Raw genomic sequence first — 54,785 nt, 5'->3', positions numbered from 1 at the left:
GCTGCGGCAGTCTCACTTCCATTGCGGCTGATTCAGCACCATTCCGTGCTGCCCCTTGTAGGCAGCCACAGCCGGCGGCGTCCAGCCGTCCAGCATCTGTGGCGCGAGTTGCCAGACCTCGATGCCGAGCGGCCGGCACACTTCCAGCGGGTCGCGCGCGTCGGGCCCCCACATCGGCACCGACAGATCGCCGCCCGGACAGGTCGACAGTGCGCACAGCAAGTCGATCTCCGCGAAGAATTCGAGGTAATCGCCTTTCTTTGCCGGACACGCCTTCATGAAGTATTTGTCGTCGAGATTCAGACCGGTGCACTGGAACACGTTGAGCACGTCGTGGACGTCGTACTCGGTCAAGCCATACGGGGCGATGGCGCGCGTCAGATTGGAGTGGCAGTGGAAATGAAAATCCTCGCCGGTCAGCATGCGGTTCACGTAGGGGTCACAGCGCGTGCCGAGCAGATCGTGGACACGGCCGCCGTGCTCGTCGACGCCGTAGCCGGCGAGACTGTCATCGGTGATGGTCACCATCGGACGCAGGAATGGCAGCGTCGACCACAGACGGTCGAACGTGCTCACGTGCGCCTGCTGCAACTGGCGCGTGCGCGACGCCCACATGCGCTCGCGCGGGTTGTGCCGGTTCCATATGTTCAGGTCGGCAACCTGCGGGCCTTCGATCGTGACGATCCGAAACACGTGCCCGGCCGGCACGGTCCACGCTCGCCCCGAACGGATCGGCACGACGATCGATTCGACCAGCGTGCGGGTGTCGTGCTGTGAGGCGATGCGCTGATAGAAGGTCTTGTCGACGTCGAGCGCCGAGCCTTTGGTGGACTGATAGGCAGCAGGGTAATTCAGCATCATGCGTTCTCCCTCGAACTCAGGCCTGAGCCTGTATTAGGATTGCTCGCGCGGCTCGGTTGGCGGGTTACTCTGCCGACATGGCACTGCCCCCCAGATAGGCAGCGCGGACGCGGCTGTCCTGAGCCAGCTCGCGGGCGGACCCCGCGAGCGCAATGCGCCCACTTTCCAGCACGTAAGCCCGATGCGCGATTCGCAGCGCCTGGCGGGCGTTCTGCTCGACCAGAAGTATCGACGTGCCTTCGCGGCAGATGTCGGCGACCATCCCAAAGATCGCGCGCACCAGCTTCGGCGCCAGTCCCATCGACGGTTCGTCCAGCACCACGATACGCGGGCGCAGCATCATTGCCCGGGCAATCGCCAGCATCTGCTGTTCGCCGCCACTAAGCGTGCCCGCCAGCTGGCTGCGGCGCTCGCCGAGCCGGGGGAAAGTCGCATACAGCTGATCCCTTCGCTGTTGCAATGCCGTACTGTCGCGCCGGATCAGATAGCCGCCGAGATGCAGGTTTTCCTCCACCGTCAGCGCCCCGAAAATGCGCCGCCCCTCGGGCACATGACCCAAGCCCAGTGCCACGATCTGGTGTGCGCGCAATCCCATCAGGCGCTGGCCATCCATCGCAATGTTGCCCGCGCGCGGCCGGATCAATCCGGAAATCGCCCGCAGTGTGGTGGTTTTTCCCGCGCCGTTGCTGCCGAGCAACGCGACGACCTCGCCCTGTGCGACGTCCAGCGAGATGCCGTGCAGCACTTCGACGGTGCCATAGCTGACGCGCAGATCGCGGATTTCTAGGAGTCCCACAGCGATTTCTCCCCGGCGGCATCGTCGCTCGCCTCGTCCTTTTCGGCTGTGCCGAGATAGGCATCGATCACACGCGGGTCCGCCTGGATCGCGGCGGGCGGGCCCTCGGCGATGATGACGCCGTGATCCATCACGATGATCCGGTCCGACACGCCCATCACCAGCATCATGTCGTGCTCGATCAACAGCACCGTCACGCCATGATCCCGGATTCGCCGGATCAGTTCCATCAGCGCGCGTTTCTCTGTGGGGTTCATGCCCGCTGCGGGCTCGTCGAGCAGCAGCAGGCGCGGGCTGCTGGCGAGCGCACGGGCGATCTCCAGTCTGCGTTGGTCGCCGTAGGGCAGATCGGCGGCGCGCTCGCCCGACCTGCCGGCAAGACCGACGAAGGCGAGCCAGCGCAGGCCCTCGGTGGAATGGTCCGCGGCCTCGGCGCGCGCGGACGGCAACGCCAGAAGCTCGGCGGCGAGCGGTGTCCGAAGCCGATGATCCATGCCGGTCAGCACGTTTTCGAAGGCCGTCATGTGGCCGAACAGGCGGATGCCCTGGAAGGTGCGCGCCATGCCTTGATGGACGATGCGATGGGGCGCGCCGCCGGCAAGCCGTTCTCCGCACCAGACGATCTGGCCGCCAGTCGGGCGGATCACGCCGGTCAGGCAGTTGAACACGGTCGTCTTGCCGGCGCCGTTCGGACCGATCAGGCTCACGATCTCGCCGCTCTTCACCGTGAAGCTGACCCCGCCGACCGCCAGCACGCCGCCGAAGCGGCGCTGCATGTCGCGCACCTCCAGCAAGGTCTCATCGGTGACGGCGTGGCTGGGCACGGGAGCCCGATCGGCGTCAGCGCCCTTGCGCGCCGGCGCGACGCGGCGCAACGGCGCTGGCCACAAGCCCTGCGGCCTTAGCAGCATCAGGACCACGAGCCCGATCGCGAAAGCGAAGATGCGCCACAGGTTGAGAAACCGCAGTATTTCCGGCAAGCCGGCGACGATGATGGCGCCGAGGATCACGCCCGGAATGCTGCCGCGGCCGCCGAGCACGACGACGATCAGGATCGTGACCGATTGCAGATACGTGAAGCCGGTCGGATCGATGGTGCCGAAGCGGGCGGCGAACAGGCTGCCGCCCAGCCCGCCGATCAACGCGCCCATCACATAGGCGAGCAGCTTGACGCGCAGCGTCGGCACGCCGACGGCCTCGGCAGCCGCCTCGTCCTCGCGGATGCTGGTCCAGGCGCGGCCCAGCCGCGAGCGGCCGAGCCGGATCGCGAACACGAGCACCACCACGAGGAACGCCATGCCCAGTTCGTAGAGCGCTTGCGGCGAACTGATCTCTAAGCCGAACAGGCTCGGGCTCGCGATGCCGAAGATGCCGTTCGGGCCACCCGTGATGTCGAGATTGGTGGCGACGATACGCGTGATTTCGCCGAACCCCAGCGTGACGATCGCCAGATAGTCGCTGCGCAGGCGCAGGGTGGGGTAGCCGATCACGATGCCCGATACCGCGGTGAACGCCAGACTGAACGGCAGCGTTTCCCAGAACGAGAAGTGCAGCAGGGTTTCCAGCAACGCCGTCGTGTACGCGCCGATCGCGAAGAAGGCCGCGTAGCCCAGATCGAGCAATCCGGCATAACCGACCACGATGTTCAGCCCAAGACCCAGGATCGAATAGGTGACGATGGTCAGGCCGACATCGACGACATAGTTGCTGGCGACAGCGGGCAGCGCCACGGCGGCGGCCAGCAGCGCAGCGCCGACAGGCCTGGCCCAGCGCGCGGAAGCCTGACGGGCGCTCATGGACTACATTCTCTCGACGACGCGTTCGCCGAACAGCCCGGTCGGCTTGATCACGAGCACGGCGATCAGCACGCCGAAGACGAACACGTCGGTCCATTGCGAAGAGACATAGCCCGCGCCGAACGCTTCGAGCAGGCCGATCAGGATGCCGCCCGCCATCGCGCCCGGGATGTTGCCGATGCCGCCGAGGACCGCGGCGGTGAACGCGCGCAGGCCCAGCACGAAACCCATGAAGAAATTGATCTGGGTGTAGTAAAGCCCTTCCATCACGCCCGCCACGGCGGCCAGCACCGACCCCAGCAGAAAGGTGAGCTGGATCAGGCGTTCGACGTCGATGCCCATCAGACGCGCGGCGTCCTGATCGATGGCCAGCGCGCGCATCGCGGTCCCGAGGAACGTGTGATGAACGAAGAAATACAGTGCCAGCATCAGGGCCAGGCTCGCGACGATGATGCCGATCTGCGCGAAGGTGATCTGCACCCCGTGGAGCTCGAACCCCGCCTGGCTCAACACATGCGGATAGGTGCGAAAGCCCGCACCGTAGATCAGCAGCACCCCATTTTGCAGCGCCAGCGAGACGCCCAGCGCGGTGATCAGAATCGACAGCCGCGGCGCGCGCAGCAACGGCTGATACGCAAGCCGCTCGATCAGCAGGCCGAGCGCGCCTGTGACCGTCATGGCGGCCGCCAGAGCGATCAGCAGTGCGAGGGCGAGCGGCAGATGCGCGGACGCCAGCATCATCAGGCCGGTCCAGCCGATGAACGCGCCGACCATGAACAGGTCGCCATGAGCGAAGTTGATCAGCCGGATGATCCCGTAGACCATTGTGTAGCCGAGGGCGACGAGCGCGTAGAACGAGCCGGTCGTCAGCCCTTCGATGACGAACTGGAAGAAGTCGCTCATGACGGCGTGGGGTGCGCGAGCGCGCCTACTTCATCGCCACCCAATGTCCGCTCGCATCCTGCCTCTGGTAGGGCTCGAACTTGTCGTCGTGCACGACGATGGTGATGTACACGGCTTTGCTGCGGTCTCCCTTCGGATTGAAGTCAATCGTTCCGGTCGCGCCCGGGTAGTTCTGGATCTTGTGCAGAGCAGCGGTGATCGCGGCAGGCTGTGCCGACTTCGCGTCCGCGATGGCTTTCGCCGTGACCCCGACCGCATCGTATTCATAGACCGAGTACGGTCCCGGCCCTTGCCCGTACGCCTTCGTATAGTCATCGACGTAGGCGTGCGCGCCGCTCAGGAACTGTGCGAGCGGGGCGGTCGTGATGATCATGCCGTCGGCGGCGGGACCGGCCGTCTTCATCAGGGTCGGGTCATTGGTGGCGTCGCCGCCCATGAAGGTCATTTTCAAACCCAGTTGCCGCGCCTCCTTGACGATCAGGCCGGCTTCGGAGAAATAGCCCGTGTAGTAGATCACGTCAGGCTTGAGCGAGGAGACCCGTGTTAGCGTCGGTGAGTAGTCCATCTGACCGGGCGTGATCGAATTGGCGTACACCACATCGACGCCGTCCTTCTTGAGCGCTTGCACGGTGTTCTGGGCGAGGCCTTTGGAATAGGTCGTGTTGTCGTCGATCACCGCCACGTGCTTCGCGTGCAGCACGTCTTTCATGAAACTTGCCGCGAACGGACCCTGCTGGTCGTCACGGCCGATCGTGCGGAACACGTTGTCGTACCCCATCTCGGTCAACTGCGGATTGGTCGACGCATCCAGCACGTAGGGAATCCCGGCGCGATGAAAGGTCGTCGATTCCGGCAGCGCCGCGCTGGAGCAATAGCCGCCCGCTACCGCGACAACGCCCGCATCGACGAGTTTCTGTGCCGCCTGCACCGCGGTCTGCGCATCGCAGGCGTCGTCCTCGGGCACCAGCTCGATCTGCTTGCCGAGCACGCCGCCGGCCGCGTTGATCTTGGCGGCGGCGAGCTTCGCGCCATTGACGATATCCGTGCCGGCATTGGCACTGCTACCCGACAGCGGAACCGGCACGCCGATCTTGATGGTGGCGCCCTGGCTCAGCGCCGAACCGGGAACCATGCCCGCAAGCAGGGCCACGGCGGCCGCGATGCCCGCGACAGTCGTTCGCCGCGAGCCGCGCTCTGCACCGGACCAGCCAATCGTCTGAGCAAACATGTTAGCGACTCCTTTTGTGAGAGGGATTGGACGATCCGCCACACGGGCATACCGGTGACATCGGAAAGCGGACGGAAATGAGGTGATTGCGAGTGATTCAGTGATTCATACCCACCAGGTCAACAGCGTGACGGCTGGCTTTCACCGGAGCGCGGACACAAAAAGCGCTGCTTTTATGATAGGAGCCGGGGTGCGTTGAGACGGTATAGGGTATTTGCGTATAAACCGTTACACAAAGGCGCCTTCGATCCTCTACCTTTAAGAGGCAGTGACGGCAGAGACTCGCGAAGCCGAACGCGACAAGACAGGACGACTCCGAAATGAGTGCGATTGCACAGCATGACGACGTGTACACGAGGCTCGATTTCACGCTGGACGACGGCATCTGCCGTCGGGCCGCGATTGGGCTCGTGGTGCTCGCGACCGATCATACGATTGAGCATGAGTGGCGGGGCTTGATGACGCAGGAGGGCGTGGCGTTCTACGAAAGCCGTGTGTATAACTCGGCGGACATCACGCCTGAACGGCTCGCGGAAATGGAGGACCGTATCGCACCGGCGGTCGCGCTGATCCGTCCGGCCGAGCGTATCGACGTGGTGGCGTTTGGCTGCACGTCCGCGTCGATGGTGATCGGGGAAGAAAAGGTGTTCGCGCGGATTCGCGAAGCGCGTGCGGACGCGGCGTGCACCACGCCGATCACCGCGGCGCTGGCGGCGCTTCGTGCGCTAGGCGTCCAGCGTACGGCCTTGCTCACGCCCTATGTGCGTTCGATCAACGAATACATGCGCGACTATATCGAGTCGCGTGGTCACCGCATTTCGCGCATGGCGTCGTTCGAGCATGCGAACGATAACGAAGTGGCGCGGATCGATGCATTGTCGTTGCGAACTGGCGTCGAGCGACTTGCGCGCAATCGTGACGTGGACGCAATTTTCGTATCGTGCACGAGCTTGCGCATTGCCGGGTTGATTCCGGAGCTGGAAGCCGCGATCGGCAAGCCGGTGATCTCGAGCAACTACGCGATGGCGTGGCACGCATTGCGGCTCGCCGGCGTAGGGGACTCCGAGCCTCATCTTGGGCGGCTGTTTGCGCTGTGACGTTGTAACTTGAACCGCAACGCAGCGGCACGCGAGCACAGCCCCTTTCGATAGTTCCACAGGACAGGAGGATTACCATGCCCGCTCATTCGCCCGATTTGCACGATCGTGTCGCCCTCGTGACCGGCGGATCGCGAGGAATCGGCCGCGCCGTTTCCCTTTCGCTTGCATCGGCTGGCGCAGCGGTGGCGGTCAACTATCGGCAACGCGGGAACGAGGCTGCTCAGATCGTCGGGCAAATCGAAACTGCGGGAGGTCGTGCAATCGCGGTGCAAGCCGACGTATCGGTCGCGTCCGACGTCAAGGCAATGATCGATGAGGTGGAAAACCGCCTTGGCGTCGTCGGTGTTCTCGTCAACAACGCGGGCACCGGAACGATCGTCGATATTGATAGGCTCACGGAAGCCGAATTCGATCGAACGCTTGCGGTCAATCTGAAATCGGCGTTTCTGTGCACGCAGGCGGTGCTGCCCGGAATGCGAGCACAGCGCTGGGGTCGCATCGTCAACCTGTCGTCGGCCGCTGCCCGCGGCGCTGGGCTGGTGGGTGTGCACTACAACGCCTCGAAAGCTGGCCTCGAAGGGTTGACACGCGGTTATGCGGCGCGGCTGGCCCGCGAAGGCATCACCGTAAACGCCGTGGCCCCGGGACCGATCGACACGGAAATGGCCGCGCCGCTGAAGGCCGCCAACGTCGCGGAACGGCTTCCCGTTGGACGCCTCGGTGAAGTCGACGAGGTCGCCCAGGTCGTGCTAATGGTGGTCGGCAACGGCTTCGTTACCGGCCAGACGATCCCCGTCAATGGCGGCGTGAGCTTCATATGAGCCTCGGGCGGCATCAGCGCCAACGTTTCGCCGATGCCATTCGACTCACGCTTCATCTGACGGTGCGCTGACGTTCACCGCCCCGTCATTTTCCGGAGGATTTTCTGCACGATGCGCTCATGCTGCTCCAGCGCCTCATTGAGCGTACGTGCTCCGTAGCTCCTGTTGTCTTGCGTCTGCATTCCGGCGACGCGCGTGACGAACAGCAAAACCTCCGCGGTTTTCGGATTGGACACACCACGGAAGCGGGTCGTGACCGTCACACCGTAGTCGTCCAGCAGTGTGCGGCGAAAGATCAGTTCGTTTTCCGTCATCCAGCGCGACCACGCGTCGTGGTCGAAGACCTCGACTGGCCGGTTCTTCGCATCGAGAACATAGATGCGTTCCGAGCTGGACGGGACCGGTGGCGTCTTCATATTTCAATGCGAAGGCGTGAGCAGGAAGTCCGTCGCCTCCCGCCACCAGGTTTGGTCGACGTGGCCAATCCAGTCGTTATGGTCAGCCGCCTTCACCATCATCAGTTTTCTCGGTGCGGACAGCGAGTTGTAAAGCGCCTCGCCGAAGCGCGCAGGGACGATGCTGTCGCGTTCGGCAACCATGACGAGAATCGGGCGATCGAACGACGCCAGGTGGGTCACGCTGTCGTATCGGTCGCGCAGCAGCCACCTCACGGGCAGCCACGGAAAGTGATGAGCGGCGACGTGCTCGAGCCGATCCCAAGGCGTGATCAGCATCATGCCCGCGATCCTGTCGCGTTCGCGCGAGCCGGCCGCAGCCGCCACGCCGGCCCCAAGCGATTCGCCGATCAGCACGAGGGGCGCTCCATAGAGGCGATATGCGAGCGCGATGGTTTGTTGCGCATCGTCGACCAGACTCGCTTCGCCTAACGCACCGGTGCGCGGCCCGTAGCCTGGATATTCGGCGAGAATCACGCGCAGCCCGAGCCGGGTGAGCGCTGCGGCATAGAACGAGCGGTGGCCGGCATGCCCGGCATTGCCATGAAAGACGATGACCGTGGCGCGCGCGGAACCGTCCGGCTCCGCCACGAGGCCCCGGTACGCCTCAGGTGTCGGCCAGGCGCGCAGTCCGCCGGAGGTGATCTCCTCGATCGTGACCTTCTGAGGGAAGTAGAGCAAACGATCCTGCAAGATGGCGACTCCGGCTAACACGATCAGGTACGTGACGGCGAGGCCGATCATCATTCGGGTGAATTTCATCGTCTTGCGCTCGACCCACCGAACTTTTCGATAGCACGCACCCAGTTTAGCGCGCAGTCGCCCCGGCAACGGATCAGGGTTGGCGTTTGCCCCGGCCACCAGCGGGCTTGCCAGCCGGCTTGCTGGCGGGTTGGCTGCGTGGCTTTTGCACGCTCGATGAATTACCGCTGGACGAGCGTGCGCCTTTGCCCACGGCCGCAGCGCGCTGCGCCGCAGGCTTGCGTTGGTTTTCGCCACTTTGCCGGCGCGGTTTTTTGCCGAGCGGCTGCATGGCGCCCGGTGCGGCTTGCGGCACCTTGGGCGTCTTGGGCTTTTTGGGCTTCTTGATGATCTGGCCCGTCGCGCTGGTTTGCGGCACGCGGTGTTCGGCTTCGAAACCCGGCTCTTCTTTACGGGGCAGCGTTTGCCGGATCAGCGCTTCAATCGCGGCCAGTTGCGGCGCTTCATCGGCACACACGAGAGACACCGCCACGCCGCTGGCGCCCGCGCGGCCAGTCCGGCCAATACGGTGCACGTAGTCTTGCGCCACGATCGGCAGATCAACGTTGATCACCAGCGGCAGGTCGTCGATATCCAGCCCGCGAGCGGCCACATCGGTGGCTACCAGCATTTGTACTTCGCCTGCCTTGAAGCGCTCCAGCGCACGCAGGCGCGCGGGCTGCGGTTTGTCGCCGTGGATGGTGTCGACCGCATAGCCCGCTTCATCCAGCATCGCCGCCAGGTAATCGACGCCATTGCGGGTTTTGACGAACACCAGCGCATGCTGCCAACGGTTCTCAGCCACGAGGTGCAAGAAGAGGTCAGGCTTGTTCTTTTTATCCACTGGCACCACCCACTGCTTGATCCTGCTGGCGGTGGCATTGGGCGGGCTGACGCTGATATTGACCGGGGCGCGCAGAATATTCGCCGCCATCGCGCGGATATCATCGGTAAACGTGGCGGAGAACAGCAGAGTCTGGCGCTGAGCGGGCAAGGCGGCAAACACGGCGTTGAGTTCGCGCGCAAAGCCCAGATCCAGCATGCGATCGGCTTCATCCAGCACCAGCGTTTGTACCTGATCGAACTGCACTGCGTTCTGGCGATTGAGATCCAGCAGACGGCCCGGCGTGGCAACGAGCACATCCACGCCTTTGCGCAATTTCATCATCTGCGGGTTGATGCTCACACCGCCGTAGGCGGCCAGAAATCGTAAGTCGAGGCCTTTGCCGTAAGCGATGAAGCTTTGCAGCACCTGTTCAGCCAGTTCACGCGTGGGCACCAGCACCAGAACACGGGCGCGATTGCTGGACACCGCCCGGCCGCATTGCACCAGCCGTTGCAATAGCGGCAGCGCAAAGCCCGCGGTTTTGCCCGTGCCGGTCTGTGCCCCAGCCATCACGTCCTTGCCACCGAGCACGGCGGGAATCGCCTTGGCCTGCACCGGCGTAGGAGTCTGGTAATTGAGGCCCTGCACGTTAAGCAGCAAGGGATCGATCAGGCCAAGCGAGGCAAAGGACATTGACGTATTCCGGGCTAAAACCGCAATTCTAGCGGCTGCCCGACGGCCTCAAAGGTATGCCGTCAAAGGTGCGGCAAATCGTCGATGCATTTTTCGACATGATCGCCCGGGACATCCGTGTCGATCCCGGCGGGTCCGTCGGTGTGAGAGACAGATACGATTTTTGGCCCGAGATACCGTGTGCCGCCAAGTGTAAAAAGGGACCAAACGACATCTCCCCGGCGGATCGCGGCGACGACTTCGACCACCTCCACGATCGCAGGGGGGGACAGCCATTCACGCGTCGACGGATCGACGGGAGCCCAACGCACGTGGGTGAACCTGTCGTTCGCCGGGTTGATGCGAACGGCGTCGATAGCAAAGGTTGTCACATTCACCTCCATCGTCCTGACAAAGGGATGTATGCATTATGCGCCGCTTATTTTGCTAGGGATCAGCGGGACCGGAACAGCGTAGACCTGGATAGTGAATGAAGCCTAAGCGGAGTGCTCGTCGCACCACTGCATCGCCCAACGCTGCGCCGCCTCCATCGCATCCACGTCGGAGGGGTAATCGCCGAGGTCGCCCGAATACTTTACCTCGACGGCCTCGCCACTCGCCGACGCGCGCCGGTAGATCTTTGCGCGAGCGTAGTAGCGGCCGCCTTCATCGAGAGGTGACGCGTCGATGTGGAACTGCTGGTAGTCGAAATGCATGGCTGTCTCCAAACGATTGCCCTGATCGTCGTCGCGTAGGGCGAGCTGGACCGCGTTGTCGCCGCCAAGGTCGCTCCATCATTCTGCGAAGACGACATGTACATCGTAGGCAGCAAAAGCAAAGCTCGCTGAACGGCGAGAGCAGGGCCTTTTTGACGACGATGCGCTTAGCGGAGGCTGCACCGCACGGGTAAAATCTGCGCGAAAACCTTTGCCACCGACGCGCCTTCGCACCGACCACGCGCACCGGCCAACTACAACCAACCATGAATCCCGGCATCGTCTACGCCTTTTCCGCCTTCGTCATCTGGGGGCTCTTTCCCGTCTACTTCAAGACGCTCCACCAGATTCCCGCGCTCGAGATGCTCGCCCACCGGATGGCGTGGTCGCTCGTGTTCATCCTTGCGGTGCTCGTCGCGCGACACCACTGGGCGTGGCTGCGGCCCGCGCTGCGCGACAGGCGCCTGATCGGCCGCTTCTCCGCGAGTGCCGCGCTGCTTTCGGCCAACTGGGGCATCTACATCTGGGCCGTCAACGCGGGCCACATCGTCGAGGCGAGCCTCGGCTACTTCATCAATCCGCTGATCAACGTGTTGTTCGGCTTCGTCTTCCTGCATGAGCGGATGCGCTCGCTCCAATGGTGCGCGGTGGCGCTTGCGGCGCTCGGCGTGGCCTGGCTCACCTGGCAGAACGGCGCGCCGCCGTGGATCAGCCTCGCGCTCGCGCTGACGTTCGGCGGCTATGGCCTGTTGCGCAAGACCGCAAAGCTCGGCGCGCTCGAAGGCCTCGCACTCGAAACGGTGCTGCTCTTTCCCGTGGCGATCGTCTATCTGATGGTGATCGGCATGGCCGGCGCGAGCCATTTCACGCATGCGTCGCTCGGGCTGCAACTGCTGCTGGCCGCCGCCGGACCTATCACGGCGGTGCCGCTGCTGCTCTTCGCGGCTGCGGCGCGACGCATCCCGCTCTCGATGCTCGGCTTGATCCAGTACGTGACGCCCACGCTTCAGCTGCTCGCTGGCGTGCTGATCTACGGCGAGCCGTTCGGGTCCGTGCGCGCGATCGGCTACGGCGCAATCTGGGCAGCCCTCGCGCTCTACTCGTTCGAAGGGTTGCGTGGCACGCTGGCCGCTGCGCGGCAGGCGCGCACGGCGGCTTGAAGAGGTGAGGGCAGGTGGGTAGCGGCCGAGCTACGTCGAAACGCGGGCGATCCTCTTCAACCTTCGGCACTCGCACCGGTCAACGCGCGAACCCGGCTTTCATCGGCGGCCAGGTCGCGTGAACGGCCGGCATAGACGATACCGCCGTCGTCGAGCACGTAAGCATGATCGGCAATCGCGAGCCCCATGTGCGCGTTCTGCTCGACGAGCAGGACCGAGATCCCTTCGTCGCGCATCTGCGACACGACGCGAAACACCTCGCGCACGATCAGAGGCGCCAGGCCCTGGGAGGGTTCATCGAGAATCAGCAGCCGGGGATTGAGCAGCAGCGCGCGGGAAATCGACAGCATCTCCTGTTCGCCACCGGAAAGCTGACGTCCGCGGCTTTCCTTGCGTTCGGCAAGCCGTGGAAACAGCTCGTATATGCGCGCAATCGTCCAGGGACCGCTGCGCGCAAGCGGTACACGGAGATTTTCTTCGACACTGAGATTGGCGAAGATTCTTCGTCCTTCGGGGACATAGCCCACGCCGTTCGCGGCGATCCGGAACGTCGGCCAGCGTGTCGTGTCCGCGCCGAAGATCGTCACGCGCCCCCGGCGTGCGGGTGTCAGACCCATCAGGGTCCGCAGCGTCGTGGTCTTCCCTGCGCCGTTGCGGCCAAGCAATGCCGTGATCCGACCTTCCTCGACCGCGAGGCTCACGCCGTGCAGGATGTGGCTCTTGCCGTAGTAGGTATGAAGTTCCTCGGCGGTGAGCGCGATGTTCATGCCACGTCACCCAGATACGCCACCTGCACGACCTCGTTCGCCGCGATTTCCGCCGGCGCGCCCTCGGCGAGCAGCGAGCCCCGGTCGAGCACCGTGATCCGGTCGGCAAGATGGAACACCACGCGCATGTCGTGCTCGATCAGCACGATCGTGAATTTGCCGCCGCTGCGCAGACGGCGAATCAGCTGGGTAATTTCGTAGGTCTCTTCGCCGCCCATGCCTGCGGTGGGTTCGTCGAGCAGCAGCAGGCGAGGGCGCAGCGCCAGCGCCATGGCGATTTCAGCAACGCGCTGGTCGCCGTGCGCGAGCTCGCCGGTCAGCCGGCCGCTTTTTGCCGCTAGCCCGGTGAGTTCCAGTGCTTCTTCGACACACTCGCGCACTCGGGTTCTTTCGGCGCGGCCGACCCACGGCCGCAAGCGGAATCCAGCCGCAACCTCCGCGCTGATGAGCACGTTTTCGAACACCGTGAGTGCGGGAAAGATCTCGGTAATCTGGAACGTGCGGGCGATGCCGCACGCGACGCGTCGATACGCCGGGACGGCCGTGATGTCCTGTCCGTCGAACACGATCGTTCCCGTGGTCGGCCGGAAGAAACCGCTGATGAGATTGAAGAAAGTAGTCTTGCCGGCGCCGTTCGGTCCGATGATGGCACGCAGCTCGCCTGCTTCGACCGCGAGCGAGACGTCGCGTACCGCAGCGAGGCTGCCGAAGCTCTTGCTCACGTGCGTGACTTCCAGAACGCTCATGATTCGCTCCTGCGGCGCAGAACGCCGAGCAGACCCCGAGGGAAGAACAGCACGATCGCGATGAACAGCATGCCGACGAACGACATCCAGTTGACGGTGATACTCGACAGGTAGTCCTGCAGCACGACGAATACCGCGGCGCCGAGAAGCGGTCCCCACAGGCTGCGCATGCCGCCCATCACCGCCATCATGACGAAGTCGCCGGACTGGCTGAAATGCAGCCCGCGCGGGTCGGCGAAGTTGTTCAGAAGTGCATAGAGCGCACCGGCGAACCCCATGAAAAAGCAGGAGAGAGTGAAAGCGATCCAGATATGGCGATCGGCGGGAATGCCGAGAAAGCGCGCGCGCCGTTCGTTTTCGCGGATTGCGATCATCGTGCGCCCGAATGGGGAACGCAGGATGAAGCCCATCAGACCGACCGCCAGCGCGAGGCAAAACAGCACGAAGTAATAGAACGCATCGGCATTCGAGAGGATGTCGATGGTCGTGATGCCAAGGTGAAGCGGCATGCGCGAAAATCCGCGCAGACCGTCGTCGCCGCCTGTCAACGAACTCCATTGGAACGCGATGTAGTAGAAGACCTGTCCGAAGGCGATGGTGACCATCGCGAAATAGACACCGCGCCGCCTCGCGCAGAGCGCACCGAGCAGCGCGCCGGCGATCCCGCCGAGCAGCGTTCCGCACAGAAGAGCGAACGGCGTGCTCGGTGCAACGAATTTCAGCGCGAGGCCTGCGCCATACGCACCCAACCCGAAATACGCGGCGTGACCAAACGACAGCACGCCGGTGAAGCCGAGCAGAAAATTCACCGACATCGCGGCGAGACCCAGCACGAGCACCCGTGTGCCAAGCGCGGTGTAGCCTCCGAGCGGCGGCATCCAGTACGGGGCGAGCAGCAACACGGCCCAGATCGCCGCAAGCGTGATCAGTCTGCGGTGCCTCGCCTGTCGCGCTGCGCTCATGTCAGCATGCCCTCCTCGCCGAGCAGGCCGCGGGGGCGCAGCAGCAGCACGACGGCCATCAGCACGTAGATGATCGCTTCGCTTGCCGCGGGCACAAACACCGCCGTGATGCCGGAGGCGACGCCGATCAGCAGGCCGCCGAGCAGCGTGCCCGTGAGGCTGCCAACGCCGCCGACGATGATTGCAATGAAGCTCGGCATCAGGAGCCCGGTTCCCATCGTCGGCTCGAGGCCAAGCTGGCCGGCGGCGAGCACTCCGCTCAGACCGGCGAGAAAGGCGCCGACGGCGAAATTGAACGAACGCAGCCTGCCCACGTTGATGCCGAGCGCTGCCACGGTTTCGAGGTCGAGGGTACCGGCGCGGATACGGATGCCGAGTCGGCTATAGCGTAGCAGGACGAAAAGCAGCGCTACCGTCGCCGCCACCGTGACGACCATGAAGAGGCGATAGCCGGTGATGAAGAACAACGTGTTGCTCAAAGGCTGGGACAGCACCGACGGAATGGTCACCGGTTTGCCTTGCGCGCCCCAGATGAAGCGGGTGCCGTCCTCGAAGATGAAGGCAAGGCCGAACGTCAGGAGCAGGCTGTAGAGCGGGTCGCGCCCATAGACTCGCCGGATCAGCACCCGTTCGATGGCGAGGCCGATCAGCGCGATGCACGGCGGCGCGATCAGCAGCGCGCCCCAGAAGCCGACGTAGGGCGTGATCGTATAGGCAACGTAGCCGCCAGCAACGAGGAAGCCGCCGTGAGCGAAGTTGATGACGTTGCTCAGGTTGAGAATGAGCGATAACCCGAGCGCCATCAGCACGTAAAACGCGCCGATGATCAGACCGTTGGTGACGTTGAACAGCAGCAGTTCAGTCATCGCCCACCATTCTTGTTATGGCGCCCGGGGCGCCCGTGCTTCGCTTCCGCTTGCGCAATGAGAACCGCGCCCGGCGATCCCGCCGCGCGGTTGAGTATCAGGAGGGCCACTGCAGCTTGCAGCCCGTTTCACTCTCGGGAGGTGCGGTCTTGTCACCCGCGATCACGCGTTCCACGCGGAACAGGTCTTCCGGGTCGCCGCCCGGCTGGGATAGCGCTTCGCCCACGAACGACGACGTCATCAGCTGGTGATCTCCCTTGCGGTAGTAGCACTTGTTCGGCTGCAACTTGACGTCGTCCGCCAATTCGAAGCCGCCGAGCGCTTCGGCGAGCTTTCTGGCGTCGAGCGTCTTTTCCTTGTTGGCGATGGCGGCCAGGGTATGCACCGATGTATAGCCGAACCAGTGACGCGCGGTGGGAACCTTACCGCCGTTCACCTTGCGGATGTCGGCCACGAACTTCTCGACTCCCGGCACCCCCGGCTGCTTCCAGTACCACTCGAACATCCAGATGCCGACACGCGCGTCCGGCGGCATCGCCTCGAGCGATTCGAGCTCCTGCTGCAGCCCGGCAACGTGGATATTCTTGCTGATGCCGAACTGAGCGATCTGCTTCAGGCAGTTGACCATGTCGGAGCCTTGCGGGAGCACGAGCAGCACGTCGGGATTCGCCGCGCGCGCCTTGATCAGATAGGCGGAGAAGTCGGTCGTGCCGAGCGGGGTGAGCTCGTTGCCGGTCATCGTGCCACCGAGCTTCTGCAGATCGGCGGCCGCGGCCTTCTGCAGCGTGTGGCCGAACGCGTAGTCCGGTGTGATGAAATGCCACTTCTTGCCGTACTTGGTGAACAGCAGGTTCGCGACGGCGTTCGCCTCCATGCTGGTTGTGTTGCAAACGCGATAAACGTTCCATTTGCAGTCGACGCCCGTGATCGTATCGGTGTGGCCGCCCGAAACGATATGCAGCACCTTCTTCTCATTGCTGACCTGAGAAATGGCCTGGGCGATACCGGAGTTCACGTCGCCGATGAGGAACGTGACCTGATCGCGTTCGATCAGCTTGCGCGCCTTCTGCACGCCGGTGCCGACGTCGTTTGCCGAATCTTCGACCATGAGCTCCAAGGGTCGTCCCAGAATGCCGCCTTGGGCATTGATCTGCTGAACGGCAAGCCGTGCGCCCGTCACTTCATTCTGTGCTACTGCAGCATAAACGCCCGTCAGCGGATCGACCATGCCGATTCGCAACGGAGCTTCGCCGCGCGCCTTGATGATGAAGGGCGGCGCCAATTGCAGTGCGGCTGTTGCGGCAGTTGCTTTGAGTATGGTGCGCCGACTGAAAGCGGGGACACGACCTGGTGTTTTCATAGGGTTCTCCCTCACCGTGATGTCGAATCTTTAGAACCGCCGAATGGTGTGTCCGCGCGTGCGAAACGCGCGCCATTCGATCTTGAACGCGTTCAACGGAATCCACAAGACTCCGTTTTCCCGCTGTCGGATGCGCGAGCGCGCCTGTGTGTGGGTAGCCGTATAACTTCTGTCTGGAAGCCAATCTTCTGCAATTCGCAGACGCGATGCGAGCGATAAAGTTGGCGGGCGTGTGCCGCGCAGTCGACAGACAAGGCGCAGCAAACTAACTTCTCGAGAAGTCGTAGTCTCGTTCAACAAGGCAAATTCGGGTTTTGTAGGATTCGTACCATTTTTCCCGGCCGGCCTGTTGTGCTACCAGATGCATTGAATCACGTTTCCAGGCGGCGATGGATTCGAGGCTATCCCAATAGGAAACCGTAATTCCAAGTTCCTCCCGCGCAGACTCGACGCCCAGGAATCCGGGCTGTTTTGCGGCCGCTTCGACCATTGCATCGGCCATGTCTCCGTATCCGTTGTCCCCGGGGGTTCGGATGGACGTGAAGATCACCGCGTAATAGGGAGTGGCTCTGGTGTTCGCTATAGACATTGTTACCTTCCTTCGGTCTTTTGCTATTGATGGTTTTGAAGTGCACATTGTCGGCGATCCGTGTCACGTCGTCGAGCCGCGTGTCTGGAACCGGGTTAGCGAGCTATCTTCCGTGCAATATACTTCCGTATAGCCAGGAGAGTCGCCCTCGAAGCCAGGGCGGATAGCGCTCTTCCGGTAACGAAGTGCTAATAGGGGCAATTAAATGCGAAACTGGCTCCTGATTCCGACAAAAGAACAATGGAATAAATGGTCTTTGCCCAGCAAGCTCACTTGTGCTGGGACTTACGTCGGAATTCTGAGTCTTCTTTTGACAGTTCTGTTCTTTCTTTGGCCGCTGATCTTTGCGTCCGATCCGACAGAAAAACGGTTGGACGGTGCGTTGCTTGCCGCAATCGAAGATGCCAAATCCATCAGGAGTCAGATTTCGTCACTCAAACAAATGGGGGAATTGAAATCGAAGGGTAACGATATTGCCGTTCCTTCATCCAAAGACGGCCCAGTGATAGTCGAGTCTTCCGCAATGAAGCAACTGATGGATGACGGCGATTTTTACCGACGATTGTCACCGCTTCTTCGCGAAAGACTGCCGAAGTTCATCCAAATAAGAAATGCTCTGCTGAATGGGCTTGGCCGGGCGCAACCAGATATTACGCAGCCCGGGACGCTCCGTCTTTTGGATATCGAGCTCGAAACCGAAACTGATTGTCTCATTCTCGAACGTCAGCTTCGTTCAGGCGAGATGACGAAGGATCTGCACGACGAATTATTTAATGCGGCGCTTGAACTTCAGGTGTTAAGAATGCGTCCTCCAGCACCAGGCGACCGCGGTAACCTCCCTGGCCACACGCCTGGCCCATCGGCAGAGGGCCAGGTAAAAGATCCGCCGGGGCAGTGAATCATGCTGCTTTAACCGCCGACTTAATAGTTATTGCGTAAGTGATCCAGCAAACCCAGACTGTTCAGGGCGCCATTTCGCTGGCTAAATCGTGGCGATGGAGATTCCAGGGCAACAACGCTTCGACGGCCTCGACGGACTGGGCCGCCGGCAACTCGCGCAACACCCGTCGCAGCCAGGTATACGGCTCGAGGCCGTTGGCGCGTGCCGTTTCGATGAGCGAGTAGATGACGGCACTCGCGTGAGCGCCCGCGGGCGTGTCACAGAACAACCATCGCCGGCGACCGACACAGAAGGGGCGCAGGGAGTTCTCGCAGCGGTTGTTGTCGATGGGCAGATCGCCGCGCTCGGTGTATCGCACCAGCCGCGACCAGTATTTGTGCAGGTAGGCCAACGCTTCGCCCAGCGCCGTTTTCGGCGGCACGGTCGGCAACGTCGCGTCGAGCCAGGCCCTGAGTTCAGCCAGGATCGGCACGCTGCGCGTCTGACGCGCGACGAGTCGCGCGTCATCCTTCGCCTGCTTGCATTCGCGCTCGATCCCGTACAACCGACCGATCAGCTCGATTGCCTCATCAGCCCGGCCGCGCTTGCCTTTGGTCTGAACGCGCGTCGCCTCGACGAAGCGCCGGCGTGCGTGGGCCAGACATGCCAGGTGCTCGATGCCTGCGGTCTTTGCCAGCGCGTTGTAGCCGTCGTAGCCGTCGGTCATCAGATAGCCCAGATAGCCTTCGAGCAGTCGCACGGGCACCGCGCCGCTGCGGCTCGGGTCGTAGTCGAACACCACCACCGGTCGTTCAGGCGGGCCACCGGTCTGCACCCACATATAACTTTGCGAGGTCGGCGACCTGTCGTGCTCCTTGAGCACCTGCACCACGGTCTCATCCATGTGCAGGACCGAACCGTTGAACAGTTCGTCGCGCATCAGGTTATGCAGCGGCTGCAGCACGCCGGCCGCGCCGATCACCCAGCGCGCCAGTGTCTGACGCGGCACCGCGACGCCGGCGCGCTCGAGCACGTATTCGAAGCGCGCCAGCGACAGGCCATCGGCGAACTTGACTGTGAGCAGCATCGCCAGCAGGTCCGGACTGGCGTTGCTCCTGGGCAGCGGCTGCGCGGGCAACGCAGCGACCACCGGCGCATGCGCGCTGCCCGGGCAGCCGTAGCGCTTGCGGATATGGCGCAGCACACGCACCTGCATCGGCACGATGTCGAGCTGCTCGCTGATGTCCTCACCGATCTCCACCATCGGTGTGCCGCACGGACACACGCGCTGATCTTCCGGCACGTCATGCACGATGTCCACGCGCGGCAACCCGGGCGGCAGTGGTGCGCGCTTGCCACGCGCAGGCTTGTCCGCGCTCTTCTTGCCAGCATCGGCGGCAGCGTCACCTGGCGATGCAATGGGCGCCTGGTCCTGCCCGGATGTGCTCGCGGCCGCCAGCACCTCTGCTTCGTCGAACAGGTGCGCCTGGCCCGAGGACTGTTCAGAACTCGCGCCGAAGTGCCGCTGGCGCAGCAGCACGAACTGCTCGTACAGGTGGTCGATGTGGCGCATCGCGTGTTCGTGGGCCTGCTCGAGCGCCTGCTGAACGCTGTGATCGATCGCCTGCTGATGCGCTGCCTGCTGGGCATGCAGCAACGCCTTCAATGCCTCCACATCGTCAGGCAACTGCGCTGGCAGCGGCGGCAGCGGCGCTACCTTGACTTCAGGTAACGCAAGCTTGTGTCGGATCGAAGGTGTCTTCCTGGCAGCAGGCATGCCACCATGTTAACACCATAATTGATTAGGATACCGATTTAAAATGCAGCGTTTTATGCGGTCCGTTGCTCCACAGATCGAAGCCCTCCAGCAGCCACTGCAACTCCTGCATCGTCACGCTCTGCGTGGCCCCGCTACCCTCGCGTGGCCAGGCGAACTTCTCCTTCTCCGCGCGCTTGTACCACAGGCAGAACCCGTTGCGATGCCAGTACAGCGCCTTGAGCTTGTCCTTCTGGCGGTTGATGAACACGTACAACGCGCTGCCGAACGGGTTCAGCTCCAGTTCCTGCTCGACCAGCGCGCTCAGGCCATCGATCGACTTGCGGAAATCCACCGGATGACGGCACAGGTACACCTGGGTAGGGGTGCAGCCCGGGTGCATCAGCGTTCCCCGTGCATGGCGCGCCCGAGCGCGGCCAGCCACTCAGGGGCGGGTAGCGCCGGTAACTCTATGCGTACGCCCGGACCGAGCACCAGCGTGCAACTGCCGGGCCGCTGCTGCGCGAGAACCGGCTCACTGACTGTCAATGCCACGAACGCGCTGCTTCGCTCAGGTGGGCCGGATGTCTGCGTCGCAGCCGCCTTTATCTTGTGCCGCCAGTAATACAGGCTATGCAGAGCCAGTCCGTGGCGCTTCGCATACTCCGCCGTCGCCACCGACTCCTGCTCCATCGCCGCAACGTGGGGCGCCCAGAATTCCAGACCCGATTGCATGTTTGCTCCGTCTCAGAAAGCACTGGACGAATCCTGCGACTGCGTCGATCGACCGACAAGATTGGGTTTGATGGATCACTTACGTTATTGCAAGACGCGTCGCTCACGACCGCTGAGGTGCGAACGGCCAAGGAGTGCCGACCGACCAGGGCAACGTCTGAACGTCAGCAATGACCTGACTGTGCCTGGCCGGCCGCAGCACTACGACGACTACCCGTCATTTCCCAGCATGGTTCGACGACATGCCGGTGCACCGCAATGACACGCGTACTGGGCGCGAACCTCGTCGGTGACCGCACCGTCCACTGACAGACCGTAGTTGATGAAAAGCTCCTCTCCGGGGGCGATCGTGGCGAGCGCATGAATGAACACCCGGTCGCCCGTTTCGATGGCCTCGCAGTTGGGGGCGCACGCATGGTTCAGATACCGCGCGCTGTTGCCGCCTCGGCTGCCGTCGATCACGCGTCCATCGGACAGACCGAACACGAACGTGTGGCCAGCGTCGGCTCGCTGACGCGCGGCGGCGCGCCGCCAGCTGGTCAGTTCCCCCTTGTACTCGATGACCCTTTCGCCCGCGGCGATCGGCTGCAGCGCGAACAGTCCCATGCCATGCACGGGTGAGCGTCGTGCGGTGATGCGTCGCAATCGCATGTTGTCGTTTCCTTCGCGACCCTCGGTCGTTGCATGTGGTTTAGCGGCGTTGCGAAGCATATCGCCACGCACTCATGCGCTCAATATATTTCTTTATAAAACTGCAACTAACTGTCAAGGACCGCCGCGCCAGGCGTTCCGGCTTCGCCGCAAACGGGCTGGCAACGCCCGACGGTCAGAGGGAGGCCATCAAGTCGCATGTCGACGCCATCGCAGTGGCGCAACAGTCGCCTCAGGCAAACGAGCGGCTGGCCGCCGCCGCGCGCTTGCGCAGCCAGTTCATGCAGGCGAAGAGGGCGATCGCGAACGCCATCAGCAGGGTGGCCACGGCGAGGATCGACGGGTCGATCTGGTCACGGATGCCGCTCCACATCTGCCGCGGCACGGTGCGCTGCTCCGGGCCGCCGATGAACAGAATGACGATCACTTCGTCGAACGATGTCGCGAATGCAAACACACTGCCGGTTGCGACGGCGGGCGCGATCAGCGGCAGCGTGACGCGACGAAACGCGACCCACGGCTGCGCACCCAGACCCGACGCCGCGCGAAGCAGGCTTTGATCGAACGACAGCAGCGAAGCGGTCACGGTAATCACCACGAAGGGCGTACCGAGCGCGGCATGCGCAAGCACGACGCCGGTATACGAATTCACCAGCCCGAGCGGCGAAAAGACCAGATAAAACCCCGCCGCGACGACGACGATCGGCACGATCATCGGCGACACGATGATTGGCATGATGATCGAGCGGTAAGGGAACTGCGCGCGGCTCAGGCCGAGCGCGGCCAGCGTGCCGAGCACCGTCGCGATCAGCGTCGACGCCGCGCCGATGCCGATGCTGTTCGCAAACGCGCGTTGCCAGTCCGGCGAACTCAGCGCCTGCGCGTACCAGCGCAGCGAGAAGCCCTGCATCGGGTACGAGAAGAACGAGCCGGAGTTGAACGACAGCGGCACGATCGCGAGGATCGGCGCGACGAGGAAAAAGAAAATCAGCGCGCAATGCACGCGCAGTCCCGCGCCCGAGATGCGTTCCGAGAGTAGCCGGGTTCGTCCGTCTTTCATCTGAGTCTGCCTGTGATCAACTATCCGAATGAGCGACAACCAGCTAGCGGCGTTTGCGCGGCGCGTTAGCCGAAGCGCAAGCGGTCGATACCGACCAGCCGGTTGAAGATGAAATAGAACACCGCCGTGAATGCGATCAGATAACACGACAGCGCACCCGCGAGTCCCCAGTTGAGCTGATCGTTGGTCTGCGACGCGATCAGTTGGCTGATCATTTCGTCGCCGGCGCCGCCTAGCAGGGCGGGGGTGATGTAATAGCCGAGCGCGAGCACGAACACGAGAAAACATCCCGCGCCGACACCCGGCAGCGTCTGCGGAATATATACGCGCACGAAGGCCACGGCCGGATGCGCGCCGAGCGATTTCGCCGCGCGCATGTACACGGGCGGGACGCCTTTCATGACCGAGAAGATCGCGAGGATCATGTAGGGCAGCAGGATGTGCGTCATGCCGATCAACACACCCGTGCGATTGAAAATCAGCGGCAGCGGATGGTTGATGATCCCGAAGCGGAGCAACGCGCTATTGATCACGCCACCGGGTTGCAGCAGCACATACCACGCGGTGGTGCGCACCAGCAGCGAGGTCCAGAACGGCACGATCACGAACAGAATCAGCCGGTTGCTCTGGTTCTCAGGCAGTGTCGCGAGCAGATAAGCCACCGGGTAGCCCAGCACCAGGCACAGCAGCGTGACCGTCGCACTGATCGTGACCGTGCGCCCAAAGGCCGCGCGGAAGATGGCGCTGTCCGCCGCGACGGACGTCACCGAACCATCGGGCGCGACTTGCGCGTCGACGGCGTTCAGCAAATAGTCGGGTGTGGGCGAGATCGACGCACGCTTGAGCAGACGCCAGGTTTCCGGCGCGTTCCAGCGTTCATCCAGATCGATCAGGGCGGGTTTCCATTGCGCCGGCGTCTCCGAACGTGTGGCACGCGCCGTCTTGAACAGCAGGCTGCGGAACTCCGGTTGATAGAAGTTCATGCGCCGCGCGATATTGCCGAGCTGGCCGGATTCGCTGGCGTCCTTCAGGTCGTGCGCGAGTGCGGCGAAGGCCGGTTCGCCGGGCAAGCCCGCGCCGTCCCATCCGGCCAGCGTTGCGCTCAACTGCGGCATGCCGGTGCGCACTTCAGGGTTTCGCACGCTGCGCGCGAGCAGGCTCGCGATCGGGGCAACGAACGTCACCAGCAGAAAGACGAGCAACGGCAAAGCCAGCAGCAATGCGCGCATCGCGGCCTTGCGGCGCGCAGCCCGGAACGACTCGCGGTTCGCGGCCTGCGGGCCGCGGCCGAAAGGGGCGGTGGATGGCAGCGGCGTGTTCATCGTGCTCGATCTCTGGGGTGACGTTCGTTCGATCCGGCGTTACTGCGTCAGCCAGTTCTGGAACCGCTTGTTGATCGCATCCGCGTTGTCGGCCCAGAACGTCGCGTTGATTTGCAGCGGACGCTTGAAATTCTCCGGCGCCGTCGGCAGATCGTTCAGACGCGCCTTGTCGATCAGCGGAATGGCGTCCTTGCGCGGCGGCGCGTAAGCGATGTACTTCGACAGGTCCGCATAGGCCTGCGGCGTCGAGGATGCGACGATGAACTTCTGCGCCGCGTCGGCATGCTTCGCACCGTTGACCACGGCCCACCATTCGTAGTCGTACACCTGCGCATCCCAGACGATCTTGAACGGCTTCTTGTCCTTGTGCACGGCGTCGTCGATACGGCCGTTGTACGCCTGGGTCATTACGACCGCGCCGTCGGCGAGCAGCTGCGGCGCCTGCGCACCCGCTTCCCACCAGACGATGCTCGGCTTGATCGTGTCGAGCTTCTTGAACGCGCGGTCGACGCCGGCAGGCGTGGAGAGCGTCTTGTAGACGTCCTTGGGCGCCACGCCATCGGCGATCAACGCCCACTCCATCGCGACCTTCGGCGACTTGCGCATGCCGCGCTTGCCGGGGTACTTGTTCAGGTCGAAGAAATCGTTGATGGTGGTCGGCGCGGTTTTCAGCCTGCTGCTGTCGTACGCATAGACGGTGGACCACACCATCGCGCTGACGGCGCAATCGCTGATCGAGCCCGGCAGGAAGTCGCTGGTGTTGCCGAGGGCCTTCTTGTCGAACTTGGCGATCAGGCCTTCGTCGCAAGCGGTGATCGCGTCGTTGGTTTCGAGGTCGATCAGATCCCAGGTCGGGTTCTTCGACTGCTCCATTGCCTGCAACTTGGCGAGGCCGCCATCGTAGGACTCGGTGGAAAACTGGTTGCCGGTTTTCGCGGTGAACGGTTCGAACCATGCTTTTTTCGCGGCCGCTTCATACGCCCCGCCGAAGGTGACGACGGAAATCGTGTCGGCCGCGTGAACCGTGGTCGTGGCAAACAGCCCGAGCGCGCATGCCCCGAGGGTGGTCCGGAATGACGAGAACGTGGTCTTCATTTCTAGTTGGCTCCTGCGATAAGTGGCGAGGCGGACGAGGGAACGGCAACAGTGGAATAGTCGGCGCCGCCGGACACGGCGGAGGATTTCGGCGCGGCCGCCATCGCGGGCAGCACCTTGCAGTCGTCGCGTCGCCAGGTCACGGCGGTCTGACGGCCGAGTGCGGGCAGATCATGGTGCTGGGTGTTCGGCACCTTGACGACCATGCTTTCGCCATGGCCGAGCTTCAGATGTACGCGATGATGATCGCCGCAGTAGACGAGTTCCTCGACCAGCGCGTGCACGATGTTCATGTTCTGCCGTGTCGCTTCCTGCACGGCTTCCGGCGTCGCGGCGATGTGCGCGCGCTCGGGTCGCAGCGCGAGCACCGCCGCGTCGCCTGACGCGAGCCCGGCGCCTGGGCGTCCGCGCACCGTGCTGCCGTCGGCCAGCTGCATCGCGGCCCATTCGCCGCCGTCGGAATTGACGCGGCCGGTCAGTCCATTGTTCTCGCCGACGAAATTGGCAACGAATGCGTTTGCCGCGTTTTCATAGAGCTCGGTCGGCGTGGCGGCCTGCTGGATGCGTCCATCGGAAAACACGGCGACGCGGTTCGACATCGTCAGTGCTTCGTTCTGGTCGTGGGTCACATAGACGATCGTCAGCGACAGTTCGCGATGCAGCCGCATGATTTCGTATTGCATGGTTTCGCGCAGGCGCTTGTCGAGCGCGCCGAGCGGCTCATCCATCAACACCACGCTCGGCTCGAAGACCAGCGCGCGAGCCAGCGCGACACGCTGCTGCTGGCCACCCGACAGTTGCGACGGCCGCCGCCCCGCCAGATGCGATAACTCCACCATGTCGAGCACGCGCGTCACGCGCGTTTTCTGTTCGCTGCGGCTCACCTTGCGCACGGACAGCGGAAACGCGACGTTCTCGGCAATCGTCATGTGCGGGAACAGTGCATAGTTCTGAAACACCATGCCGATATCGCGCCGATGCGGCGGCTTGTCGTCCAGACGCTTGCCGGCAAGGCGGATTTCTCCGCGGGTCGGCGATTCGAATCCCGCCAGCATCATCAGTGTCGTGGTCTTGCCGGAACCGGATGGACCGAGCAGCGAAACGAATTCACCGTGCCCGACGTCGAGATCGAGTCCCTCGACGACGCTATGCACGCCGTCGTATGACTTGCTGACGCCGTCGAACGAGATAAATGGTTGGCTTGACATGGGCATCTCGGCAGAGTGTTGGCGGTCTACGTGGGGCTGCGAATCACGTCGCGCCCACGCGTCCCGCCAGATAGCGGGCGAAGTCGTAATTCGGCCGTTCGAGAGGGCTCAGGTGGCCGGGCTTCGCGAGTGGAGCGTGCACGCCGCGAAACACCGCCTCGACGCCGCGCCGGTCCTCGGCGTTGACTTCGTCGAGCAGCGTCTTGAGCGTCGCCATATAGTCGGCGGCGCGCGGATCGTCGACGAATTCCGGCGCGAGGCCGCCGCCGAAGCGGATATGCACGCGGCCGACGCCCCGCGGCTGCAGGATCAGATACCAGAAGTAGCCGGGGGTCAGCGTGATCAGGTGGGTCGGGTAGATCGCCAGCAGCGCGGTGGTACGACGCCAGTGCCCTTGCAGGCGCGTGTTGGCGGGATGCGCGTTGCCGATCGGCAGCGATGCTTCCTTGGTGATCCAGTGATAGTTGAACGCCGGCAAACCCGGCGGACATTCCATTTCTTCGAGCTTCGAGTGCGGTCCGACCGTTGCGCGATGCAGCATCGGCAGGTGGTAGCTCTCCATGAAATTTTCCGCGAGGATCTTCCAGTTGGTGTCCCACACGTGCTCTTCGTGGAAGGTCTCGACGTAGTCGCCCATGCCGTACGGCGCGATCAGCTTCGTCAGCTCGGACAAATGCGATTCCACCGCAGGCGCGCGCGGGTTGAGCGTCAAATAGATCCAGCCTTGCCACGTCTCGCAGCGCACGGCAGGCAGCCTGTATTGGTCCTTGCAAAAGCCCGGCTGCTGATCCATCAACGGCGCGCCCGCGAGCGCGCCATCGAGCGTGTAGTTCCATGCGTGATACGGACACACGATCCGGCGCACGTTGCCGCGCCCTTCGAGCAATACCGACATGCGGTGCAGGCAAACATTAGAGAATGCGCGCAACGCGCCGCTCGCATCGCGCAGCACGAACACGGGCTGGTCGTCGATCTGCGCGGTCAGATAGTCGCCGGTCTGTGCCAGCGCGCTCGCGCGGCCCACGCACAACCACTCGTTGCGAAACACGTCGCGCTGTTCGAGCGCGAGAAACGCCTCCGACGTGTAGACGGTCGGCGGCATCGCGTGTGCATCCTCGAACGGACGCTCGCAGTTCTCGCGCAGCGCGTGAACGATGTCGAGCTCAGTGTCCGTCGACTGAAGAATGGCTGACATAGGGGGCCCCCCATCAGTGTTTGCATCCGATGAGCACCAATCTAACAATCCAAATTGCTAGGTAAAATATTGTTTTTGCATGCAGTGCATAGCACATGGCTATGCAGTGACGCTTTCCGGGCTGCTAACCGATGTGCAGACGCCGGATATACGTTTCACAGAATGCCGAAAAGCGCTTCACAACCTCGCGCGGCTTGACGGCGGCCGATAGCGCAATGCCAAGCGTCGTCGCATTGACACTCTCCCTGAAATGTTTAATCACGAAGTCTTCGCCGTCCACAGTCCGGGTCGACTTCAGCGGGAAGTTGAGTATGCTGTAACCCAAGCCGTTGGCGACCATGCCACGCACGACTTCAGGCTGTGACGAGCGGAAAGCCGCGGTAGGGCGGCTGCCGACCGCGTCGAACAGCGCGGAAAAGTACTCGCGGCTATGCGGAAGATCCAGCATCACATAGGGCTCGGGCAGCAGGTCGGCCAGCGACACCTGGCGCGCCCGTGCAAGCCTGTGTGTTTTGGGCAGGATGACATACGGTGGCAGCGAAAGCAGCGGGGTAAACGCGATTCCATCGGTGATATCGAGGCTGTAGGTCAGCGCGATATCGAGCGAGCCGTCGTGCAGGCCACTCAAGAGCGTGTCCTGATGCGCTTCCGTGGTACGGAAGGTGATCGCCGAATAATCCTGCACGAAGCGGCTGATGATGCCGGGCATCAGCGGCGGCGCCAGCGACACCATGCAGCCGAGCGAGATGGAGCCCGACATGCCGCCATCGATTTCGGTCGCGGTCAGCTGTAATTCTTCGGCGTTCTGAAGCAGATTGCGAGCGTGGCCGAGCAGATCGCGGCCCGGCTGCGTAAGCGACAAGCCGCTCGCGTGATGGCGGATGAACAGCTGGACGCCGAACGATTCCTCCAGATCCGCGAGCGATGTGGAGATAGACGGCTGAGAGATATGCAGCCGCTTTGCCGCGGCGGTGAAGGAAAGCGTTTCGGCCGTGACGACAAAATACCTTAGCTGACGCAATGAGTAGCGGATCGAGGTGCCGTCCATCAATTGCTCCGTGTTCGGTCGAATCGATTGTCGCTCGACAATTGTCGCTTGCATAGCGAAAAACGATGCAAAGCATTTTTAAAATATAGTTTTTGTTGCCCGCCGCGCGGCGTACATTCTGTCCGACCGAGAGACCCGAATCCAGAGCGCATTTTAGAAGGAGAAGGCCATGGCGGCTGAAAAACTGTCGATCGACACGCTGGTCATCGGCGCGGGTCAGGCTGGCGTGGCGATGAGCGAGCATCTGAGCAGACTCGGCGTGCCCCATCTCGTGCTGGAGCGCGACCGCATCGCGGAACGCTGGCGTACTTGCCGCTGGGATTCACTGGTCGCCAATGGTCCCGCCTGGCACGACCGCTTCCCTAATATGGAGTTCGAAGGACTCGATCCCGATGGCTTCGCCGGCAAGGATCAGGTCGCCGATTACTTCGAAGCCTATGCGCGGAAGTTCAATGCGCCGATCCGCACCGGCGTCGAAGTCACGAGCGTCGAGCGTCTGAAGGGCCGGGCAGGATTTGTGGTCGCAACGTCCGACGGCACGATCGAAGCCCGTCGCGTCGTCGTTGCGACCGGGCCGTTCCAGCGTCCCGTCATTCCCCCCATCGCGCCACAGGACCTCGAGCTCACGCAGCTTCATTCGGCCCACTATCGGAACCCCGAGCAACTGCCCGAAGGCGCGGTGCTCGTGGTGGGCGCGGGGTCGTCCGGCGTGCAGATCGCCGACGAACTGCAACGCGCGGGCCGCAAGGTTTATCTGTCCGTCGGTGCGCATGACCGTCCGCCGCGCGCCTATCGCGGTCGCGATTTCTGCTGGTGGCTGGGTGTGCTCGGCGAATGGGACAAGGAAGTCGCCGTGCCGGGACGCGAGCATGTGACCATCGCTGTCAGCGGCGCGTACGGCGGCCAGACCATCGATTTTCGCCGGCTTGCGCATCGCGGCATGACGCTCGTCGGCACGACCAAATCGTTCGCGAATCGCGTTGTGACCTTCGAACCAGACCTCGCCGTCAATCTGAAGCGTGGCGACGAATATCTGATGTCGCTACTCGACACCGCCGACGACTACATTGAGCGCAACGGCGTAGACCTGCCGGAAGACCCCGACGCACGGCTGATTCCACCGGACCCGGAGTGCGTCACGCATCCGCTGCCGGAGCTGGATCTGCACGAGGCGGGGGTGAGCACGATCATCTGGGCCACCGGCTATGCGGTCGATTTCAGCTGGCTGCACGTGAACGCGTTCGACGATAAAGGCAAGCCGCAGCATCAGCGCGGTGTATCGAAGGAGCCTGGCGTGTATTTCCTCGGCCTGCCCTGGTTGTCTCGGCGCGCGTCGTCGTTTATCTGGGGCGTGTGGCACGACGCAAAGCACATCGCCGATCACATCGTCACGCAGCGCAAATACCTCGCCTATCGCGACGCGTCGCAGCGTCAGCAGGACGCGCGCGGCGTGCATGGCGCGAATGCACCCGATACCGCGTGCGACGCATCGCACGCGCCGAAGACCAAAGAAGTGGGAGTGAACTGATGCCTACGCATACCCGCATCCGCATGTTCAATACGAAGGACACGTACCCGAACCAGTCGCTCGATAACGATCTTTGCCAGGCGGTTCGCGCGGGCAATACGGTCTATGTGCGCGGCCAGGTCGGTACGGATTTCGACGGCAACCTGATCGGTCTCGGCGATCCGCGCGCGCAGGCCGAGCAGGCGATGAAGAACGTCAAGCAGCTTCTGGAGGAAGCCGGCAGCGACCTGTCGCATATCGTCAAGACGACGACCTACATCACCGATCCTCGTTATCGCGAGCCGGTGTATCAGGAAGTCGGCAAATGGCTGAAGGGCGTGTATCCGATTTCGACGGGGCTTTGCGTCAGCGCGCTCGGCCAGCCGCAATGGCTGATGGAAATCGACGTGATCGCCGTGATTCCGGACAACTGGACGCCCGTGCAGGCGTAAGGAGCCACCCATGACATTCTCGATCGTCGGACGCTGTGAGAAGACGGGTCAGCTCGGTATCGCGATCAGTTCGTCGAGCATTGCCGTGGGTGCGAGGTGTCCGTGGGTGCGCGCGGGCGTCGGTGCGGTGGCGACGCAGAACGTGACGCTGCCCGCGCTGGGCCCGCAGATTCTTGATCTGCTCGAAAGCGAGCGTATCGCGCCGGACGCTGCGCTCGAACGGGCGCTAGGCGCGAGCGAATGGAGCGAATACCGGCAGGTGACGGTGGTCGACAGTGAGGGTCGAACCGCGCTGTTCACCGGCAAGGAAGCACTCGGCGTGCATCACGCCGTCGCGGGAAATCAGTGTGTGGCAGCGGGTAATCTGCTCGCCGGCAAACCGGTGATCGACGCGATGGTGAAAGCGTTCGAGAGCGCGCAAGGCGCGCTTGCCGATCGTCTGCTGCACGCGATGCATGCTGCCGTCGAAGCCGGCGGAGAAGCCGGGCCCGTGCATTCGGCGGCTCTGAAGATCGTCGATACACACGTCTGGCCGGTCGTCGATCTGCGTGTCGATTGGGCGGATGACGATCCGATCGGCAAACTCGACGCGCTATGGCAAGCGTATCGGCCGCAGATGCGGGACTACATCGCGCGCGCGTTGAATCCCACCGCGGCGCCGAGCTACGGAGTGCCCGGCGATGAGTGAGTTGGCGAGCCGTACGCTGCTCGAACGGCTGATCGGTTTTGCGACCGTCAGCCGCGACTCCAATCTGGAACTGATCGGCTTCGTGCAGCAATACCTCGCGGATCTAGGTGTGGAAAGCGAGCTATTCCATAACGACGATCGCACCAAGGCGAATCTGTTCGCGACCATCGGGCCGCGAGACCGTGGTGGCATCGTGCTGTCCGGGCATACCGATGTGGTGCCCGTCGAGGGGCAGGCGTGGACCGTGGAGCCGTTTCGTCTCACCGAGAAAGAAGGTCGCCTGTACGGACGAGGCACGGCCGACATGAAAGGCTACATCGCGTCCGTGCTGGCGGCAGTGCCCGCATTCCTCAGGCTGAAGCTCGACATGCCGGTGCATCTCGCGTTTTCATACGACGAGGAAGTGGGCTGTCTCGGGGTGCGGCCGATGCTGGCCGAACTCGAAAAGCGCGCGCATAAGCCGCGCATGTGTCTGATTGGCGAGCCGACCGAATTGAAACCTGTGCTCGGCCACAAGAGCAAGCTCGCGATGCGCTGCCACGTGAAGGGCGCGGCATGTCATTCCGCGTACGCGCCGCAGGGCGTCAACGCGATCCAATACGCGGCGCGGCTGATCCACCGGCTGGAACAGATCGGCGACGAACTCGCGCAGCCGGAACACCATGACGCGCGTTTCGATCCGCCGTTCTCGACGGTGCAGACCGGTGTCATCAAGGGCGGACGCGCGCTGAATATCGTGCCCGCCGAATGCGAGTTCGATTTTGAAGTGCGGGGCGTGCCGGGCTTCGATCCCAACAGGGTGGTGGACAGACTGCAAAGCTACGCGGCAACCGAATTGCTGCCGAAGATGCGCGCGGTGCAGCCGGATACCGACGTTCGCGTGCAGATGCTGAATACGTATCCCGGACTCGCGACTTCGCCCGATAGCAACGCGGCACGCCTGCTCGCGATGTTGAGCGGATCGAAAGAATACGAAACGGTCGCGTTTGGCACGGAAGGCGGACTGTTCACGCAGGCGGGCATTCCAACCGTGGTCTGTGGACCCGGCAGCATGGACCAGGGCCACAAGCCGGACGAGTTCATCACAATCGAGCAACTGAACCGGTGCGACGCGATGTTCGCGCGCCTCGCTGAACATCTACGAAGCGTGAAGTAGCCCGGTCTCATCGCGACATACGCTCTACCGCGTCGAGCAAGAAGTGCGCGACCACGACCACACCGGTGGTCAGGGTCGCGAGCCAGCAAAGCGCGCGTAACGACCAATGTGCGACGAGTTCACCGACCGCTTCGCGTTTCGCACTCAGCAGCACGAGAAGCACCAGCACGGGCGTAATCGTCATACCGTTGACGACGGCGCTCCAGTACAGCGCCTTGACAGGATCGACGCGCCACAGGCCGAGCGCGAGACCAAGCAGCGTGCCGAGCGCCGCGAGCGCAACGAGCAGAACGGCAATGCGCCGATCACGCTGTTTGCCGCGGGGCCAGTCGAACGAACTCGCGACCGCTTGCGCGGCCGAACCGGCAAGCGGAGGTAGAGCGAGCAGCGCCGAGCCGACCAGCGCAAGCCCGAGCAGGGGGCCGGCATAGCCCTTCAGGAGCGGTTCGAGCGCTCGCGAAAGCTCCGTGGGCTCGCGGGGCTGCGTCTGTGCGCCATGCAGCGTCGCCGCAGCCGCAATCATCATGCACGAAGCCGCCACGCTCGATAACGCGGTGCGTATCAAGGTCTGGTTGCGCAATCGGCGAAGCTGCTCCGACGAACGTCGATCGCCGCGCGCGGCGTGCTGTTCGTGCTGCCGATGTTCTTCCTGGGCTTCCTGCTCGGCCTGCGAAAAAAGCAGATACGGACTCATCGTCGTACCGAGCACGGCCATCAGCATGGTCACGAAATCTTCTTTCCACTCGACGTGTGGCACTAGAGAGCGCAGCACGACCGTGTGCCACGGCACATCGACGATCAGCAGCACCCCGACATACGCGAACATCGGCAGCATCAACCATTTGAGCACCTGCGCGTAGCGCGCATATGGGATGAACCACTGCAGCGCAATCGACGTGCAACCGCATGCAAGTAACAGCAGCCAAAGCGGCCCATGCGTGAAGCGTTGGATGACTACGGCCATCGCCATCACATTGACCGCGATGTTCAGCGTGTTCGCAATCACGAAGCGCGCCACGGCGAAATAGAAGAACACCGGCGAATAGTGCGCGCGCATGTTCGCCGTCAGGCCGTGTCCCGTGACGGCCGCGACACGCGTCGAGACCAGTTGCAGCGCAACCATCGACGGATACGACAGTATGCAGGTCCACAGCATGTCGTAGCCGTACCACGCGCCCGCGAGTGAATAGGTGGCGATGCCGCTAGGGTCGTTATCGCAACCGAGACTTGCCAGCCCCGGTCCGAGATCGGCGGCCCATGAGCGGGCAGGCTGCGACGATGAAGCGGGCGTACTACCTTGTGCGGCGCGGGACGAGCTGCGTTTGTCGGGGGGAGAGTGCATGCGGCTGATCGTCGGGAAACCGGGGATGCTGTAGCGCTCGCACGAAACGTTCCTTCGTCGAATCGAACCGTTGGCTACGCCGACTACCACCCCATGCGCGAAGCCCCGTTGGTCGCCACCACTGAAGCGCTAACCGGTGCTATATTTTTTGCGTCGTCATTGCTATGACTATTGCTACCGCGCGCCACATGCAGCAGACCACGCCGACGGTAAAACCGGACATGTCGGAGATTCCGCCGTTAATGACACTCGAAGAGAATGCGCATCGCATGCCCACGCGCGCCGCAACCGCAGAGGTCGTGCGCTAATGGAAACCAGCGAGTACGACGGGTACACGTTGTGGGGGCATGCCATCCGTCAGCAGGAAGGCGAGGGCATCCTGCAACCGGAGCGCTATGCGGCGAGCGGAACCATCACCCGGGGCGGAAAGCTGGTCGAAGCATCGGGCATTCTCGGACTATTCGATAGCGAGGAAGAAGCCCACCATGCAGGCCTCGATTGGGCGCGCGCGTGGGTGGATGCGCATGGATGAGCGTGAGCGTGGCCGTGGCCTACGTTTCCCGCTTGCTGCGTCCATAAAGCAGCAGCATCGCCGCTATCACCACCCCGTAGATGATCTGACGTCCCGCTTCCGGCATCTGCGCGACTGAAAGGATCGACTGCAATAGGGTGATCAGAATCGCGCCCGCTACGGTGCCGAGGTATGAGCCACGGCCACCCAGAATCGACGTGCCGCCGAGCACGACTGCCGCGATCGCCGGCAGCAGGTAGGCATCGCCCATCGACTGCGCTGCCTTCGATGCATAGCCGGCCAGCAATACGCCACCGAACGCCGCGAACCCGCTGCACACCGCAAATGCGGCCACGGTCACGAGCCGCGTATTGATGCCGGACAGATACGCGGCGCGCTCCGTATTGCCGATCGCGTACAGCGTGCGCCCGAAGATCGTCCGCGACAGCAGGAACACCGTGGCGCCGCCGATCACCACCCACAGCGCAACGGCATTCGGCACGCCCGGTACGAGCCAGCCCGCGGCGAGCCATCGCATCACCTGTGGCGCGGAATCCTGCGGCGACGATCCGCCGGTATAGACGATCATGATGCCCTGTGCGACCGCATTGGTCGCGAGCGTGGCGATCATCGACGGAATGCGCAGCAGCGCAACGAGGATGCCGTTGACGACGCCGATCAGCACGCCGCAACCGATCCCGACCGGAATCGCGAGAATCTGTCCGAGTTCGCCGTGTCCCGCTACCGCGCACGCCATCATTGCGCCGACCGTGATCGTCCACGGCAGCGACAAGTCGATGTGGCCGAGCAGGATCACCATCATCAGGCCGGTCGCGATGATGCCGAGGAATGCGCCGACCTTCAGTTGCAGCAGGATGTACTCCGGCGACGTGAAGCTGCGCGAAAACATCCCGCCGACGAGCAGCAGCGCGACGATGCACGCGAACGCGATCACGATCGGTTTGTCGATTCTGCGCGTGAGCTTCGACACGAACGTGCTGCGGCCGTTTGCCGAGACGTGGCTCATTGAAACCACTCCAGACGATTGCGTACCCTGAACAACCCGCATGCGCCGATCGCGACAGCGAGCAGAAGAATCACACCCTGAAATAGCGGCTGCCACAGCGCATCGACGTTGAATACGAACAGCAGGTCACCGATCGAGCGAAACGCGAATGCGCCGAAGATCGCGCCGATCGCGCTGCCCTTGCCGCCGAGCAGCGACACGCCGCCTATCACCACGGCGGCGATCGAAAACAGCGTGTACGAGTTGGCGCTGCCGAGGCTCGCTTCGCCGGTGTCGGTGAAGAAGGTCAGAAACAGGCCGCCGATCGCGGCGAGCAGGCCGGCCAGCGTATAGCTCGCGAACTTTGCGCGGCGGATCGGCATGGCGGACAGAAACGCCGCGGGTTCGGACGAACCGGTCGCGTACGCCGCGCGCCCGATTGCCGAACGTTTGAAAGGAACCCAGACGAGCAGTGTGGCGGCGAGCAGAATCAGCAGGCTCGCCGGCAGCACGCCGGCGACCTTGCCGGTCAGTGCGTCGGCGAGGTTCTCGTTGATCGAGCCGCCGGGCACGGGGCGCAGCAGCAGCGCCAGTCCGTAGAAGACCGCGCTCGTCGCGATCGTCGTCACGATCGGCTGCAGCCGGCCGAAAATGATGATCACACCGTTCAGCGCGCCGCACAGCGCGCCGGCCGCGAGCACGCCGACGATCCCGAGCGCGCTGTGCAGCGCGTCGCCGGTGACGATCCACGAGCCGATGCAATTCGTCAGCACCAGCGTCATGCCGATCGACAGGTCGATGCCGGCCGTCAGCACGACGAGCGCTTGTCCCATCGAGACGAGCGCGAGCAGCACCGCCTTGTTCGCTGCGGTCTGAAACACGTTGGCCGACAATGCGGACGGATAGTTGAGCAGGTAGATCGCGAACATCAGCACGAACAGGCCGAACGCGAACACCGCCCCGCGATTCTCCGCATACCAGTAACGCAGCCCGCTCATAGCGCGACTCCCGTGGAAGGCGAAACCTGTCCGACGGGCAGGTCCAGTGCGCTCGCAATCAGGTTCTGCTCGGTGATCGCCGAGCCGACGAGTTCCTTCTTGATCCTGCCTTCGTACAGCACCAGCACGCGGTCGCAGCAGCCGATCAGCTCGTCGTAGTCGGTCGAATAGAACACGATCGCCGCGCCTTCGTCGGCGAGGCGTCTGAGCAGCTGATAGAGCTCCTGCTTGGTGCCGACGTCGATGCCGCGCGTCGGGTCGCTGAGCAGTAGAATCCGCGGCTGCCGGACCAGCCACTTCGCGATCACCACCTTCTGCTGATTGCCGCCCGACAGCGAGCCCACCGGCGCATCGATGCTGAACGACTTGATCGCGAGCAACTCCATCATCCGGTCGACCAGCGACTGCTGGCGGTCGCGATCGATTACGCCGGCGCTGGACATGCGATCGAGCGCGGCAAACGACAGGTTCTCGCGCACCGACATCGGCAGCATCAGGCCTTCGGTCTTGCGGTCCTCCGGGATCAGCGCCATGCCGATTCCGTTGGCGCGCGCGGCCCTCGGGCTGCCGATCGACACCGCTTTGCCATCGACCTCGATCGTGCCCGCGCACCCGCGCAACACGCCGAACAGCGCGAGCAGCAGTTCGCGCTGGCCTTGTCCGTCGAGGCCGCCGAGGCCGAGTATTTCACCGGGCTTCAACGAAAAGCTGATGCCTTGCAGCGTGTCGCTCCACGCGAGATCGCGACACGCGAGTACCGGAGCGGCGTTGCGTCCGTTGGCGGGTTTGGCCGGGAACACATGCTGGTACTTGCGGCCGATCATCATTTCGACGACTTCGTTGTCGGTGCGCGTGCCGGCCTCGAAACTCATTACATGACGGCCGTTCCGGTAGACCGTGCATTCGTCAGCGAGCGCCTTCACCTCGTGCATCCGGTGCGAGATGAACAGCAGCGCGAGGCCCTCGTCGCGCAGGCGCTTGAGCACCTCGATCACGCGTGCGACGTCGGCCGCGGTCAGCGCCGACGTGGCTTCGTCGAGGATCAGGATGCGAGGCTCGTGCGCCAGCCCCTTGGCAAGCTCGACCATCTGCTGGCGCGACAGCGGCAGGTCCCGGACCTTTGCAAGCGGATTGATGTCGGCGGCGCCCGCTCGGGCGAGCGCCTCCTCGGCCTGGCGGCGCTGGGCCCGGCGGTCGATCATGCCGAAACGTCGCGGGGGGTTCGAAGCGAAGATGTTGTCGGCGACGCTCAAGTCGGGAATGAGCGACAGCTCCTGATACACGCAGACGATGCCGGCCGCGTTCGCCTCGGCCGGCGATGCGAACGCGACCTGCCTGCCATCGTAGTGCATCGTGCCCTCGTCGGGCTGCACGACGCCGGACATCACCTTCAGCAACGTGGACTTGCCTGCGCCGTTCTCGCCGAGGATCGCGTGAATGCGGCCTCTCTTCACCGTCAGCTCGGCGTGATCCAGCGCGACCGCGCCGCCGTAGCTTTTCGACACGCCAGACATCTGAAAGAACGGCTGCGCTGCATCCTGCGGCATGCTTCGTCTCCCGTCACATTCCGGCCATCATCCGATCACTGGTTGCCCTGGGTCTGCTTCATGATCTCCTGCGCGGAGAAATTGATGCCGCAAGTCGGAAACGAGTTGCCGACGAAAAAGTTGTCGGAGTCGTTCGGGAAATAGTTGACGCCCGACTTCAGCTTCGAATCGTCGGTGACGTCTAGCGGCAGCTTGATCGAGACCGGGACCGTCTGGCCGTCCAGCGCGGCGAGCGCCGTCTTGATCGCTACCGCCACCTGCGCGGGACCGGTGCCGGCCGACGTGCACTTCAGGCCTTGGCCCCCATACTGCGCGCAGAACTTGCGAAAGCCGTTCTCCGTCTCGCCGCCGAAGGGCACGAACGGATGCTTCGCATCGATCATCGCGCGCACGACACCCGTGTCGCCGCCTTGCGCCGAGATTCCATCGAAATGACCCTGCACGGCGATCGCGTCGGCGGCGGCCTTTTGCGCGACCCCGTCGTCCCACTTGCCGTAGACCTGCACGACGTTCCACTTCTTGCCGGTGTCGTCCAAGGTTTTCATGAAACCATTGTGCCGGTCGGTGTCGACCGACGTGCCCGCCACTCCGCGAACCTCGAGCACCTTGCCGCCGTTCGACAGGTGGTTCGCGAGCCACTTGGCCCACAGCACGCCGAGCCCGTACTGGTCGACGTTGACGTTGATCGCGTCTTCGCTGTCGAGGATGTTGTCGAACGCGATCAGCACGACGCCGGCGTTCTTCGCGCGGCGGATCGCGGGGCCGAACGAGGTGGGATTCTGCGCGTCCACGATGATCGCGTCATAGCCGGCATCGATGAAGTTGTTGACGGCGGAGATCTGCGCCGGCACGTCCTCGCCGGTCGAGACGACCTTGAACTCCTTGAGCTTCGCGGCGACGGCCGGCTGTGCCGCATAGGCTTTGGCCGTCTTGATCATCTGGATGCGCCAGGTGTTCGCGATATAGCCGTTCACGAGTGCGATCCGGTAGGGCCCGTTCTTCTTCGGATACTTGATGTACTTCGTGTCGCTCTTCCAGGGGACCATGCATGTGGGATCGCTGGACGGCCCGGAAACGATCGTTGCCTGCGCGAAAGCCGCGCTTGCGCATAGCGTGAATGCCGCGGTCGCCGCCGCTCGAAGCACCTGGATTCCTGAAAGCATGTCGTCTCCTTTTTGTTGGATTGAACTTGCCGATTGCCGGCGAACATGGCGGTCATGAATCGCCGCCGAATTCTGTGCGTGAAGCAGGGAATCTTGCGGAATGTGCTGCAGCGGGGCTGAATCGGACTCGCCGAAGCAGCGGAACGACTTCTTCAAAGGCGTCGCCTCCGAAGCAAAACGAAGGGCCGGCGCGAACTCAGTCACGTCTGACAGTACTGGCATACCAATCCGCGCGCGATAGTGGTTTACCACGGCGTCGCGGGCGGACTCGAACAGTCTGAAACCCCTGCTGAATCGGCTCGAAGCCAACAAAAGTGGCGCCGGGCCCGTGGCGGCCTGATCCGTCAATTGGTGTACCATTTTGTCGAACTCGAACCGATCCTTTGGCCGCTTCGAAGCTTTCGGGAATCCTGAATGGACGAGCTTTCACACACGCCGAACGGCCGCGGTGCCGATGAGGACGCGACCGACCGTTCCTATGTCGGACTCGCGAAGCAGATCTACGATCTGATCGCCGCCGGCGACGTCGGGCCGCGTGCGCGCCTGCCTTCCGAGCGCACGCTGGCCGAACGCTTTGGCGTGAGCCGCACACAGGTGAGGGAGGCGATCATCGCGCTGGAAGTGCAGGGCGTGGTCGAGGTTCGTGTCGGGTCGGGCATCTATGTGGCAGACGCGCCGGACCCGCGCTCCGCCATGTTCAAACTGCCGCGCGGGCTAGGCCCGATCGAGACGCTGCGCGCGCGGGTGGTGATCGAAAGCGGGATCGCCGCGTTAGCCGCTACCGAACGCAAAGATTCAGACCTGGACCGGCTGTTCGCCGCGTTACGCGCGATGCGCGAAAACATGCATGACAAAGCGGCGAACGAGGCCGCTGACCGTGATTTCCATTTGGCAATTGCGCGGGCGACGGGAAACGAAATGCTCCGGCTCGTGGTGACCGCGATGTGGGACAACTCCCGCGCCGACCCGCTGTGGAAAAAGATCGAGGAGCACTTCCACACTCCCGCATTGCGGGCGGCTTCGCAGGATGAGCATCAGCGCATCTTCTCGGCGATCATGGCGCGAGACGCGGCCGCTGCGCGCGCGGCGATGCAGGCGCATCTGACGCGGGTCATCGGCGAGTTCACCCAGGCGTGGCGTTAGCGCCACTCCAGGCTGTTCGCCTTCCGCCCGGTCACGGCTCTGTTTCGTCGCCAGCAAGGTTGTCGAGGAAACGGGCGAGTCGTTCGGTGTCGCCCTTCGTCCAGCCGTCGGGCGGCACCACGCTGGCCCAGCCGCTGACGTAATCCTCCGAAGAGTAGTTGTGACCAAAACCCGGCGGCACGGCGAGTTGATGAATCTGATCGCCCACCGCCTGCACGCCCGAGACGATCGGAAACCAATGCATCGCGCGAGGCATGTCGAAGCCGCGAGGCGGAGCCATCCATTCTGGCGGCCACCAGAACGCTCTGACGCTCCAGAAGACAGCCGGATCGGCCGGATGCTGAAGGTACGCGATTCGCGGGGCCGGCCAGTCCGCATTCAATGCCACCTGATGCGGATCGCGATTCAGGAACCGCACGACACGCCCCCCATCGAAGATCGGCTGCCAGAAGGGCGACCCGCGATCGCGCTCGCGAGTGAGCTGCGCATGGATGAGGTTGCTTTGTTTGGCGCCGGCGATCAGCACGCCATCGGTCGCGGCCACCATATTGGCCACCGACGCGGATGCGTCCGCTCCCACGAAAGGCGCTTCCACTCCCGCGGCGCCGAGGCTCTTGCCGAACAGAACGAGCTTCGGCCGCTTTTGCGGCGGGAGCGTCGACCAGCGGGCGCGAACGGCGTTGAAGAGCGTGATACCCGCCTCGTCCGCGAGCCCAGCGTCCACGAAGATGGCGTAGCGGCTAGGCAGGAAAGAGTATTGAATCGCCACGATCGCCGTGTCGCCGCCGTGCAGTTCCTCGAGCGAGGTGGCGGCTTGGGGCACGATCCAGCCCGTGCCGGTGGGTATCCACACGACCAGCACTTTGCGGTCGAAGCCGCCCGCGCGCTCGAGCTCGCGGACCGCAATCCGCGCGCGCTGTTCGAGGGAGTCCGCAGAACGCACCCCCACGTAGACTCTCACCGGATCGACCAGCCTCGCATCTGATCCGTGGAACTTCGCAAGTTCCTGCCTGTTTGTCGCCGTTGCCACGAAGTCGCGCCCCATGCGTCCCAAGCTGTCCCATGCGACCAACGACATGCTGCTGCCGGACACCGTGGGCGACGTGGGGGACAGGGTTCCCTCGGTCGTGTTCTCGTTCCTCGGCTCGTGGACGAGATCGGAACCCGTGGCGAGGGCGGGAAAAAACGCTCCGCGACCGAGCGCGATGCCAATCACGATGATGAAGAGCGCTGTTGCTGGCACCGACACGATCGACGGGACGTGGCGCAGCATCACCCGGTTGACTGCGGCGACACCACGGGCCGCGACTCGCCCGATGACCACCAGCAGCACCGCCGCCAACGGCGACACCGCGCTCATCAGCACGCCATCCAACCAGCCGATGGTTGTCATCCCCATGAAACTACGTTGCTCGTTCTGCCAGCCGAGCCATAGCTTCGCGCCAACGAACAGTGCAATGAGCCACGCCGCCGCCAGAACGATTGCTATGCGCCGGCGGCTCTCGCTGCCGGGCACGCGCCCCCATCGCTGCAGCAGCCGATGCACCCCGCAGCCAGCCAATGTGCCTACCCCGTAGCCGATGGCCAGACAAAACGCACCGACGACGGTTTGCGTTACCCACGACCGCGGAATCAGCGTTGGCGTCAGTGACTGCCACCAGAACACGAGCGCGAGCAACGAGCCGCTGAGCGTCGGCGTCCGAAGTGCGCCTCGGAGCCAGGCAGCTATTGGCTCGTGGGAGTGCCGCATGCGTGCTCGCTCAGATTGGCGCAGCTCGCACTTCGTCCCCGCGGGCCATCCGCAAAGGAGTCGAAGACAGGAGCCGGCTTGATTTTGACGGTGCTTCGGGCCATGCATCGCATTGTATTTAGCTTTCTCTGGGACGAACAACCTCGTGGCCTGCCAGTGACTTACCGGGTCAGCGCGCACGCTGCTTGCTTGTGGTGCTGCGATCGGCTCCCACGACTGAACGCTCGCAACTCAAAAATGAAAGATCGATCCACAATCCTGTGCATGCGCGACAGCAAGCTGCTCCTGGTCGCTCGCTCGCGCTCGCGCTGGTCGCTGCCCGGTGGCACGATAAAGCGGCTCGAAACCCCGCTGGACGCTGCTCGACGCGAACTGGAGGAAGAAACGAACGTGGCCGAGGTCCACCTGACGTATCTGTTCCAGTTTGGCGGGCTCAACAAGCGGCACCATGTTTTCCTGGCCGAGTTCGCGCGCGACATATCACCCGAGCCCGGCAATGAGATCGCCGGATGCCGATGGTTTACTCCGATCAAGATCGAGACCTTGTCAGCCAGCATACCCACCCGGGAGATTGTCGGTCTGTTCGTTCGGCTTGCGGCACGGTTTTAGCTACGCGGTTGTGGCAGATGGCTGTTGTAGCGAGGAGCACTGTCGTGAAAAAGGCGTTCTCAAAAAATTTTCCGGTTCCTGACCAACGGGCGCCTTTACTGGCAGAGCTTCGCCGGCAGAAAATGGCTCGCACGGCATACGACTACGTACGCGGAGGCGCCAGGCGCTTTTATGCGTGGCTCGACAGCCAGCCTCCCGGCGCGTTGCCCGATGGTCCGCCGGTGTGGATTTGTGGCGACTGTCATCTCGGGAATCTCGGCCCGGTCGCGGATGCAGCGGGTCACGTGGCAGTCCAGATCAGGGATCTGGATCAATGCGTGATCGGCAATCCTGTGCACGACCTGCTTCGGCTGGGACTGTCGCTGGCCACCGCCGCGCGCAGCGCGGACTTGCCGGGCGTAATCACCAGCTGCATGGTGGAAGCGCTCATCGACGGCTACCAACAGGCCTTCGACGACACCCGCAGCAACGAGACGAAGCGGGCGCAACGGCCGGCGGTCGTGCAGGTCGCGATGAAAAGGGCACTGCACCAGTCGTGGCGCAAGCTGGGCCGGCAAACGATCGACGGCGCGGCGCCGTACATTCCTCTTGGCAAGCGTTTCTGGCCGCTGTCAGAAGAAGAAGCGCAGGCGGTTCGATCCCTCTTCGCGCCGCAGTCGGACCTGGCGATGGCAGAGGTGCTGGGCCGGGCGACGACAGGCGACGCGAAAATCGAGGTGCTGGACGCAGCGTTCTGGGTCAAGGGGTGCAGTTCTTTGGGGCGGCGCCGCTACGCGGTGTTGCTGGACATCGATGGAGAATGTTCTGCTGGCGGGCCCCCCTGTCTTGTCGACATCAAGGAAGCCGCCACCGCTGCCGCGCCGGCACACGCTGGCGCCCCGATGCCCCGCGACAACGCAAAGCGCGTAGCCGAAGGTGCCCGGCATGTGACTCCCCGGCTCGGCGACCGCATGCGCGCCGCGCGTCTGAACGGAGCGGCGGTCGTGATCCGCCAACTGATGCCGCAGGATCTCAAGTTCGACGCGGACCGGCTCACCGAAGCTGATGCCGTCAAGGCAGCCCATTTCCTTGCGCTCGTGATCGGGCAGGCCCATGCGCAGCAGATGGATGCCTCGACTCGTAAAGCCTGGCTGGGCGATCTGCAGGCAAGTTGGCCCAAATCGATCAAGGCGCCATCGTGGCTGTGGCGCAGCATGGTCGAATTGACCGTCGCAAGCGAAGCGGAATATCTGGAGCACTGCCGGCGCTACGCTGTTGACCGGCGGGGCGAACAGGTCAGATAGCGAGAGGCTCCCGACGACGCGCCGGTGAGCGGAAATGCAGTCATTTCCGCTGACGAACGCCGGCCAGCACGCTTGCGAGTTCGTCGATGGTGAACGGTTTGCTCAATGCGGTCCAGCGAAATGGCATCGATGGCAATTGCGGGTTTGCGTATCCCGACGCAAACACGACATGGAGTGAAGGCGCTCGCGCGGTCGCCTGCTTCGCCAGTTCGATACCGTCGATATCCGGCATCCGCAGGTCCGTGATCAGCACGTCGAAGGGTTCGTTTGCCAGCCACTCGAGCGCCTCACGCGGCGACGTCGTGAATTTTCCCGAATGCCCAAGCAAGCCGATCAGTTCGTTGGTCGCTTGAGCCAGGTTCACGTCGTCGTCGACCAGCAGGATACGCAAAGGGGCGACCGGGCCGCCGAGCGCCGCATCGCGCGAAGTTTTGCTACGCACGGGGTCGCCGACATCGAGCACCTGACGGATCTTACGCGCAAGCTGCTCGCGGCTGTACGGCTTGCTGAGCAGGTCGACGCCCGGGTCGAGCCTGCCGCCATGGACGATCGCGTTCTGCGTATACCCCGACGTGAAAAGGACCTTCAGATGCGGCAGCAGCCGCAGACCCTGGGCGACCATGTCCGTGCTGCGAAGCGGACCCGGCATCACGACATCGGAAAAAATCAGATCGATATGGACGCCGCTGCGCAATACGGCGAGCGCTTCCTCCGCGGCGTCGGCTTTCAGGACCCGGTAACCGAGGTCCGAGAGCGTGTCGAGGGCGGTCGATTGCACGTTCCTGTCGTCTTCCACGACGAGGATCGTTTCCGATCCTCCCTTGGGAGCCGGTGTGCCGCGTGGCGGCAGTTCGACTGCCGGCCGGTCCGAGCGGGGCAGATACAGTTTGACCGTCGTGCCGTGCCCGACCTCGCTGTAAATCTTGATATGGCCGCCGCTCTGCTTGACGAAGCCGTATGCCATGCTGAGCCCGAGACCCGTTCCTCTTCCCTCCGGTTTCGTCGTAAAGAAAGGATCGAACGCGCGATCCACCACGTCCGGCGGCATGCCTGTGCCGGTGTCGGTGACGGCCAGCAGCACGTACTGGCCAGCCTGGATGTCCGGCACCGCGGCGACGTACTCGTCGTCCAGCATCGCATTGGAGAGTTCCATCGTCAGCTTGCCGCCCTCGGGCATCGCGTCCCGTGCGTTGATCGCCAGATTGAGGATCACGTTTTCCAACTGATGGATATCGACGAGGGTGTTCCACAAGCCGCCGGCGACGACCGTTTGCACGTCGATCGTCTCGTCGAGAGCCCGGCGCAGCAGATCGTCCATGCCGCGAAGGGCGGAGGCCAGGTTGATGACGACCGGCCGTAGCGGTTGCCGCCGTCCGAACGCGAGCAGTTGCGACGCGAGTTTCGAGCCGCGCTCCACCGCTGTTATCGCTTTTGCCACGCGCTCGCGAGTCCATTCGTCGCGGGAATGCCGGCTGTCGAGCAATTCCAGATTGCCGCGTAAGATTTGCAGCACATTGTTGAAATCGTGAGCAACGCCGCCCGTCAGTTTGCCGACTGCCTCCATCTTTTGCGACTGGAACAGCGCCTTGCGCGTGTCCTCCAGCATCCGGCTGGCTTCCATACGCTCGGTGATGTCGCGCGTGATTTTCGCAAAGCCGACCAGCGCCCCATCTTCGTCACGGATTGCATCGATCACCACGTGCGCCCAGAAGCGCCGGCCGTCCTTGCGCACCCGCCACCCTTCGGCTTCGAATCGTCCCTCGCTGGCTGCGATCGACAGTCCCCGTTGCGGCAGGTCGGCCGCGGCATCCTCGGGTGTGTAGAAGCGCGACATGTGCGAGCCGATGATTTCCTCGGCGCTATACCCGTTGATCCGGCGAGCGCCGGCGTTCCAGTTCGTGACGATCCCGGCGGGAGAAAGCATGAAAATCGCGTAGTCCGTCACTCCGTTCACGAGCATGCGAAAGCGCCGTTCGCTCTCGACGACGGCATCGTGTGCGGTCTTCTTGTCCGTCATGTCGCGCACGATCTTGCCGAAGCCGAGCACACGCCCTGTGTCGTCGGTCAGAGCGGTGATCACGACATTGGCCCAGAAGCGTGACCCGTCCTTGCGGATGCGCCAGCCTTCGGACTCGGAGCGGCCGGTGCTGCGGGCGATATCGAGCAACGCAGCGGCGCTGCCTTTGTCGCGATCGTCCTGCGTGTGGAAAATGTCGAAGCGTTGCCCGATGACTTCGTCAGCCAGAAAGCCATGAATTTTCTCGCCGCCGACGTTCCAGGTACGGATGATGCCTTCCGGCGAAAGTCCGATGACCGCATAGTCGATGACGGAGTCGATCCATCGCTGGGCCCAGTCGTCAGGCATGGATGGACCGGCTTGCGCGCCGTCTGGTGCTCGGTAGTCGTCGGGTTTCGAATGATTCATGCGATTCGATCCTGAAGAATATGATCTGGTAGCACGTGTTATGCCACACCCGGACAGGGTTGGGGAATCGGTTCGGGACCCGAGCCAGCCGCGTCCCGCCGACCGGCTCGATCAGTTCGACGGCACCGGGTTATCAAGGCCCGGGAAGAAACTGGACATCCCCGTACCAGGCGCGTGTCGTGGTAGCGGTATTGTCGGTATCGGTGAGCAGCCCATAGCCTGTGATTCGTCCTGGCGGTTCGTGAAAGACCCGCTCGTAGTCTTGCACGATATTTCGGCGCAGACTTTGCCACCGACCCGCATCGCCGGGCTGACCGGAGACCACGATCATCTGCACGCGGTTCGTGCGGGGGTTGGCAATGACGGTGCCCGGCGCGGCGTTGGTCGACCAGACGTACATCAACGTCGCATAGGGCAGGTCTTCGCAGCTCAGTTGTTTGGCCAGCCCCATCTTCGCCCGGTCGAACATCGACAGCTTGCTCTTGTCGCCGTCGAACATGAACATCAGCCGCGCTGGCGCGTCTTCCTTCGACGCGACGCGGTTATCGGCGCCCTCGATCGGCCCGTCCGCTTTCCAGCGCCATGCCACGACGGGTGTGCGCGCGAGGTCGATATTCCCTTCGTGCATCAACGCAGAAGCGGAGCGGTTCGCGTCCGCCTGCAGCACCGTGGTGTGGTCGTCGTGAACCAGCGTGTATTGCGTGATGGGCTTGCCGCGCACCACCGGCAGGTTCTTCCAGCCAGCGGGCAGCGATGCGCCGGGCTCGCTCGTGGAAAAGGCGATACCGGGGTTTTCGTCCTGGGCAGGAAGGGGGAGCGGCAACAACAGGAGCGCGACACATGCGGCGATCCAGGCTGGCTGTGCGGTTGGTTTTTGCGCTCGGCGGCTCGAAGGAAGGTGCATGGCGGTCGCATTCGTCTCCTGGATAGCAACCATTGTAATGGGCAGCGCAGGCGATATTTCAGCGGCCCCGTACTTCCGCGCGTGTCGGGATTCAGGATTTCCTGACGTCCGGATCAGGCTTTGCCGTAGTCATTTGCAGCCGCCGACGACTGTGCGCTAGCGCCCGTTCGTCCATCATCGGTGATGCTTGCGAAGATCGAAAGGCGATGTGCAAAATGATTGCGGACTTTCTGGACCGACGCAGGCGCTTGCAAGAGATCGACAGAATTTGCCAGCGCCTGTTCGAAACGTGGTGCGAGGCGCGCAGCCTGACACCGCTGACCTACCTGCTGTTTTGCTGGCCGTTGCGCGACACCCGTCCTGTCGCGATACGACGTTTGCAGCAGACGTTGAAGGAATTGCGCCGCGATCATGCGGAAGGTTTCGATGCCGGCACGTTCGTGGCGCTCGATCAACTCGTCGACCGGCTCGACGAACTGGTCGATCGGGCAGAAACCCCGGTGGCGTTTTCGCTGGTCACCTAGCCGGGCGCAACTTGCCGGCCGCGAATCCTGCGAATGCGAGATGATCGGACCAAGGCTTCACCAATCGGGCGCCTCACGCACGAGTTCGGATTCGGGACATGATCAAGATCCTCATCGCCGACGATCACGCGATCGTGCGCGGCGGCCTCAAGCAGATCATCGCAACTACCGCGGACATGATCGTGGTGGAGGAGGCTGGCCACGGCTCCGAGGTGATCGACAAACTTCGCAACTGTGACATCGACCTGCTGTTGCTCGACATGACGATGCCCGGCATCAGCGGCGTCGATCTGATCCGACGCGTGCGCTCGGACCGACCGGGATTGCCGCTGCTCGTGCTCAGCATTCACAACGAGGCGCAGGTGGCGTCGCGCGCACTGAGGGCAGGCGCGACCGGTTACGTGACCAAGGACAGCGATCCGGACGTATTGCTGGCGGCAATCCGTAAGCTCGCCGACGGCGGACGCTTCATCGACCCGAAACTGGTCGACGCGATGGTCTTTGAAAAGCATGCGGGAGACGTGCCGCCGCACGAAGTACTGACGGATCGCGAGTTTCAGGTGCTACAGCTGATCGCCAGCGGCCGGAGCATCAATGACATCGCGGAAGCGTGCTCGCTCAGCGCCAAGACGATCAGCACCCACAAGATGCGGCTAATGCAAAAGCTGGGTCTTTCGAATAACGCGGAGGTGATCCGTTATGCGATCAGGCACGGCTTGATCAGCGAGTAGTCGAAGAAGCTGGACCAATGCTTTCGAACGAACCCGTCGCGCGGGTACACCTGGTGTGGGAGAACATCGCATGGAAGTGCTATCGGCGAGTGAAATCGAATTGCGCGCGTGGTTAAGCCGATGGTATGACCATGCCGTCGCAGCGGGCCTCGTCCGGCCGCCTTTTCTGCTCGACGATGCAAAGGCCACGCGCCTCGAGGCCTATTTCGCCGCGGGGTTGACGCCGGAGGAGGGTGCGCAACTGTTCTTCGGAACCGTGCATTGAGCCGCGCCGCTCCTTACGGTTCATCGACCGCAAACTCCCTCTCGAACCTCGATGCCAGGCGCAAGTATCTGGCACTCGCCTCGTCGCCCGTCGCTCGCAATTCCGGTTGACTCCCTCGCGTCTCGCCCGCTCATCATAGGCGCGCATTTCCCACATATCGGGGAAACTCCCTGGCTCTGGAAAATTGGAATCCGACTTAACAAAGTTAGAATGAGTGCTCTAAGACGGCTTCGGACCGTCTGCCCGACCGACGGCCCGGCGTGGGAACGACCTTCACGAATCGCAGTGGCAGCGATCACCGTGTCCGCGAGAACCTGAGAGATATCCCGTGAGCAGCCCAAAACAGATGCCATTTGCCCTATCCGTTCCGACCGACGTGTCGCAACTGCCGAACCAGCTCGTCGCCGGCTTTTGCGCGCTGATGAGATTGAACGTCGACACGTGCAGGTCCGCGGTCACAGGTGCCGCGCTGCACTGGGAAAGCGTATGGCGCGCCCAGACGCCTGAACAGTTGATCAGACGCCAGGCCGATCTGATGCCCTGGCTCGTCCTGCAGTTCGCCGATTACACGCGCGGCTGGATGGATATCGCGTCGGAAACCATCACGCCGTGCCGCGCCGTTAGCAATCACGACGACGCGCATGAGCTCCACGAGGGCACCATGTCCGCTGAGCAGCCGGCATCCGCAACGGGCGTCGACCCGACGCTGAGCGAGGACATGGTGTCGCCGCAGGAGCAGCGGGACGGCGAGTCCGTCGCCGAAGCAGACGTAGGGGAAATGGTCCGCGCCATTCTCGAACGCGTTGCAAAGGCGACCCCTGACACGCCGGAACGCCGAAGTCCGCCTCGCGCACGCCGCTCGTCGACCCGATAGGCGACAAGCTTCCAAACATCCTGCCGGGTCCGGTTCTCGCGTGCTGCGGATGCAGCCGTGGCCGGATCTGGTCACCCGTCGTTCCTTCCCGCCGCGAGGTAAGCGACATGTTGAGCCCGCACGAAGTGGCCACGCTGCTGCTGTTGAAGGATGCGCCTGAACGAATCGATCTGGATCGGGCAGAGCTTGGCGCGCTGCGCGAACTGCAGTTGATCACGAATGAGCCAGCTGGCTCGGGCTTCCGGCTTCCTCACGTGACGCCGCGTGGCGACGCTGTGCTGCGTGCGTTCGCAAGGGTCCGTTGACTGATGCCAGACAGCAAATAACACAGCATTCTCCCGGCGCGGGGAACGAATTATGCGGCAGCTCGAACCGAGGCTCGCGGTTCGATACCTGAAAACATCCGACAGGACGCTGCCACCAGCTTATGAAATATCTCGCCCGGGTTGCCGCACTTGCCGGCCTGGCGATCGCGGTCTGGCTCGTCTGGCACGTCGACGCGCAAAAGGTGCTCGGTTTGATGCGCGCGGCCGGCGCCGGGCTCGCGCTTGCAGGGATGGTCCATGTTCTGCCGATGCTCGCCAACGCGAGGAATTGGCAGATGCTGATGCGCGGCCCGCTCCGCCCGAATCTGTTCGCCGTACTGCGCCTCGTCTGGATTCGGGAGTCCGTGAACGGCATGTTGCCGGTCGCACGAGTGGGCGGCGAAGTCGTGACCTTTCGCATGATGCGCAAATGGGGCATGGAGCCGGCCCCCGCCATGGCGAGCCTCGTCGTCGATCTCCAACTGACGCTGATCAGCGAAATGCTGTTCGCCATTGCGGCGATCGGCTATCTGATCGCCCATGCCGGCGCCACGGCGTTGCACCTCGCAGCCAGGCTCGGAGGCGGCATCGCCATTCTGGCGGTGCTGCTTCTGGCGTTTTCGTTCGTGCAGCGAGCGAGTCCGTTCGCCCGTCTGACAAAGCTGTTCAATCGCATCACCAGCGGCAAATTCCGCTCGCTCGTCGGCGAGTCGGTGCGCATCGATCAGTCGATTAGCGACCTCTGGCATCAGCCCGGTGTGATCGTCCGTTACCTGCTCGTCTGGCAATCACTCCAATGCATCGCGACCGCGCTCGAGCTGTGGCTCGCACTCTATTTTCTGTCGGCCAAAGCAAGTTTCCTTCAGGCACTCGTGCTGCAGTCGCTGATCCAGGCGCTCAGCAGCGTCGCGTTCTTTGTGCCTGGCGCGCTCGGCGTTCAGGAAGGTGGATTTCTGCTGATCGGCACGGTGCTTGGTTTTCCTCCGCAGCTTTGCCTCGCGCTCGCGGGTGCGCGCCGTTTTCGTGACATCATCGTTTTTCTGCCTGGGCTGATTGCCTGGCAGGTGGAGGAATGGCGCGACAAGCGGCGGGCTCCGGCCAATGCGACGGCAGGTGGCGCCGCAGCGGAACCGGTGAGCACCGGAGCCGCCCTTCGCAGAGGGTCGGTCGCAAATCATGATGCGAGACACTGGAAAGCATGATGCGGTAGTGCTGTTCGGCGCCTTCGATCGCCACAACCTGGGTGACCTGCTGTTCCCTCATGTCGTCGCAAAACTGCTTGCGTGCGAGCGCGTGATCTTCGCCGGGCTCGCGCAGCGCGACCTGCGCGTCCACGGTGGCCACACTGTACAGGCGCTCGCGCAATTGGCTGCCGAACGCGGCAAGGATCGCGTGCATATCGTGCACGCAGGCGGCGAGAACCTGACTTGCGGCGACTGGGAGACGGCGGTGATGCTGCTGCCGCGGGACGAGGCACAAAAGATCATCGCGCGACTAGATACACATCACGATGAGCGACGCTCGTGGGCACGAGCGCTGACGGGTCTCGATGCGCTTGCCCCCTACATGGCGTCTCGCGAGATGTTTCCGTTGGCGTCGAGCGTCATTTATCAAGCGGTTGGCGGCGTCGATGTGGAGCGGCTGGACCCCTGCATGCGAGCAGAAGTCCTGTCGAAGCTCACGCAAGCCGACGACATCAGCGTGCGCGACGTCCACACGCAGAACGGGCTCGCCGCGGCGGGCATTCTCGCGCGGCTCGTGCCGGACCCGGCGGTGATGGTGGCCGAGCTGTTCGGCGCGACCATTCGCGCGCACAAGGAGCCGAGCGGCGTGGCGAACTTGCAGCGGACGTTTCCCGATGGATATGTCGCCGTGCAGTTCAGTGCGGACTTCGGCGACGATAGAACGCTCGGTGTGCTAGCGCGTGAGCTCGATCGCGTGTCGAACGAGAGCGGGCTTGGTATTGTGTTTTTTCGAGCGGGTGCCGCGCCTTGGCATGACGATATGGCGTGCTATGAACGGATTGCGGCGCGGATGAAGGTCTCGCGTCCGCAACTCTTCCGATCGCTGGAGATATGGGACATCTGCGCATTGATCGCGGATGCCACGGCCTATGCGGGAAGCAGCCTGCATGGACGGATCGTCGCGATGGCGTTCGGTGTGCCGCGGGTGAATTTCGTTCATCCGGCGCGCGCGCATGACACGACGAAACAGTCCGCGTTTGCCGCGACGTGGGAGCCAGCGGCCGTGCCGGGCAGCGTCGGGATCGAGGCGCTTTCGGAAGCAATGCTCGATGCTCTGACGATCGACCGGGTGTTGCTGGGGCGGACGGCCGCATACCTCGCCGCTCGCTATCGGGAGGGGTTCGCACAGATGCAAGCTGCGATGCGTTGCGCGTGAAATGGGGGGCTTGCGCGACGAGCGCAAGACCCTGTCAGACAAACGCTGCAAGCAATGTCGTCAGATTTTCAGTCGAGAAACCTTGGTGCCGGCCAGCGACACGTCAGCCATCAGACCTGCATTCGTCAGCACGATCGCCTGGACGGGTTCGGTGGCCGTTGTCGTATCGATCGTGCCGTTCGCTCCGACCTTCACGAGCGCGACCGAACCTTCGCCACCGACCGACCATCCGTTGGATTTGCGAAAGCTGTCGAGCGCCTCTTGCGTCATGAACAGAAAGATCATGGCCTTCGACTGCGCGCCCGCCTGCAAGCCGAACGACCCGGATATCGTCTTGAAGTAGCCGACCGATTTCCCGTGCACCCGCAAAGCGCCTTCACCGTATTGGCCACCCGCAATGAAGCCGACCTTGAGCACGGACGGGAACACGAGTACGCCGTTCGCCTTGTCGACGAGTTCTCTTGAACCTTTGACCGTCTCGAACAGCCGCGACAGGGTCTCGTTGACCTTGGCATCGATGACCTGCCGCTTCGACGCGTTGGATTCGGCGGCAACGGCGTCACTCATCGTGACCGCGGACCCGCTCAGCGCCACACCCGCGACTGCCAGAACCGCGGCACCTGTTTGTAAGAAGCTTCTTCTGCGCATGGCTGCCTCCATCGTGGTTCACGGTTTAACCCGTGATGCTGCAATGGTTGAAGGAATATATTCCACCGACACTTGCCAATTGCGTTGACTGCTGCGGGACCGACTGCCTCTTGCCTTGAAAAAATAAGCCGTGCATTCAGTCATCACCTGATCGTAGAAGATGACCTCCCAATTGTATGTAAGGGGCAGCACGAGTATTGCGTTGACATGCGTCGATACGCGCAATTTGCGAATCGGCAAAGGCGGGCTCATTGTCGACGAGTGCAGAAAGCCCACGGAAATGGCCGGACAGCAGAAAGACTGAATTCCGTTTCGTTTCTCCTTTGCTTAGCCCGCGTGTGCGAGCGCGCGTGTCGTGCGAACCGTGGACGGGCGGTCGCGCAGCAGTAGTGGCATCAAACGCCGATTGGCTGTCCGCGCCGCCCACTCGCAATACGCGGCGCTGCCGAGCACCCAGCCGTTGAGCGTCGACTGCATCAGGTTCTCGACCTCGCATTCGTCAAGCGGCCGTGCGCCCAGATCGCGGTAAGCCTGTTGGCGCTCCAACGGTGTATTGCCGAGCGCCCGGTACAGCGCGTGATCCTTGATGAAGCTATCCACACGCTGCCCGATGTGGTGCGCGCAACTCGACCACTGGTAGTTTGCCGAGTCGGCAACAAGGCGGTTGCGCACCGGCGCCTGATCGATGACCTGGCTCGTGAGCAGGAAATACCGTTCGGGCTCGATCACCGTCGCCCGGTACCCGCCACGCCACACCGCACCGCGGCGTCCATGGCGGCGGTTGAAGGTCTCGACATAGCGACGGCACACTGCCTGCATCGCCATGGCCACGCTCGATTCGTATGAAGGCGTGACGAGGAACTGGACCGCGTCAGGCATGAGCACCCACGCGTGGACTGCCAGATCGGCGACGCGCGCGGCGTCTGCCAGACAGGCGAGGAAGTACAGGTAGTCTCCTTCGTCCAGAAATGCAGGGCCCACGATTCCCTGCAAGATCACGTGTTGCGGTTGTTCGGGGACGTAGTGCCGTGCGAGCCGTGTCATGCTGAATTAACTGGAAATCCGCTGTGGGAACGCGATCCCACAGATATCGCACGCGTCATGGTGACGTAACGCGCTATAGAAAATTCTATCGATCATCCGCGCGCATTTGCATCGCGAAAAGGCCATTTTTCTGGCCTCTTTTCGCTGATTTGCCGCTCGCAGCCAGCGTTTTTATGCCACCGCTGAATTGCGGCGCCGCTTCATCCTGACGATCAGCTATCCGAGCTGATGCGGCGCGCGATAACGCGTTCAATGAGTTCATCGAACTGCTGACTGCGTTCGACGGCATTCTGCGCGTGCAGGCGGCAGCGGACTCGCGCTATTTCATCGCGAACTGCGTTGAACGCGTGCATGAGCGGTTGCGTTGAAAACGACGCTCGTCGTCGAGTGAATGGCAAGACGTGACGCGCGGGGCGAGGACCGGATGGTTTTCGTCGCGCCGCGTTTGCCTCGCGGGCGCTGCGGCGATCGCTGCTTCAAGATTCCAGTCCCTCGTGCTTCATCGCAAGCTGGACGGCCGGACGCGCGCGCATCCGTTCGGCAAAGGTTCGCAATTTCTCAGGCACTTCGATACCCACCTTTTGAGCCCAGAGCAGCATGGTGAACAAATAGGCGTCCGCCACACTCGCTTCGCTGCCGAACAGGTAATCGCCCTTGAACATGGTGGCGATCAACTGAAAGCGTTGACCAAGCTTCTCACGCGCTGCCGTTGCTTCAGCATCCGAAGTGGGCTTGAAAACACGGCCGAACTGCTTGTGGATTTCTGTCGAAATGAACGCGAGCATCTCGAGCAGGCGCAGGTTGCCGGGTTCGCTATTGGGCGCAAGGGCAGGCTTGCGCTGCGCGACCCACGAAAGAATCGCGATATTCTCGGTGAGCCGCTGACCGTCATCCATCTCGAGCGTTGGGACGTAGCTCTTTGGATTGATCTGGTTGAACTGCTCCCCCGTTTCCGTCTCCTTCGACTTCAAATCGACGCGAACCCTGTCGAAAGTGAGGCCGGCCTCATGCATTGCGATATGGTCGGCGAGGCTGCAGGCACCAGGCGAATAGTAGAGCTTCATGGTAGGGGTCCCCTTTTCGTGAAATGAACAGAGCCGTTTCATTGCAGCAAAGGGTATGCCGCCGTCATAGCCACGGTCTCGCAGACTCGATAGCAGGTAGAAAGTAGGGTCACTAGTATTCTGACTGTGGC

At 63.1% G+C, this 54,785-nt stretch carries 57 protein-coding genes; 19 read left to right on the top strand and 38 right to left on the bottom strand.

Annotated elements, in window-relative coordinates; all coding sequences use genetic code 11:
• Positions 1–12 precede the first annotated feature (12 nt).
• The 5 genes from QFZ91_RS04780 to QFZ91_RS04760 form a co-directional block, all read right to left on the bottom strand.
• Positions 13–858, bottom strand: coding sequence for an urea carboxylase-associated family protein (locus QFZ91_RS04780; RefSeq protein ID WP_176366625.1), 846 nt, complete (start codon positions 856–858; stop codon positions 13–15).
• A 67-nt stretch (positions 859–925) separates the two neighbouring features.
• Positions 926–1,657, bottom strand: a complete 732-nt coding sequence (locus QFZ91_RS04775; protein ID WP_429566408.1) for an ABC transporter ATP-binding protein — start codon at positions 1,655–1,657, stop codon at positions 926–928.
• A complete protein-coding gene (locus QFZ91_RS04770; protein WP_429566407.1) occupies positions 1,645–3,453 on the bottom strand; it encodes an ABC transporter permease subunit in 1,809 nt (602 codons plus the stop codon). Before QFZ91_RS04770 ends, QFZ91_RS04775 begins: the two co-directional genes overlap by 13 nt.
• Positions 3,454–3,456: 3 nt before the next feature.
• A complete protein-coding gene (locus QFZ91_RS04765) occupies positions 3,457–4,356 on the bottom strand; it encodes a branched-chain amino acid ABC transporter permease (RefSeq protein WP_429566406.1) in 900 nt (299 codons plus the stop codon).
• 25 nt (positions 4,357–4,381) lie between these two features.
• Complete coding sequence (locus QFZ91_RS04760) at positions 4,382–5,584, bottom strand: branched-chain amino acid ABC transporter substrate-binding protein (protein ID WP_176121983.1); 1,203 nt, start codon at positions 5,582–5,584, stop codon at positions 4,382–4,384.
• Positions 5,585–5,904: 320 nt separating this feature from the next.
• Between QFZ91_RS04760 and QFZ91_RS04755 the strand changes: the two genes are divergently transcribed.
• Positions 5,905–6,681: a maleate cis-trans isomerase family protein gene (locus QFZ91_RS04755; protein WP_429566405.1), complete on the top strand. Its 777-nt coding sequence runs from the start codon at positions 5,905–5,907 to the stop codon at positions 6,679–6,681.
• Between the two features lie 77 nt (positions 6,682–6,758).
• The gene (locus QFZ91_RS04750; RefSeq protein WP_429566404.1) at positions 6,759–7,505 is read left to right on the top strand and encodes an SDR family NAD(P)-dependent oxidoreductase; all 747 of its coding nucleotides are present in this window, start codon (positions 6,759–6,761) and stop codon (positions 7,503–7,505) included.
• A 74-nt stretch (positions 7,506–7,579) separates the two neighbouring features.
• Here the strand turns inward: QFZ91_RS04750 and QFZ91_RS04745 are convergent, their stop codons facing one another.
• The 5 genes from QFZ91_RS04745 to QFZ91_RS04725 form a co-directional block, all read right to left on the bottom strand.
• Positions 7,580–7,921: a hypothetical protein gene (locus tag QFZ91_RS04745; RefSeq protein WP_429501806.1), complete on the bottom strand. Its 342-nt coding sequence runs from the start codon at positions 7,919–7,921 to the stop codon at positions 7,580–7,582.
• Positions 7,922–7,924: 3 nt separating this feature from the next.
• Positions 7,925–8,722: an alpha/beta hydrolase gene (locus QFZ91_RS04740; protein ID WP_429566656.1), complete on the bottom strand. Its 798-nt coding sequence runs from the start codon at positions 8,720–8,722 to the stop codon at positions 7,925–7,927.
• A gap of 73 nt (positions 8,723–8,795) precedes the next feature.
• Positions 8,796–10,220, bottom strand: coding sequence for a DEAD/DEAH box helicase (locus tag QFZ91_RS04735; RefSeq protein ID WP_429566403.1), 1,425 nt, complete (start codon positions 10,218–10,220; stop codon positions 8,796–8,798).
• Between the two features lie 62 nt (positions 10,221–10,282).
• Positions 10,283–10,591 (bottom strand): hypothetical protein, encoded by a 309-nt coding sequence (locus tag QFZ91_RS04730; RefSeq protein WP_176378587.1) that lies wholly within the window; start codon positions 10,589–10,591, stop codon positions 10,283–10,285.
• Positions 10,592–10,696: 105 nt separating this feature from the next.
• Positions 10,697–10,915: a hypothetical protein gene (locus QFZ91_RS04725; RefSeq protein ID WP_176378235.1), complete on the bottom strand. Its 219-nt coding sequence runs from the start codon at positions 10,913–10,915 to the stop codon at positions 10,697–10,699.
• Positions 10,916–11,181: 266 nt separating this feature from the next.
• On the opposite strand from QFZ91_RS04725, the gene rarD reads away from it, so the two are divergent.
• Positions 11,182–12,075, top strand: coding sequence for an EamA family transporter RarD (gene rarD, locus QFZ91_RS04720; RefSeq protein ID WP_429566402.1), 894 nt, complete (start codon positions 11,182–11,184; stop codon positions 12,073–12,075).
• Between the two features lie 56 nt (positions 12,076–12,131).
• Here the strand turns inward: rarD and QFZ91_RS04715 are convergent, their stop codons facing one another.
• The 6 genes from QFZ91_RS04715 to QFZ91_RS04690 all read right to left on the bottom strand — a co-directional run bounded on the left by QFZ91_RS04715 (position 12,132) and on the right by QFZ91_RS04690 (position 17,365).
• Positions 12,132–12,842 carry an ABC transporter ATP-binding protein gene (locus QFZ91_RS04715; RefSeq protein ID WP_429566401.1) on the bottom strand — a complete coding sequence of 237 codons (711 nt, stop codon included), beginning with the start codon at positions 12,840–12,842 and terminating at the stop codon, positions 12,132–12,134.
• Positions 12,839–13,588 (bottom strand): ABC transporter ATP-binding protein, encoded by a 750-nt coding sequence (locus tag QFZ91_RS04710; RefSeq protein WP_368592027.1) that lies wholly within the window; start codon positions 13,586–13,588, stop codon positions 12,839–12,841. Before QFZ91_RS04710 ends, QFZ91_RS04715 begins: the two co-directional genes overlap by 4 nt.
• Complete coding sequence (locus tag QFZ91_RS04705) at positions 13,585–14,550, bottom strand: branched-chain amino acid ABC transporter permease (protein ID WP_176121989.1); 966 nt, start codon at positions 14,548–14,550, stop codon at positions 13,585–13,587. The genes QFZ91_RS04710 and QFZ91_RS04705 overlap by 4 nt, the downstream gene beginning before the upstream one ends.
• The gene (locus QFZ91_RS04700; RefSeq protein ID WP_176378230.1) at positions 14,547–15,416 is read right to left on the bottom strand and encodes a branched-chain amino acid ABC transporter permease; all 870 of its coding nucleotides are present in this window, start codon (positions 15,414–15,416) and stop codon (positions 14,547–14,549) included. Before QFZ91_RS04700 ends, QFZ91_RS04705 begins: the two co-directional genes overlap by 4 nt.
• Positions 15,417–15,513: 97 nt before the next feature.
• A complete protein-coding gene (locus tag QFZ91_RS04695) occupies positions 15,514–16,776 on the bottom strand; it encodes an ABC transporter substrate-binding protein (protein ID WP_429566400.1) in 1,263 nt (420 codons plus the stop codon).
• A 265-nt stretch (positions 16,777–17,041) separates the two neighbouring features.
• Positions 17,042–17,365, bottom strand: a complete 324-nt coding sequence (locus QFZ91_RS04690; protein ID WP_176378228.1) for an antibiotic biosynthesis monooxygenase family protein — start codon at positions 17,363–17,365, stop codon at positions 17,042–17,044.
• A gap of 205 nt (positions 17,366–17,570) precedes the next feature.
• On the opposite strand from QFZ91_RS04690, the gene QFZ91_RS04685 reads away from it, so the two are divergent.
• Positions 17,571–18,263, top strand: a complete 693-nt coding sequence (locus QFZ91_RS04685; protein WP_429566399.1) for a hypothetical protein — start codon at positions 17,571–17,573, stop codon at positions 18,261–18,263.
• Between the two features lie 64 nt (positions 18,264–18,327).
• Here QFZ91_RS04685 and tnpC read toward each other — a convergent pair whose 3' ends face one another.
• The 10 genes from tnpC to QFZ91_RS04635 form a co-directional block, all read right to left on the bottom strand.
• Positions 18,328–19,953, bottom strand: a complete 1,626-nt coding sequence (tnpC, locus tag QFZ91_RS04680; RefSeq protein WP_429566655.1) for an IS66 family transposase — start codon at positions 19,951–19,953, stop codon at positions 18,328–18,330.
• Between the two features lie 94 nt (positions 19,954–20,047).
• The gene (tnpB, locus tag QFZ91_RS04675) at positions 20,048–20,404 is read right to left on the bottom strand and encodes an IS66 family insertion sequence element accessory protein TnpB (RefSeq protein WP_429566398.1); all 357 of its coding nucleotides are present in this window, start codon (positions 20,402–20,404) and stop codon (positions 20,048–20,050) included.
• Entirely contained in the window at positions 20,404–20,736 is a 333-nt protein-coding gene (gene tnpA, locus QFZ91_RS04670; protein WP_429566397.1) for an IS66 family insertion sequence element accessory protein TnpA, read from the bottom strand. The genes tnpB and tnpA overlap by 1 nt, the downstream gene beginning before the upstream one ends.
• A gap of 210 nt (positions 20,737–20,946) precedes the next feature.
• Positions 20,947–21,387: an SET domain-containing protein gene (locus QFZ91_RS04665; RefSeq protein ID WP_176378226.1), complete on the bottom strand. Its 441-nt coding sequence runs from the start codon at positions 21,385–21,387 to the stop codon at positions 20,947–20,949.
• Between the two features lie 232 nt (positions 21,388–21,619).
• Positions 21,620–22,447, bottom strand: coding sequence for an ABC transporter permease (locus QFZ91_RS04660; RefSeq protein WP_176378225.1), 828 nt, complete (start codon positions 22,445–22,447; stop codon positions 21,620–21,622).
• A 65-nt stretch (positions 22,448–22,512) separates the two neighbouring features.
• The gene (locus QFZ91_RS04655) at positions 22,513–23,769 is read right to left on the bottom strand and encodes an ABC transporter permease (protein WP_176111210.1); all 1,257 of its coding nucleotides are present in this window, start codon (positions 23,767–23,769) and stop codon (positions 22,513–22,515) included.
• Between the two features lie 39 nt (positions 23,770–23,808).
• Entirely contained in the window at positions 23,809–24,864 is a 1,056-nt protein-coding gene (locus tag QFZ91_RS04650; protein WP_429566396.1) for an ABC transporter substrate-binding protein, read from the bottom strand.
• A gap of 2 nt (positions 24,865–24,866) precedes the next feature.
• Entirely contained in the window at positions 24,867–26,072 is a 1,206-nt protein-coding gene (locus QFZ91_RS04645; RefSeq protein ID WP_176378222.1) for an ABC transporter ATP-binding protein, read from the bottom strand.
• Positions 26,073–26,115: 43 nt separating this feature from the next.
• The gene (locus QFZ91_RS04640) at positions 26,116–27,267 is read right to left on the bottom strand and encodes an SRPBCC family protein (protein WP_429566395.1); all 1,152 of its coding nucleotides are present in this window, start codon (positions 27,265–27,267) and stop codon (positions 26,116–26,118) included.
• 124 nt (positions 27,268–27,391) lie between these two features.
• Positions 27,392–28,315, bottom strand: a complete 924-nt coding sequence (locus tag QFZ91_RS04635; protein WP_176111206.1) for a LysR family transcriptional regulator — start codon at positions 28,313–28,315, stop codon at positions 27,392–27,394.
• 169 nt (positions 28,316–28,484) lie between these two features.
• Here QFZ91_RS04635 and QFZ91_RS04630 point away from each other — a divergent pair, with 169 nt between their 5' ends.
• The 4 genes from QFZ91_RS04630 to argE are packed head-to-tail and all read left to right on the top strand — an operon-like array spanning position 28,485 to position 32,118.
• The gene (locus QFZ91_RS04630) at positions 28,485–29,843 is read left to right on the top strand and encodes a flavin-containing monooxygenase (RefSeq protein WP_429566394.1); all 1,359 of its coding nucleotides are present in this window, start codon (positions 28,485–28,487) and stop codon (positions 29,841–29,843) included.
• Positions 29,843–30,274, top strand: a complete 432-nt coding sequence (locus QFZ91_RS04625) for a RidA family protein (RefSeq protein ID WP_368597204.1) — start codon at positions 29,843–29,845, stop codon at positions 30,272–30,274. The genes QFZ91_RS04630 and QFZ91_RS04625 overlap by 1 nt, the downstream gene beginning before the upstream one ends.
• Before the next feature lie 10 nt (positions 30,275–30,284).
• The gene (locus QFZ91_RS04620) at positions 30,285–30,962 is read left to right on the top strand and encodes a DUF1028 domain-containing protein (protein ID WP_368581363.1); all 678 of its coding nucleotides are present in this window, start codon (positions 30,285–30,287) and stop codon (positions 30,960–30,962) included.
• The gene (argE, locus tag QFZ91_RS04615) at positions 30,955–32,118 is read left to right on the top strand and encodes an acetylornithine deacetylase (protein WP_429566393.1); all 1,164 of its coding nucleotides are present in this window, start codon (positions 30,955–30,957) and stop codon (positions 32,116–32,118) included. Before QFZ91_RS04620 ends, argE begins: the two co-directional genes overlap by 8 nt.
• A gap of 7 nt (positions 32,119–32,125) precedes the next feature.
• Here the strand turns inward: argE and QFZ91_RS04610 are convergent, their stop codons facing one another.
• The gene (locus QFZ91_RS04610) at positions 32,126–33,460 is read right to left on the bottom strand and encodes an NRAMP family divalent metal transporter (RefSeq protein ID WP_429566392.1); all 1,335 of its coding nucleotides are present in this window, start codon (positions 33,458–33,460) and stop codon (positions 32,126–32,128) included.
• A gap of 307 nt (positions 33,461–33,767) precedes the next feature.
• On the opposite strand from QFZ91_RS04610, the gene QFZ91_RS04605 reads away from it, so the two are divergent.
• The gene (locus tag QFZ91_RS04605; RefSeq protein ID WP_429566391.1) at positions 33,768–33,992 is read left to right on the top strand and encodes a hypothetical protein; all 225 of its coding nucleotides are present in this window, start codon (positions 33,768–33,770) and stop codon (positions 33,990–33,992) included.
• Between the two features lie 19 nt (positions 33,993–34,011).
• On the opposite strand, the gene QFZ91_RS04600 is transcribed toward QFZ91_RS04605, so the two are convergent.
• From QFZ91_RS04600 to QFZ91_RS04585, 4 genes are read right to left on the bottom strand one after another with little or no spacing between them, the layout of a single operon-like run.
• Positions 34,012–34,998 (bottom strand): ABC transporter permease, encoded by a 987-nt coding sequence (locus tag QFZ91_RS04600; RefSeq protein WP_176378214.1) that lies wholly within the window; start codon positions 34,996–34,998, stop codon positions 34,012–34,014.
• Positions 34,995–35,975: an ABC transporter permease gene (locus QFZ91_RS04595; protein ID WP_176366564.1), complete on the bottom strand. Its 981-nt coding sequence runs from the start codon at positions 35,973–35,975 to the stop codon at positions 34,995–34,997. The genes QFZ91_RS04600 and QFZ91_RS04595 overlap by 4 nt, the downstream gene beginning before the upstream one ends.
• Positions 35,972–37,522, bottom strand: coding sequence for a sugar ABC transporter ATP-binding protein (locus QFZ91_RS04590; protein WP_429566390.1), 1,551 nt, complete (start codon positions 37,520–37,522; stop codon positions 35,972–35,974). Before QFZ91_RS04590 ends, QFZ91_RS04595 begins: the two co-directional genes overlap by 4 nt.
• Before the next feature lie 35 nt (positions 37,523–37,557).
• Positions 37,558–38,685 carry a sugar ABC transporter substrate-binding protein gene (locus QFZ91_RS04585; protein WP_013093653.1) on the bottom strand — a complete coding sequence of 376 codons (1,128 nt, stop codon included), beginning with the start codon at positions 38,683–38,685 and terminating at the stop codon, positions 37,558–37,560.
• A gap of 414 nt (positions 38,686–39,099) precedes the next feature.
• On the opposite strand from QFZ91_RS04585, the gene QFZ91_RS04580 reads away from it, so the two are divergent.
• Complete coding sequence (locus tag QFZ91_RS04580) at positions 39,100–39,828, top strand: FadR/GntR family transcriptional regulator (protein WP_429566389.1); 729 nt, start codon at positions 39,100–39,102, stop codon at positions 39,826–39,828.
• A gap of 31 nt (positions 39,829–39,859) precedes the next feature.
• Here QFZ91_RS04580 and QFZ91_RS04575 read toward each other — a convergent pair whose 3' ends face one another.
• On the bottom strand, positions 39,860–41,506 hold the full coding sequence (locus QFZ91_RS04575; protein ID WP_429566388.1) for an alpha/beta-hydrolase family protein: 1,647 nt from the start codon (positions 41,504–41,506) through the stop codon (positions 39,860–39,862).
• Between the two features lie 309 nt (positions 41,507–41,815).
• On the opposite strand from QFZ91_RS04575, the gene QFZ91_RS04570 reads away from it, so the two are divergent.
• Positions 41,816–42,187: an NUDIX hydrolase gene (locus QFZ91_RS04570; RefSeq protein ID WP_429566387.1), complete on the top strand. Its 372-nt coding sequence runs from the start codon at positions 41,816–41,818 to the stop codon at positions 42,185–42,187.
• A 17-nt stretch (positions 42,188–42,204) separates the two neighbouring features.
• Entirely contained in the window at positions 42,205–43,470 is a 1,266-nt protein-coding gene (locus QFZ91_RS04565; protein ID WP_429566386.1) for a DUF2252 family protein, read from the top strand.
• Positions 43,471–43,510: 40 nt separating this feature from the next.
• On the opposite strand, the gene QFZ91_RS04560 is transcribed toward QFZ91_RS04565, so the two are convergent.
• The gene (locus QFZ91_RS04560) at positions 43,511–45,835 is read right to left on the bottom strand and encodes a PAS domain S-box protein (protein ID WP_429566654.1); all 2,325 of its coding nucleotides are present in this window, start codon (positions 45,833–45,835) and stop codon (positions 43,511–43,513) included.
• Between the two features lie 193 nt (positions 45,836–46,028).
• Positions 46,029–46,799, bottom strand: coding sequence for a DUF3047 domain-containing protein (locus QFZ91_RS04555; RefSeq protein WP_429566653.1), 771 nt, complete (start codon positions 46,797–46,799; stop codon positions 46,029–46,031).
• A 248-nt stretch (positions 46,800–47,047) separates the two neighbouring features.
• Here QFZ91_RS04555 and QFZ91_RS04550 point away from each other — a divergent pair, with 248 nt between their 5' ends.
• From QFZ91_RS04550 to QFZ91_RS04520, 7 genes are all read left to right on the top strand, one after another.
• Positions 47,048–47,323 (top strand): hypothetical protein, encoded by a 276-nt coding sequence (locus tag QFZ91_RS04550; protein WP_429566385.1) that lies wholly within the window; start codon positions 47,048–47,050, stop codon positions 47,321–47,323.
• 98 nt (positions 47,324–47,421) lie between these two features.
• Positions 47,422–48,054 (top strand): response regulator, encoded by a 633-nt coding sequence (locus QFZ91_RS04545; protein WP_176111192.1) that lies wholly within the window; start codon positions 47,422–47,424, stop codon positions 48,052–48,054.
• A gap of 70 nt (positions 48,055–48,124) precedes the next feature.
• Positions 48,125–48,319 carry a hypothetical protein gene (locus tag QFZ91_RS04540; protein ID WP_176378207.1) on the top strand — a complete coding sequence of 65 codons (195 nt, stop codon included), beginning with the start codon at positions 48,125–48,127 and terminating at the stop codon, positions 48,317–48,319.
• 328 nt (positions 48,320–48,647) lie between these two features.
• Positions 48,648–49,193 (top strand): phasin family protein, encoded by a 546-nt coding sequence (locus tag QFZ91_RS04535; protein ID WP_429566384.1) that lies wholly within the window; start codon positions 48,648–48,650, stop codon positions 49,191–49,193.
• A 107-nt stretch (positions 49,194–49,300) separates the two neighbouring features.
• Entirely contained in the window at positions 49,301–49,498 is a 198-nt protein-coding gene (locus tag QFZ91_RS04530) for a hypothetical protein (protein ID WP_176111190.1), read from the top strand.
• A gap of 122 nt (positions 49,499–49,620) precedes the next feature.
• On the top strand, positions 49,621–50,700 hold the full coding sequence (locus QFZ91_RS04525) for a lysylphosphatidylglycerol synthase domain-containing protein (protein WP_429566383.1): 1,080 nt from the start codon (positions 49,621–49,623) through the stop codon (positions 50,698–50,700).
• Positions 50,675–51,898: a polysaccharide pyruvyl transferase family protein gene (locus QFZ91_RS04520; RefSeq protein WP_429566382.1), complete on the top strand. Its 1,224-nt coding sequence runs from the start codon at positions 50,675–50,677 to the stop codon at positions 51,896–51,898. The genes QFZ91_RS04525 and QFZ91_RS04520 overlap by 26 nt, the downstream gene beginning before the upstream one ends.
• 60 nt (positions 51,899–51,958) lie before the next feature.
• Here QFZ91_RS04520 and QFZ91_RS04515 read toward each other — a convergent pair whose 3' ends face one another.
• The 4 genes from QFZ91_RS04515 to QFZ91_RS04500 all read right to left on the bottom strand — a co-directional run bounded on the left by QFZ91_RS04515 (position 51,959) and on the right by QFZ91_RS04500 (position 54,654).
• Positions 51,959–52,546, bottom strand: a complete 588-nt coding sequence (locus QFZ91_RS04515; RefSeq protein WP_176111187.1) for a BPSL1445 family SYLF domain-containing lipoprotein — start codon at positions 52,544–52,546, stop codon at positions 51,959–51,961.
• A gap of 327 nt (positions 52,547–52,873) precedes the next feature.
• A complete protein-coding gene (locus tag QFZ91_RS04510) occupies positions 52,874–53,590 on the bottom strand; it encodes a transposase (protein WP_429566381.1) in 717 nt (238 codons plus the stop codon).
• Between the two features lie 85 nt (positions 53,591–53,675).
• Positions 53,676–53,852, bottom strand: coding sequence for a hypothetical protein (locus QFZ91_RS04505; RefSeq protein WP_176378202.1), 177 nt, complete (start codon positions 53,850–53,852; stop codon positions 53,676–53,678).
• Positions 53,853–54,066: 214 nt separating this feature from the next.
• On the bottom strand, positions 54,067–54,654 hold the full coding sequence (locus QFZ91_RS04500; protein WP_176378201.1) for a glutathione binding-like protein: 588 nt from the start codon (positions 54,652–54,654) through the stop codon (positions 54,067–54,069).
• Positions 54,655–54,785: the final 131 nt, after the last annotated feature.

It is taken from the genome of Paraburkholderia sp. JPY419 (assembly GCF_050435705.1).
GTDB lineage: Bacteria > Pseudomonadota > Gammaproteobacteria > Burkholderiales > Burkholderiaceae > Paraburkholderia > Paraburkholderia youngii.
The sequence above is the reverse complement of the archived record's forward strand: the minus strand, read 5'-3'. Positions and strand labels throughout refer to the sequence as shown.

Excerpts from the sequence above, each read along its gene's own strand:
- QFZ91_RS04780 (WP_176366625.1), bottom strand. The coding sequence starts at position 858 with ATGCTGAATTACCCTGCTGCCTATCAGTCCACCAAAGGCTCGGCGCTC.
- QFZ91_RS04770 (WP_429566407.1), bottom strand. The coding sequence starts at position 3,453 with ATGAGCGCCCGTCAGGCTTCCGCGCGCTGGGCCAGGCCTGTCGGCGCT.
- QFZ91_RS04765 (WP_429566406.1), bottom strand. The coding sequence starts at position 4,356 with ATGAGCGACTTCTTCCAGTTCGTCATCGAAGGGCTGACGACCGGCTCG.
- QFZ91_RS04760 (WP_176121983.1), bottom strand. The coding sequence starts at position 5,584 with ATGTTTGCTCAGACGATTGGCTGGTCCGGTGCAGAGCGCGGCTCGCGG.
- QFZ91_RS04755 (WP_429566405.1), top strand. The coding sequence starts at position 5,905 with ATGAGTGCGATTGCACAGCATGACGACGTGTACACGAGGCTCGATTTC.
- QFZ91_RS04750 (WP_429566404.1), top strand. The coding sequence starts at position 6,759 with ATGCCCGCTCATTCGCCCGATTTGCACGATCGTGTCGCCCTCGTGACC.
- QFZ91_RS04745 (WP_429501806.1), bottom strand. The coding sequence starts at position 7,921 with ATGAAGACGCCACCGGTCCCGTCCAGCTCGGAACGCATCTATGTTCTC.
- QFZ91_RS04740 (WP_429566656.1), bottom strand. The coding sequence starts at position 8,722 with ATGAAATTCACCCGAATGATGATCGGCCTCGCCGTCACGTACCTGATC.
- QFZ91_RS04735 (WP_429566403.1), bottom strand. The coding sequence starts at position 10,220 with ATGTCCTTTGCCTCGCTTGGCCTGATCGATCCCTTGCTGCTTAACGTG.
- QFZ91_RS04725 (WP_176378235.1), bottom strand. The coding sequence starts at position 10,915 with ATGCATTTCGACTACCAGCAGTTCCACATCGACGCGTCACCTCTCGAT.
- rarD (WP_429566402.1), top strand. The coding sequence starts at position 11,182 with ATGAATCCCGGCATCGTCTACGCCTTTTCCGCCTTCGTCATCTGGGGG.
- QFZ91_RS04715 (WP_429566401.1), bottom strand. The coding sequence starts at position 12,842 with ATGAACATCGCGCTCACCGCCGAGGAACTTCATACCTACTACGGCAAG.
- QFZ91_RS04710 (WP_368592027.1), bottom strand. The coding sequence starts at position 13,588 with ATGAGCGTTCTGGAAGTCACGCACGTGAGCAAGAGCTTCGGCAGCCTC.
- QFZ91_RS04705 (WP_176121989.1), bottom strand. The coding sequence starts at position 14,550 with ATGAGCGCAGCGCGACAGGCGAGGCACCGCAGACTGATCACGCTTGCG.
- QFZ91_RS04700 (WP_176378230.1), bottom strand. The coding sequence starts at position 15,416 with ATGACTGAACTGCTGCTGTTCAACGTCACCAACGGTCTGATCATCGGC.
- QFZ91_RS04695 (WP_429566400.1), bottom strand. The coding sequence starts at position 16,776 with ATGAAAACACCAGGTCGTGTCCCCGCTTTCAGTCGGCGCACCATACTC.
- QFZ91_RS04690 (WP_176378228.1), bottom strand. The coding sequence starts at position 17,365 with ATGTCTATAGCGAACACCAGAGCCACTCCCTATTACGCGGTGATCTTC.
- QFZ91_RS04685 (WP_429566399.1), top strand. The coding sequence starts at position 17,571 with ATGCGAAACTGGCTCCTGATTCCGACAAAAGAACAATGGAATAAATGG.
- tnpB (WP_429566398.1), bottom strand. The coding sequence starts at position 20,404 with ATGCACCCGGGCTGCACCCCTACCCAGGTGTACCTGTGCCGTCATCCG.
- tnpA (WP_429566397.1), bottom strand. The coding sequence starts at position 20,736 with ATGCAATCGGGTCTGGAATTCTGGGCGCCCCACGTTGCGGCGATGGAG.
- QFZ91_RS04665 (WP_176378226.1), bottom strand. The coding sequence starts at position 21,387 with ATGCGATTGCGACGCATCACCGCACGACGCTCACCCGTGCATGGCATG.
- QFZ91_RS04660 (WP_176378225.1), bottom strand. The coding sequence starts at position 22,447 with ATGAAAGACGGACGAACCCGGCTACTCTCGGAACGCATCTCGGGCGCG.
- QFZ91_RS04655 (WP_176111210.1), bottom strand. The coding sequence starts at position 23,769 with ATGAACACGCCGCTGCCATCCACCGCCCCTTTCGGCCGCGGCCCGCAG.
- QFZ91_RS04650 (WP_429566396.1), bottom strand. The coding sequence starts at position 24,864 with ATGAAGACCACGTTCTCGTCATTCCGGACCACCCTCGGGGCATGCGCG.
- QFZ91_RS04645 (WP_176378222.1), bottom strand. The coding sequence starts at position 26,072 with ATGTCAAGCCAACCATTTATCTCGTTCGACGGCGTCAGCAAGTCATAC.
- QFZ91_RS04640 (WP_429566395.1), bottom strand. The coding sequence starts at position 27,267 with ATGTCAGCCATTCTTCAGTCGACGGACACTGAGCTCGACATCGTTCAC.
- QFZ91_RS04635 (WP_176111206.1), bottom strand. The coding sequence starts at position 28,315 with ATGGACGGCACCTCGATCCGCTACTCATTGCGTCAGCTAAGGTATTTT.
- QFZ91_RS04630 (WP_429566394.1), top strand. The coding sequence starts at position 28,485 with ATGGCGGCTGAAAAACTGTCGATCGACACGCTGGTCATCGGCGCGGGT.
- QFZ91_RS04625 (WP_368597204.1), top strand. The coding sequence starts at position 29,843 with ATGCCTACGCATACCCGCATCCGCATGTTCAATACGAAGGACACGTAC.
- QFZ91_RS04620 (WP_368581363.1), top strand. The coding sequence starts at position 30,285 with ATGACATTCTCGATCGTCGGACGCTGTGAGAAGACGGGTCAGCTCGGT.
- argE (WP_429566393.1), top strand. The coding sequence starts at position 30,955 with ATGAGTGAGTTGGCGAGCCGTACGCTGCTCGAACGGCTGATCGGTTTT.
- QFZ91_RS04610 (WP_429566392.1), bottom strand. The coding sequence starts at position 33,460 with ATGCACTCTCCCCCCGACAAACGCAGCTCGTCCCGCGCCGCACAAGGT.
- QFZ91_RS04605 (WP_429566391.1), top strand. The coding sequence starts at position 33,768 with ATGGAAACCAGCGAGTACGACGGGTACACGTTGTGGGGGCATGCCATC.
- QFZ91_RS04600 (WP_176378214.1), bottom strand. The coding sequence starts at position 34,998 with ATGAGCCACGTCTCGGCAAACGGCCGCAGCACGTTCGTGTCGAAGCTC.
- QFZ91_RS04595 (WP_176366564.1), bottom strand. The coding sequence starts at position 35,975 with ATGAGCGGGCTGCGTTACTGGTATGCGGAGAATCGCGGGGCGGTGTTC.
- QFZ91_RS04590 (WP_429566390.1), bottom strand. The coding sequence starts at position 37,522 with ATGCCGCAGGATGCAGCGCAGCCGTTCTTTCAGATGTCTGGCGTGTCG.
- QFZ91_RS04585 (WP_013093653.1), bottom strand. The coding sequence starts at position 38,685 with ATGCTTTCAGGAATCCAGGTGCTTCGAGCGGCGGCGACCGCGGCATTC.
- QFZ91_RS04580 (WP_429566389.1), top strand. The coding sequence starts at position 39,100 with ATGGACGAGCTTTCACACACGCCGAACGGCCGCGGTGCCGATGAGGAC.
- QFZ91_RS04570 (WP_429566387.1), top strand. The coding sequence starts at position 41,816 with ATGAAAGATCGATCCACAATCCTGTGCATGCGCGACAGCAAGCTGCTC.
- QFZ91_RS04565 (WP_429566386.1), top strand. The coding sequence starts at position 42,205 with ATGGCTGTTGTAGCGAGGAGCACTGTCGTGAAAAAGGCGTTCTCAAAA.
- QFZ91_RS04560 (WP_429566654.1), bottom strand. The coding sequence starts at position 45,835 with ATGCCTGACGACTGGGCCCAGCGATGGATCGACTCCGTCATCGACTAT.
- QFZ91_RS04555 (WP_429566653.1), bottom strand. The coding sequence starts at position 46,799 with ATGCACCTTCCTTCGAGCCGCCGAGCGCAAAAACCAACCGCACAGCCA.
- QFZ91_RS04545 (WP_176111192.1), top strand. The coding sequence starts at position 47,422 with ATGATCAAGATCCTCATCGCCGACGATCACGCGATCGTGCGCGGCGGC.
- QFZ91_RS04540 (WP_176378207.1), top strand. The coding sequence starts at position 48,125 with ATGGAAGTGCTATCGGCGAGTGAAATCGAATTGCGCGCGTGGTTAAGC.
- QFZ91_RS04530 (WP_176111190.1), top strand. The coding sequence starts at position 49,301 with ATGTTGAGCCCGCACGAAGTGGCCACGCTGCTGCTGTTGAAGGATGCG.
- QFZ91_RS04525 (WP_429566383.1), top strand. The coding sequence starts at position 49,621 with ATGAAATATCTCGCCCGGGTTGCCGCACTTGCCGGCCTGGCGATCGCG.
- QFZ91_RS04520 (WP_429566382.1), top strand. The coding sequence starts at position 50,675 with ATGATGCGAGACACTGGAAAGCATGATGCGGTAGTGCTGTTCGGCGCC.
- QFZ91_RS04515 (WP_176111187.1), bottom strand. The coding sequence starts at position 52,546 with ATGCGCAGAAGAAGCTTCTTACAAACAGGTGCCGCGGTTCTGGCAGTC.
- QFZ91_RS04510 (WP_429566381.1), bottom strand. The coding sequence starts at position 53,590 with ATGACACGGCTCGCACGGCACTACGTCCCCGAACAACCGCAACACGTG.
- QFZ91_RS04505 (WP_176378202.1), bottom strand. The coding sequence starts at position 53,852 with ATGAACTCATTGAACGCGTTATCGCGCGCCGCATCAGCTCGGATAGCT.
- QFZ91_RS04500 (WP_176378201.1), bottom strand. The coding sequence starts at position 54,654 with ATGAAGCTCTACTATTCGCCTGGTGCCTGCAGCCTCGCCGACCATATC.